Annotated in this window: 43 protein-coding genes, 1 tRNA gene and 1 rRNA gene; 22 read left to right on the forward strand and 23 right to left on the reverse strand. The window is 56.6% G+C overall.

Translation table 11 applies throughout. The features are described from left to right. The 3 genes from Q7T06_RS11965 to Q7T06_RS11975 all read right to left on the reverse strand — a co-directional run. A 16S ribosomal RNA gene (locus tag Q7T06_RS11965) occupies positions 1-665 on the reverse strand; the annotation flags it as partial. 494 nt (positions 666-1,159) lie between these two features. Then, a complete protein-coding gene (locus Q7T06_RS11970; protein WP_304784959.1) occupies positions 1,160-1,936 on the reverse strand; it encodes an enoyl-CoA hydratase in 777 nt (258 codons plus the stop codon). A gap of 35 nt (positions 1,937-1,971) precedes the next feature. Then, positions 1,972-3,180: a murein transglycosylase A gene (locus tag Q7T06_RS11975; RefSeq protein ID WP_304784961.1), complete on the reverse strand. Its 1,209-nt coding sequence runs from the start codon at positions 3,178-3,180 to the stop codon at positions 1,972-1,974. 15 nt (positions 3,181-3,195) lie between these two features. Here Q7T06_RS11975 and Q7T06_RS11980 point away from each other — a divergent pair, with 15 nt between their 5' ends. After that, positions 3,196-3,336 (forward strand): hypothetical protein, encoded by a 141-nt coding sequence (locus Q7T06_RS11980; protein ID WP_304784963.1) that lies wholly within the window; start codon positions 3,196-3,198, stop codon positions 3,334-3,336. A 9-nt stretch (positions 3,337-3,345) separates the two neighbouring features. Here the strand turns inward: Q7T06_RS11980 and apaG are convergent, their stop codons facing one another. Beyond that, positions 3,346-3,720, reverse strand: coding sequence for a Co2+/Mg2+ efflux protein ApaG (gene apaG / locus Q7T06_RS11985; protein WP_304784965.1), 375 nt, complete (start codon positions 3,718-3,720; stop codon positions 3,346-3,348). A gap of 210 nt (positions 3,721-3,930) precedes the next feature. Between apaG and rpe the strand changes: the two genes are divergently transcribed. From rpe to trpC, 6 genes are all read left to right on the forward strand, one after another. Further along, positions 3,931-4,596 (forward strand): ribulose-phosphate 3-epimerase, encoded by a 666-nt coding sequence (gene rpe / locus Q7T06_RS11990; protein ID WP_304784967.1) that lies wholly within the window; start codon positions 3,931-3,933, stop codon positions 4,594-4,596. Positions 4,597-4,598: 2 nt separating this feature from the next. Further along, positions 4,599-5,297 (forward strand): phosphoglycolate phosphatase, encoded by a 699-nt coding sequence (locus Q7T06_RS11995; RefSeq protein ID WP_370652383.1) that lies wholly within the window; start codon positions 4,599-4,601, stop codon positions 5,295-5,297. A 206-nt stretch (positions 5,298-5,503) separates the two neighbouring features. Then, entirely contained in the window at positions 5,504-7,000 is a 1,497-nt protein-coding gene (trpE, locus tag Q7T06_RS12000) for an anthranilate synthase component I (protein WP_304784971.1), read from the forward strand. Positions 7,001-7,152: 152 nt separating this feature from the next. Continuing rightward, complete coding sequence (locus Q7T06_RS12005; RefSeq protein WP_304784974.1) at positions 7,153-7,716, forward strand: aminodeoxychorismate/anthranilate synthase component II; 564 nt, start codon at positions 7,153-7,155, stop codon at positions 7,714-7,716. A gap of 40 nt (positions 7,717-7,756) precedes the next feature. After that, positions 7,757-8,794 (forward strand): anthranilate phosphoribosyltransferase, encoded by a 1,038-nt coding sequence (gene trpD, locus Q7T06_RS12010; RefSeq protein WP_304784976.1) that lies wholly within the window; start codon positions 7,757-7,759, stop codon positions 8,792-8,794. 41 nt (positions 8,795-8,835) lie between these two features. Beyond that, positions 8,836-9,636, forward strand: a complete 801-nt coding sequence (gene trpC / locus Q7T06_RS12015; RefSeq protein WP_304784977.1) for an indole-3-glycerol phosphate synthase TrpC — start codon at positions 8,836-8,838, stop codon at positions 9,634-9,636. 42 nt (positions 9,637-9,678) lie between these two features. On the opposite strand, the gene Q7T06_RS12020 is transcribed toward trpC, so the two are convergent. From Q7T06_RS12020 to Q7T06_RS12030, 3 genes are all read right to left on the reverse strand, one after another. Beyond that, the gene (locus Q7T06_RS12020; protein ID WP_304784980.1) at positions 9,679-11,472 is read right to left on the reverse strand and encodes a M61 family metallopeptidase; all 1,794 of its coding nucleotides are present in this window, start codon (positions 11,470-11,472) and stop codon (positions 9,679-9,681) included. A gap of 126 nt (positions 11,473-11,598) precedes the next feature. Beyond that, the gene (locus Q7T06_RS12025) at positions 11,599-12,318 is read right to left on the reverse strand and encodes a DsbC family protein (protein WP_304784982.1); all 720 of its coding nucleotides are present in this window, start codon (positions 12,316-12,318) and stop codon (positions 11,599-11,601) included. 75 nt (positions 12,319-12,393) lie between these two features. Then, entirely contained in the window at positions 12,394-13,575 is a 1,182-nt protein-coding gene (locus tag Q7T06_RS12030; RefSeq protein WP_304784984.1) for an FAD-dependent monooxygenase, read from the reverse strand. A 125-nt stretch (positions 13,576-13,700) separates the two neighbouring features. Between Q7T06_RS12030 and Q7T06_RS12035 the strand changes: the two genes are divergently transcribed. From Q7T06_RS12035 to prmC, 10 genes are all read left to right on the forward strand, one after another. Next, positions 13,701-13,776 (forward strand) — tRNA-Phe (locus tag Q7T06_RS12035). A 177-nt stretch (positions 13,777-13,953) separates the two neighbouring features. Then, entirely contained in the window at positions 13,954-14,418 is a 465-nt protein-coding gene (locus Q7T06_RS12040) for a cytochrome c5 family protein (RefSeq protein WP_304784987.1), read from the forward strand. A gap of 218 nt (positions 14,419-14,636) precedes the next feature. Beyond that, a complete protein-coding gene (locus tag Q7T06_RS12045) occupies positions 14,637-14,960 on the forward strand; it encodes a PsiF family protein (protein ID WP_304784989.1) in 324 nt (107 codons plus the stop codon). A gap of 372 nt (positions 14,961-15,332) precedes the next feature. After that, complete coding sequence (locus tag Q7T06_RS12050; protein ID WP_304784991.1) at positions 15,333-16,022, forward strand: response regulator transcription factor; 690 nt, start codon at positions 15,333-15,335, stop codon at positions 16,020-16,022. A gap of 32 nt (positions 16,023-16,054) precedes the next feature. Further along, on the forward strand, positions 16,055-17,467 hold the full coding sequence (locus tag Q7T06_RS12055) for a FecR domain-containing protein (protein WP_304784993.1): 1,413 nt from the start codon (positions 16,055-16,057) through the stop codon (positions 17,465-17,467). Between the two features lie 21 nt (positions 17,468-17,488). Beyond that, entirely contained in the window at positions 17,489-19,879 is a 2,391-nt protein-coding gene (locus Q7T06_RS12060) for a CHASE2 domain-containing protein (protein ID WP_304784995.1), read from the forward strand. Positions 19,880-19,972: 93 nt separating this feature from the next. Continuing rightward, positions 19,973-21,262 carry a glutamyl-tRNA reductase gene (hemA, locus tag Q7T06_RS12065; RefSeq protein WP_304784997.1) on the forward strand — a complete coding sequence of 430 codons (1,290 nt, stop codon included), beginning with the start codon at positions 19,973-19,975 and terminating at the stop codon, positions 21,260-21,262. Between the two features lie 105 nt (positions 21,263-21,367). Further along, on the forward strand, positions 21,368-22,450 hold the full coding sequence (gene prfA, locus Q7T06_RS12070) for a peptide chain release factor 1 (protein WP_304785047.1): 1,083 nt from the start codon (positions 21,368-21,370) through the stop codon (positions 22,448-22,450). A gap of 72 nt (positions 22,451-22,522) precedes the next feature. After that, a complete protein-coding gene (locus Q7T06_RS12075; RefSeq protein WP_304784999.1) occupies positions 22,523-22,999 on the forward strand; it encodes a disulfide bond formation protein B in 477 nt (158 codons plus the stop codon). A gap of 8 nt (positions 23,000-23,007) precedes the next feature. Then, a complete protein-coding gene (gene prmC / locus Q7T06_RS12080) occupies positions 23,008-23,844 on the forward strand; it encodes a peptide chain release factor N(5)-glutamine methyltransferase (RefSeq protein ID WP_304785049.1) in 837 nt (278 codons plus the stop codon). Between the two features lie 15 nt (positions 23,845-23,859). On the opposite strand, the gene Q7T06_RS12085 is transcribed toward prmC, so the two are convergent. The 7 genes from Q7T06_RS12085 to Q7T06_RS12115 all read right to left on the reverse strand — a co-directional run bounded on the left by Q7T06_RS12085 (position 23,860) and on the right by Q7T06_RS12115 (position 30,139). Continuing rightward, on the reverse strand, positions 23,860-24,384 hold the full coding sequence (locus Q7T06_RS12085) for a TlpA disulfide reductase family protein (protein ID WP_304785001.1): 525 nt from the start codon (positions 24,382-24,384) through the stop codon (positions 23,860-23,862). Positions 24,385-24,475: 91 nt separating this feature from the next. Beyond that, positions 24,476-26,446, reverse strand: coding sequence for a M48 family metallopeptidase (locus Q7T06_RS12090; RefSeq protein WP_304785002.1), 1,971 nt, complete (start codon positions 26,444-26,446; stop codon positions 24,476-24,478). A gap of 50 nt (positions 26,447-26,496) precedes the next feature. After that, complete coding sequence (locus Q7T06_RS12095) at positions 26,497-27,078, reverse strand: LemA family protein (RefSeq protein WP_304785004.1); 582 nt, start codon at positions 27,076-27,078, stop codon at positions 26,497-26,499. A 99-nt stretch (positions 27,079-27,177) separates the two neighbouring features. Then, positions 27,178-27,834 carry a BON domain-containing protein gene (locus Q7T06_RS12100; RefSeq protein WP_304785006.1) on the reverse strand — a complete coding sequence of 219 codons (657 nt, stop codon included), beginning with the start codon at positions 27,832-27,834 and terminating at the stop codon, positions 27,178-27,180. Beyond that, the gene (locus tag Q7T06_RS12105) at positions 27,827-28,423 is read right to left on the reverse strand and encodes a phosphoheptose isomerase (RefSeq protein ID WP_304785009.1); all 597 of its coding nucleotides are present in this window, start codon (positions 28,421-28,423) and stop codon (positions 27,827-27,829) included. Before Q7T06_RS12105 ends, Q7T06_RS12100 begins: the two co-directional genes overlap by 8 nt. Positions 28,424-28,476: 53 nt before the next feature. Continuing rightward, positions 28,477-28,851 carry a YraN family protein gene (locus tag Q7T06_RS12110; protein WP_304785011.1) on the reverse strand — a complete coding sequence of 125 codons (375 nt, stop codon included), beginning with the start codon at positions 28,849-28,851 and terminating at the stop codon, positions 28,477-28,479. Between the two features lie 10 nt (positions 28,852-28,861). Continuing rightward, positions 28,862-30,139, reverse strand: coding sequence for a penicillin-binding protein activator (locus tag Q7T06_RS12115; RefSeq protein ID WP_304785013.1), 1,278 nt, complete (start codon positions 30,137-30,139; stop codon positions 28,862-28,864). Positions 30,140-30,151: 12 nt separating this feature from the next. Between Q7T06_RS12115 and rsmI the strand changes: the two genes are divergently transcribed. Next, on the forward strand, positions 30,152-31,087 hold the full coding sequence (rsmI, locus tag Q7T06_RS12120; protein WP_304785015.1) for a 16S rRNA (cytidine(1402)-2'-O)-methyltransferase: 936 nt from the start codon (positions 30,152-30,154) through the stop codon (positions 31,085-31,087). Here the strand turns inward: rsmI and Q7T06_RS12125 are convergent. The 6 genes from Q7T06_RS12125 to Q7T06_RS12150 form a co-directional block, all read right to left on the reverse strand. Continuing rightward, entirely contained in the window at positions 31,084-32,112 is a 1,029-nt protein-coding gene (locus Q7T06_RS12125; protein WP_304785018.1) for a septal ring lytic transglycosylase RlpA family protein, read from the reverse strand. The two genes, rsmI and Q7T06_RS12125, sit on opposite strands and share 4 nt — an antisense overlap. A gap of 61 nt (positions 32,113-32,173) precedes the next feature. Beyond that, positions 32,174-33,280 carry a rod shape-determining protein RodA gene (gene rodA / locus Q7T06_RS12130; protein WP_304785020.1) on the reverse strand — a complete coding sequence of 369 codons (1,107 nt, stop codon included), beginning with the start codon at positions 33,278-33,280 and terminating at the stop codon, positions 32,174-32,176. 17 nt (positions 33,281-33,297) lie between these two features. Continuing rightward, positions 33,298-35,205 (reverse strand): penicillin-binding protein 2, encoded by a 1,908-nt coding sequence (gene mrdA / locus Q7T06_RS12135; RefSeq protein ID WP_304785022.1) that lies wholly within the window; start codon positions 35,203-35,205, stop codon positions 33,298-33,300. Positions 35,206-35,319: 114 nt separating this feature from the next. Then, a complete protein-coding gene (gene mreD, locus Q7T06_RS12140; RefSeq protein ID WP_304785024.1) occupies positions 35,320-35,835 on the reverse strand; it encodes a rod shape-determining protein MreD in 516 nt (171 codons plus the stop codon). Next, positions 35,832-36,824: a rod shape-determining protein MreC gene (mreC, locus tag Q7T06_RS12145; protein WP_304785026.1), complete on the reverse strand. Its 993-nt coding sequence runs from the start codon at positions 36,822-36,824 to the stop codon at positions 35,832-35,834. The genes mreD and mreC overlap by 4 nt, the downstream gene beginning before the upstream one ends. A gap of 153 nt (positions 36,825-36,977) precedes the next feature. Beyond that, positions 36,978-38,021 (reverse strand): rod shape-determining protein, encoded by a 1,044-nt coding sequence (locus Q7T06_RS12150; RefSeq protein WP_304785028.1) that lies wholly within the window; start codon positions 38,019-38,021, stop codon positions 36,978-36,980. Positions 38,022-38,063: 42 nt separating this feature from the next. Between Q7T06_RS12150 and Q7T06_RS12155 the strand changes: the two genes are divergently transcribed. The 4 genes from Q7T06_RS12155 (at position 38,064) to gatB (ending at position 41,621) form a co-directional block, all read left to right on the forward strand. Continuing rightward, complete coding sequence (locus tag Q7T06_RS12155; protein WP_304785030.1) at positions 38,064-38,246, forward strand: hypothetical protein; 183 nt, start codon at positions 38,064-38,066, stop codon at positions 38,244-38,246. A 40-nt stretch (positions 38,247-38,286) separates the two neighbouring features. Next, positions 38,287-38,589, forward strand: coding sequence for an Asp-tRNA(Asn)/Glu-tRNA(Gln) amidotransferase subunit GatC (gene gatC / locus Q7T06_RS12160; RefSeq protein WP_304785032.1), 303 nt, complete (start codon positions 38,287-38,289; stop codon positions 38,587-38,589). Positions 38,590-38,652: 63 nt separating this feature from the next. Next, positions 38,653-40,110: an Asp-tRNA(Asn)/Glu-tRNA(Gln) amidotransferase subunit GatA gene (gatA, locus tag Q7T06_RS12165; protein ID WP_304785035.1), complete on the forward strand. Its 1,458-nt coding sequence runs from the start codon at positions 38,653-38,655 to the stop codon at positions 40,108-40,110. Positions 40,111-40,160: 50 nt separating this feature from the next. Next, positions 40,161-41,621 (forward strand): Asp-tRNA(Asn)/Glu-tRNA(Gln) amidotransferase subunit GatB, encoded by a 1,461-nt coding sequence (gene gatB / locus Q7T06_RS12170; protein ID WP_304785038.1) that lies wholly within the window; start codon positions 40,161-40,163, stop codon positions 41,619-41,621. 110 nt (positions 41,622-41,731) lie between these two features. On the opposite strand, the gene Q7T06_RS12175 is transcribed toward gatB, so the two are convergent. The 3 genes from Q7T06_RS12175 to pyrE form a co-directional block, all read right to left on the reverse strand. Further along, positions 41,732-42,070: a hypothetical protein gene (locus tag Q7T06_RS12175; protein ID WP_304785041.1), complete on the reverse strand. Its 339-nt coding sequence runs from the start codon at positions 42,068-42,070 to the stop codon at positions 41,732-41,734. Positions 42,071-42,356: 286 nt separating this feature from the next. Continuing rightward, positions 42,357-42,974: a DUF4124 domain-containing protein gene (locus tag Q7T06_RS12180; RefSeq protein ID WP_304785043.1), complete on the reverse strand. Its 618-nt coding sequence runs from the start codon at positions 42,972-42,974 to the stop codon at positions 42,357-42,359. 27 nt (positions 42,975-43,001) lie between these two features. Continuing rightward, positions 43,002-43,625, reverse strand: a 624-nt coding sequence (gene pyrE, locus Q7T06_RS12185) for an orotate phosphoribosyltransferase (protein ID WP_304785045.1), incomplete at its 5' end; no start/stop codon positions are given.

Here is a 43,625-nt window from a genome sequence, read left to right on the forward strand (position 1 = left end):
CCCCTCTGCCAGATTCTAGCCTTGCAGTCTCCAATGCAATTCCCAGGTTGAGCCCGGGGATTTCACATCAGACTTACAAAACCGCCTGCGCACGCTTTACGCCCAGTAATTCCGATTAACGCTTGCACCCTACGTATTACCGCGGCTGCTGGCACGTAGTTAGCCGGTGCTTATTCTTCAGGTACCGTCATTAGTGGAGGATATTAGCCCTCACCGTTTCTTCCCTGACAAAAGAGCTTTACAACCCGAAGGCCTTCTTCACTCACGCGGCATTGCTGGATCAGGCTTGCGCCCATTGTCCAAAATTCCCCACTGCTGCCTCCCGTAGGAGTCTGGACCGTGTCTCAGTTCCAGTGTGGCTGGTCGTCCTCTCAGACCAGCTACTGATCGAAGCCTTGGTAGGCTTTTACCCTACCAACTAGCTAATCAGATATCGGCCGCTCCATGAGCATGAGGTCTTGCGATCCCCCACTTTCATCCGTAGATCGTATGCGGTATTAGCGCAACTTTCGCTGCGTTATCCCCCACTCTAGGGTACGTTCCGATATATTACTCACCCGTTCGCCACTCGCCACCAGGAGCAAGCTCCCGTGCTGCCGTTCGACTTGCATGTGTAAGGCATGCCGCCAGCGTTCAATCTGAGCCAGGATCAAACTCTTCAGTTTAATCTCTGTTGTTTTATGTCATCGCTGACATGGTTCTTTCGAACCGGTCGCTCACTCAAAATACTGACAGGTACTTTCCTTTAACAGAAAGTATCTATATTTCTTTGTGAGCATTTAATGTTTAAAGTTATGACAACCAAGCGAACCTGATTGCCGCGCTTCCATTAAACGCCCACACTTATCGACTGTTAATTTTTAAAGAACTTCTTGTCTGCTTCGCTGTTTCAGCGGCGCTGCGAATCGTTTTGTTCGTCAGCAGCAGAGAGATGAGATTATGTGGCATTTCTTCGTTTGCGTCAACAACTTTGTTTTAAATTCTTTTCAAAGTTTTCAACACTTACTTCAACTTCCAACACCCCTCACCAGTCTCAAAAGCCGCTTACTGCCTGCTTCTTCAACTCCCCGCTTCTCAACGGGAGGCGAACTATAGCAAACGTCTTCCACCCTTGGCAAGTGCTTTTGAGAAAATACTTTAACTATTTCAAAACGCACGTTTAAACGTTCCTGAATCTCGGTGCGCGCTTCTCGATAAAGGCACGCATTCCTTCTTTTTGATCTTCTGTGGCGAAGGTACTGTGGAACGCCCTGCGCTCGAATTGCACGCCTTCTGCCAGTGTGGTTTCATAGGCGCGATTGATGGATTCCTTGACCATCATCACCATGGGCAGCGACATATCCGCTATGACAGTTGCTGCGGCCAGCGCTTCTTCGATCAGTTTGTCGGCGGCTACCACGCGGGACACCAGGCCGGCGCGCTCGGCTTCGGCGGCATCCATCATGCGTGCCGTCAGGCACATATCCATCGCCTTGGCTTTCGACACAGCGCGCGGCAGGCGTTGCGTGCCGCCAGCGCCTGGAATGATGCCTAGCTTGATTTCAGGCTGGCCGAATTTGGCAGTATCTGCGGCAATAATGAAGTCACACATCATCGCAAGTTCACAACCGCCGCCCAGTGCATAGCCGGCAACTGCGGCGATGACTGGCTTGCGTACGCTGCGTATCTGCTCCCAGTTACGGGTGATGTAGTCACCTTTATAGGCGTCCATATATGTATAGCTGGCCATTGCAGTTATATCGGCACCTGCGGCAAACGCCTTTTCGCTGCCGGTAATGACGATGCAGCCTATGCCTGCGTCGGCATCGAAGGCTTGCAGGGCCAAACCCAACTCATCCATTAACTGATCATTGAGCGCATTCAATGCCGCCGGGCGATTGAGCGTGATGAGGCCAACCTTGCCACGGGTTTCCACGAGTATATTTTCGTATTGCATGCATGACTCCTATATATATGTACTACCCACCAGAATTACCTGGGCAATAACACCCACATTGCACCGCTCTGCTTCATGCCGCCAGCTTTCTCACCCGCCTGCGCGCCAAAACCCCAGAAATAATCGGCCCGCACTGCGCTCTTGATGGCGCTGCCGGTATCTTGCGCCAGCACCAGCCGCTGCAACGCCACTTTACTGTTGGGCTGGGTCGTAGCAAGAAATACCGGAGCCCCCAATGGTATGTATTGCGGATCGACTGCAATCGAGCGCTGCGGCGTCAATGGCACGCCCAGCGCGCCTTTGGGCCCGACGGCGGCATCCGTTACTTTCTCTTCCTTGAAAAAGACATAGCTGGGATTGGCATTCAGCAATTCCTGCTGCCGCCTGGGATTGGCCTTGACCCATGCCTTGATGCCTTGCGCTGACGCCTGATCCAGAGTCAGCTCACCCTTGTCGATCAGATAGCGACCGATGGACTTGTATGGATGACCGTTTTGGTCGGCATAGGCGACGCGCACGGTTTCCTGGCTATCAACCAGCTGGACGCGACCGGAACCTTGTACTTGCAGAAAAAAAGCCTCGACAGCGTCGTCCACCCACAGGATTTCCTTGCCGGCCAGCGCATTCGACTGATTCAGTTCGGCGCGCGACGGGTAAGCCACCACCTTGTTGCCTACCAGACGGCCGCGCACGCGCTGCCCCTTCAACTCAGGGAAAACACTGGCCAACTCTATCGTCAGGATGTCGTCTGGCGCGCGATGCAAAGGCGTCTGATACTTGCCACCGCGTTTGCGCGCACCCTGCAGCAAGGGTTCGTAATAGCCGGTGACCATGCCGCTGAGCGAGCCATCCGGATTCGACACGCGATAGGGCACGAAATACTTTTCAAAAAACTGCCGTGACGCATAGGCATCGCTTGCATCGATATTTGCGCCTGCCACACACGCCTCTTTCCAGTCGGGACGCCGGATCAAGACCACGCAAGACGAGAGAAAGGCTGGCAAGGCTTCGCGTTGATCATCCATCTTCCAGCCGGGTAGGGCGGCAAAGGTGACTGGGCGCAAGGCAGGATTGATTTCGGTTCTTGGCAGGCTGGGCAATTCTCCTGCCGGTGTCAGCGGCCTGGCTGGCGTGACGGGGGCGACAGGCTCGGATGGAACGAGCGGCTCAGGTTTGGGCACGGTGGAACAGGAAACCAGGCCGAACAGGATGGATGCGAGTAAACTGAGGCGTATGAATGACATGGGGAGTGATAAGTAATGTGGATGTTATTTGCTGAAGCGGGCATCGCGCTGTTCTTGCTGATTTTTATCGTATGGTGGACGATGTACTCAGGCCAGAAACCAGCGCAGCCACCGGCACAAAAACCCTTGCCACCCAAGGATGACGAGGCGGCATAAGCGGCAGGATCAATGCAGGGTGCGCGGCAGCGACAGGACGAACTCGGGAATTTTTGCCTCGAATTGCTCGCCGTCTTCTGCCACGCAAAAATATTCGCCCATCATAGAGCCTTGCGGCGTGGCCATCGAGGTGCCGCTGGTATATTCAAACTGCTCGCCGGGCTGCAACAAGGGTTGATTGCCCACCACACCCAGACCGCGCACTTCTTCAGTATGGTTGTTGGCATCGGTGATCACCCAGTGGCGCGAGATCAATTGCGCAGCGACCTGACCGGTATTCTTGATGCTTACCGTATAGGCAAATACATAATTGGCGCGCTTGGGATCGGATTGCTCTTCCAGATACTGCGTGCTGACGGTGACGGTGAATTCGTAGCTTGCCATTCAATTCCTCTTTTGCGCGCATACTCTGCGCCACTTTTATTGCAACTTTGCACATATCCGCATCATAGCGCGTCGAATCGCACTATATATAGTGATAGTGCACCAGGCCCGATTGCGCACGAAATTCACCTCTCATCGCATCTGATACAAGAAAGACGCACGCCCAGAGTCGCGGGTTAAAATAGCGGCTTCTATTTTAAAGTCATGACCATGCCCAGCTATCGCATCGCTCCCAGCATACTGTCCGCCGATTTCGCCCGCCTGGGTGAAGAAGTGCGCAATGTCGTCGCCGCCGGCGCCGACATCATCCACTTCGACGTCATGGATAACCATTACGTTCCCAACCTGACGATAGGGCCACTGGTATGCGAAGCGATACGCCCGCATGTGCAAGTGCCAATAGACGTGCATCTGATGGTCAAGCCGGTAGATCGTATTGTCCCCGATTTTGCCAAGGCTGGTGCCAACATCATCACTTTCCATCCGGAAGCATCCGAACACATAGACCGCACGCTGCAACTGATACGCGACAATGGCTGCAAGGCCGGGCTGGTATTCAATCCCGGTACGCCGCTGCATTATCTGGAACACGTGATGGACAAGCTCGACATCATCCTGCTGATGTCGGTCAATCCCGGCTTCGGCGGGCAATCCTTCATTCCGCAGACGCTGAATAAAATCGCCGCCGTGCGCAAATTGATCGATGCCTCCGGCCGCGACATCATGCTGGAAGTCGACGGCGGCATCAAGGTCGACAATATCGAAGCCGCAGCCCGGGCCGGCGCAGACACTTTCGTCGCCGGCTCCGCCATTTTCGGCAAGCCGGACTACAAGGCAGTCATAGCTGCGATGCGCAGCGAACTGGCCAAGGTGTGAGTCTGTCTGTCAGCACACCTGCCGATAAGCCAATCTGCGGGATACGCGCCGTCATCATCGATCTGGACGGCACCATGCTGCATACCGCGCAAGACTTGCATGCCGCAGTCAACCGCATGCGCAGTGATTTGAGTCTGGCACCGCTGGCCATCGATACCGTCATCAGCTTCGTCGGCAAGGGCATAGAAAACCTGGTGCGGCGCGCACTCGGCGTCGATTTTTCTCCGGTCGTGATCGAACGCCACTTCCTGCAGGCACTGACCTTGTTTGAAAAGCATTATCTGGACGTCAATGGCGAGTTTGCGACTGTCTTTCCCGGCGTGCATGAAGGCTTGCAGGCCATGCAGGCAAAGGGATTGCGCCTGGCTTGCGTGACCAACAAGCCGGCCGCCTTTACCTTGCCGCTGATGAAAAAAACCGGCTTGCACGATTATTTTGAAATCATCTACAGCGGCGATTCATTCGCCAAAAAGAAACCCGACCCCATGCAACTGCTGCAGGTGTGCGCGCATTTTGGCCTGGCACCGGTCGAGGTCATCGCCATCGGCGACTCGATCAGCGATACGCAGGCTGCACGCGCCGCCGGCTGCAAGGTGCTCACCGTGCCATATGGCTACAACCACGGGCAGGCTGTACAAGATATCGACTCGGATGGTATAGTTTCTTCGCTGCTGCAGGCAGCTCATCTAATCTCAACATAAATCATCATGTTTCTCGACAAAAAACGTATCGCATTACCCGGTGCCCATGAGGCCTGGCTATGGCGAGGCTGGCAAATCTGGGGCTAAGCACCCGTTGCCGCTGATCGCCTGCGCATTTCTGTTTTTCCTGCGCGATCAGCAACGTTTTTTGCAGTACTTACTCAAGTACCAAACCGCTCGTCTACAATAGCGGTCCGGAGAGAACCATGACTGAACTCGAATTCAAAACGCTGGCCACGCAAGGCTACAACCGCATCCCCCTGATTGCCGAAGCTTTCGCCGATCTGGAAACGCCGCTATCGCTCTACCTGAAACTGGCGCAAACCCAGAACAATGGAAAGAATTCCTTCCTGCTGGAGTCTGTTGTCGGCGGCGAACGTTTCGGTCGCTATTCCTTCATCGGCTTGCCTGCGACGACGCTGATGCGCAGCTTCGGCACCCGCATAGAAGTCGTCAAGAACGATGCAGTTGTGGAGACGCATGAAGGCAATCCGCTCGATTTCATCGCCGAATTCCAGGCCCGCTATAAAGTGGCGATCCTGCCCGGCATGCCGCGCTTTTGCGGCGGTCTGGCTGGTTACTTTGGCTATGACGCAGTGCGCCACGTTGAAAAGCGCCTGGCCCACAGCTGCCCGAAAGACGATCTCGGCTTGCCGGAAATCCTGTTGCTGCTGACCGAAGAACTGGCCGTCATCGACAACCTGTCCGGCAAACTGTATCTGATCGTGTATGTCGATCCGGCGCAAGCGGATGCCTATGCACAGGGCCGCGAACGCCTGAAAGACTTGCGCGCAAAATTGCATCGCGCGGTCGAAGCACCGCTGACCCCGGCCTCGACACGTACAGAAACGATACGCGAATTCGACAAGCAGTCTTACCTGGCAGCAGTCGCGCAAGCCAAAGAATATGTGATGGCTGGCGACCTGATGCAGGTGCAAATCGGCCAGCGCATCAAGAAGCCGTATGTCGATGCGCCACTGACGCTATACCGCGCCCTGCGCTCGCTCAATCCATCGCCGTACATGTACTTCTACAACTTCGGCGACATGCAAATCGTCGGCGCCTCGCCAGAAATCCTGGTGCGCAATGAAGCGATAGGCGACGACAAGAAAAAAGTGACGATACGCCCACTGGCCGGCACCCGCCCGCGCGGCGACACGCCGGAAAAAGATGCGGCTCTGGCCAAGGAATTGCTGGCCGATCCGAAGGAAATCGCCGAACACGTGATGCTGATCGATCTGGCGCGCAACGACATCGGCCGCATCGCTGAAATCGGCAGCGTCAAGGTCACCGACAAACTGGTGATCGAAAAATATTCGCACGTGCAGCACATCGTCTCCAATGTCGAAGGCACGCTGAAAGCCGGGCTGTCGAATCTGGATGTATTGAAAGCGACTTTCCCGGCCGGCACGCTGTCGGGTGCTCCGAAAGTGCGGGCGATGGAAATCATCGATGAACTGGAACCAACCAAGCGCGGCATTTACGGCGGCGCCTGCGGTTATCTGTCATTCGGCGGCGAAATGGATCTGGCGATCGCGATCCGCACCGGCGTCATCAAGGACGGCATGCTGTATGTGCAGGCAGCCGCCGGCATCGTTGCCGATTCGGTGCCCGAGATGGAATGGCAGGAAACTGAAAACAAGGCCCGCGCTGTGCGTAGAGCCGCTGAACAGGTGCAAGATGGCTTGGATGGAGAAATCTGAGATGGCAAATTTTCTACAAGCGGGGATAGTTTCGGCGCAGGCTAACTTGTGCGGAGCGCAAGTTAAGCGTAGCGGCCGTAGCCAAAACTTTCAGCGCGCTGTGTTAAGAGCAGCCGAACAAGTGCAAGATGGTCTGGACGGGGAGATTTGATATGTTGCTGATGATAGATAACTACGACTCCTTCACCTATAACCTGGTGCAGTATTTTGGCGAACTGGGCGAAGAAGTCGTTACCGTGCGCAATGATGAAATCACGCTGGAGCAAATAGCGGCCCTGAAGGCGGATCGCATCTGCATTTCGCCCGGCCCGTGCACGCCGCATGAAGCCGGCGTCTCTATCCCTGTGCTGAAACATTTTGCCGGCAAATTGCCGATACTCGGTGTGTGCCTGGGCCATCAAGCGATAGGTGCGGCTTTCGGCGGCAAGGTCGTGCGCGCGCAGCAAGTCATGCATGGCAAGACTTCGCTGATCACGCATACCGGCGTCGGCGTCTTCAAGGGCTTGCCCAGCCCGTACACGGTCACCCGCTATCACTCGCTGGCGATAGAACGCGCATCGCTGCCGGATTGCCTGGAAATCACTGCGTGGACCGATGATGGCGAAATCATGGGCGTGCGGCACAAGGAATTCGATATCCAGGGAGTGCAGTTTCATCCCGAGTCTATCCTGTCCGAACACGGCCACGCCTTGCTGAAAAATTTTCTCGTACGCTGAGATGAACGACGCCGGCCATTTGAATTCTGAAAGCATCGCCATGCCGATAACCGATCAAGAAGCCTTATTACGCTGCATCGATCATCGTGAAATTTTCCACGATGAGATGCTGCACCTGTTCCGCAAGATCATGAGCGGCGAAATGTCGCCGGTGATGATAGCCGCATTGACGATGGGCTTGCGCGTCAAGAAGGAAAGCATAGGCGAAATTACCGCTGCCGCGCAGGTGATGCGCGAGTTTTCCACCAAAGTGCCGCTCAGCGATACTACCAACCTGCTCGACATCGTCGGCACTGGCGGCGATGGTGCCAACACCTTCAATATTTCAACGGCGTCGATGTTTGTCGCCGCAGCTGCCGGTGCGCGCATCGCCAAACATGGCGGGCGCAGCGTCTCGTCCTCGTCCGGCAGTGCCGATGTGCTCGAATCGCTGGGCGCCAACATCAATCTGAAGCCAGAGTTGGTGGCGGAGTCGATTGCACAAACCGGCATCGGCTTCATGGTCGCGCCGAACCACCATGCGGCGATGAAGCATGCAGCGCCGGTGCGCAAGGAACTCGGCGTACGCACCATCTTCAACATCCTCGGTCCGCTCACCAATCCAGCCGGCGCACCCAACATCCTGATGGGCGTGTTCCATGCAGATCTGGTCGGCATCCAGGTGCGCGTATTGCAACGCCTGGGCGCACAACATGCAGTCGTGGTCTGGGGTCGCGATAATATGGATGAAGTATCGCTGGGCGCGGCGACGATGGTCGGCGAACTGGTCAACGGCGAAATCCGCGAATATGAAATTCATCCGGAAGATTTCGGCCTGCCCATGATTGCAAGCCGCAATCTGAAAGTCGCCAATTCCATCGAATCGAAAACGAAAATCTTTGAAGCACTAGCCAATGTTGATGGCCCGGCACGCGATATCGTCGCCCTGAATGCCGGCACGGCACTGTATGCGGCCGGCGTGGCGAGCTCCATCGCCGACGGGCTAGAGAAAGCACGTGCAGCGATTGCCTCTGGTGCGGCGCGTGAAAAACTCGAACAGTTCGTCCGCGTCACGCAGGAACTTGGCAGCAAAGCCTGATCGCATACTGCGTCGCACACCATTATTTATACTGAAAAAACATGTCCGATATTCTGAATAAAATTCTCGACGTCAAAGCCGATGAAGTCGCCGCTGCGAAAAAATATCGCAGCCTGGCCAGCTTGCGCAGCGAAGTCGAAGCGGACAAGGATGCGCGCGCTGCGATACGCGATTTCGAAGGCGCCTTGCGTCAAAAAATCGCTGCCGGCAGCGCCGGCATCATCGCCGAAGTCAAGAAAGCCTCGCCATCGAAAGGCGTCATACGCCCGGACTTCCATCCAGCCGAAATCGCAGCCAGTTATGCAAAACATGGCGCCGCCTGCCTGTCAGTGCTGACCGATGTGCAATTCTTCCAGGGCGCGCCGGACTATCTGAAGCAGGCGCGTGCCGCTTGCGCCTTGCCGGTCTTGCGCAAGGATTTCATCATCGATCCATATCAGGTTTATGAAGCGCGCTCATGGGGCGCCGATTGCATCCTGCTGATCGTTGCAGGGCTCGATCACGGCTTGATGGCGGAACTGGAAGCCTGCGCGCATGAGCTCGGCATGCATGTGCTGGTTGAAGTCCACAATGCAGAAGAACTGACGGCTGCCTTGCGCCTGAAAACCGCGCTGCTGGGCGTGAACAACCGCAACCTGCGCACCTTTGAAACATCGCTGCAAGTTACGCTGGATTTATTGCCGCGCATCTCGCCCGACAAGCTGGTGATTACCGAATCCGCAATCGTCACGCCGGACGATGTGAAAAAAATGCGGGATGCCGACGTGCACGCCTTCCTGGTGGGCGAAGCCTTCATGCGCGCGCCAGAACCGGGCGTGGAATTGAGCCGGCTGTTCAACTAGAGCATTGCGGCGAACACGCCGCAATGCCTGCATCCATTTCACTCAGATACTCAACCAGTCATTGCGCAGTCGCACCGCAGTGACCGGCTTCGTCTCCACAGTCAAGCTCACATTCGGCGCATCAGCCGCATGCACTTTCGCCTTCAAATTCAATAATTCGTCACGGCGAAATACGTGCAAATCGACAGCATCGCCGGCACGATAACGACTGAGCACACTATCCAGATTCGCTCCTGTCACACGCAAGCCATCAATCGCAACCAACACGTCACCAGCCGATATGCCGGCCTTGTGCGCGGCGCCGTTTTCATAGACATTCGCCACCTTGCAATCGCTGCCATCGCGCACCGTGCGCAAGCCCAAACCCGGTTTGCCATTCTTGCGCTCATCGGAAAATACTATGCCGAATGGCACCAGCAATTTCGCCAAAGGCAAGTCATCCGTTCCACGCACCCAACGATCCAGTAAGCGTTTCAACTTCAAACCGGTAACGCTATCGAACAAGTCATCGATTTCGTTTTCCGTCACCCCGCGTCCGGCAGCGCCGTCCTGATAAAAATCACGGCCATATTGCTGCCACAAGGCCAGCATCACATCGTCCAGCGATTTCTTGCCCTTGGTTTCTGCACGTATCGTCAGGTCGAGCGCAAGGCCGACCAGCGATCCTTTGGTGTAATAGCTGACGATGGAATTGGTCGCGCTTTCATCCTGTCGATAATATTTAACCCACGCGTCGAAACTGGATTCGGCCACGCTTTGTTTATGGCGACCACTACCGCGCAATACGCTGTTGACCGTTTTAGAAACCAGCTTCAGATATGCCGGCTCATCGATCACGCCGCTGCGCACCAACATCAAATCGTCGTAGTAACTGGTGAAGCCTTCAAACAACCACAGCAGTGGCGTGTAATTTTCGGTCGCCAGATCATAGGGCGCAAACGCCGCCGGCTTGATGCGCTTGACGTTCCAGGTATGAAAATATTCATGGCTGCACAAGCCGAGGAAGGTGCGATAACCATCGCTCATTTCCTTCTGTCCCTTGACCGGCAGGTCGGCACGCGAACAGATCAGCGCAGTCGAGGCGCGATGCTCAAGGCCACCATATCCATCGCCGACCACCATCGTCATGAAAACGTAGCGATCTACCGGCGCGCGTTTGCTTTTGGGCTCAAAAAAGGCAATTTGCGTTTCGCATATTTTTTTCAAGTCTGCCGTCAGGCGCACCATATCCAGGTTAGGCACGCGTCCGGTAAACACGACATCGTGCTGCACCCCATGTGCCTTGAAAGTTGCCAAAGCAAAGGTTCCCAGTTCCACCGGATGATCGATCAGCTCATCATAGTTTGATGCAATGTAAGTACCAAAGCCATAACGCCTGGCTTCCAATTGTCGCATCGCAGTGGCAACGCGCCATTTGTCATAGTCGTCGCCTTGCGGCTTTTGAATATCGTCGATGTGCACGCTTTCTTCACGATCCTGGACGCGCAGGAAAACGCTAGTGCCATTGAAAAACCCGTGCGTCTGGTCCAGATGCGCGGTGCGCACCGACAAATCCCACGCATATACCTCGTAACGCACAATCAATGGTCCGCCACATTCATCGGCAATCCAGGTGTGCTTGTCGAGTTTGCTCAAGCCGACTTTTTTACCTTCAGATTCAGCGCTGATTTGCACGATGTTCCTGGCAAACTCGCGCATCATGTAACTGCCCGGTATCCACGCCGGCAAGGAGAAGCATTGCCCGATTTCATCTGGTTGATTGACTGTCACCGTGACCGCATATAGATGCGCTGCCAGATCCTTGGGAACGATGGTGTAGTGAATTGCGTTGTTCATACTGTGCCGTGGAAGGAATACGATACCGCTAGTTTAGCGGCATCCGCCGGCATGCGCATGAATGCGGCGCGCAAATGAAAACGGCCACGCAAGCGTGGCCGTTTTCATTATTGCTGGATGCGCTGCTTATTTGATGGTCGCCAGCTTCGCTTCCAGCGCCTTCGCATCGACTGCACCTGGTATGCGCGTCCCATCGGTGAAGATCAGCGTAGGTGTGCCGGTGACTTTCATACGGCGACCCAACGCCAGTACTTTTTCATGCGGTGCGACGCAATTCTCGGAGGCCGCCGGCGGAGATTCCCCTTTCAGCATCCAGTCGTCCCACGCTTTATTGCGATCGGCGGAACACCAGACATTGCGCGACTTCACGATGGAGTCTGGCGACAGGATGTTGTACATGAAAGTGTAGACAGTAATGTCAGTGACTCCCTGCAGCGTTTCGCGGAAGCGTTTGCAATACCCGCAATTCGGATCTTCAAATACGGCGATCACGCGCTTGCCATTACCCTTGACGTGTTTCATCGCAGCCTCCAGCGGCAAATCGCTGAATGCAACCTTGTTGATTTGGTCCAGGCGCGCCTTGGTGTAATCCTGATACGTCCTGGTATCGATGACGCGGCCGACGAATAAATATTCGGCTTTCGCATCGGTATAGATGATGTCGCCATTCACCTGCACTTCGAACAGGCCGGAATACGGCGTTTTGCTGACGGATTTCACTTTTGCGTCTTCGCCCAGACGCGGCTCAATTACTTTTCTGACGGCGGCTTCCTGTGCGGTTTCCGCAAATGCAGTGGCAAATGCCAAACCCAGCAATGCCGCCACTGCGACCCTGATCATTTTCATATTACGTTCCGTTCAAATTTTTGCAGCAGAAATCAAAGCGACTTGTACAGCGATGCATCAAAGGCCACATCACAGCTATCGTCCCAGCGCATGACCTATCAAACGCCTTTTTAAGACAGGCAACTTGTTCACCAAGTTCAATCCCAGATTGCGCGCCATGCGCAGCGGTTCGAACTCCGTGCCAAACAGGCGCGCCAAACCGTCGGTCGCCAGTTGCATCAGCAGTATATCTTCCTTGCGCGAACGGGCGTAAGACGACAGCACGCGCGCATCGCCGCAGTCGCGGTGTGCGCCACGCTCGGTCACGGCCTTGATCAAACCGACAACATCGGCAAAACCCAGGTTCATCCCGTGTCCGGCGAGCGGATGCACGACATGCGCCGCATCGCCGATCAGCGCCACGCGCGGCGCAGTAATCGCACGCGGGCGTATCAGGGACAAGGGGAAAGACTTCACGACTTCTGGCTGCAACGGCGACAAGGTACCCAGTTGCAGCGTCGACCATGCGGTGACGCGCGCAGCCAGCTGGGTCAGCGTTTCCTGCGACAGGATGTCAGCCAAGGCATCCGGCGCCGACCATACCAGCGAAACCCTCAGGCCCGGCAAGGGTAGTAGCGCAATGATGCCTTCTGTTGCAGAGAACCATTGGTGCGCGACGCCATAATGCGGTTTTTCACATGCAAAATTGGTCACGATGGCGCGCTGGCCGTAAGGTCGATAATCGAAATCGATTTCGCATTGCGCACGCACCCACGATTGCCCGCCATCGGCACCCACCAGCAACTCGGCTGCGAGCGTGTCTCCATTCTCCAGTTGCACGCAGGCCGCTTTCTCGTCAGCCTGCAGACTGGTCGCGCGGCCATGGACGATGCGCACATTCGAGGCAAACTTCAATGCGGCATCGAGCGCCTGATTCAAATTACGGTCCTCGACTATCCACGCCAGGGCGCCGACGCGCGCGCCGTAGGCATCAAATGCCAATTCGCCGGCGGCATCGCCATGGACCGCCATCGAATCAACGGCTGCCACGCGCGTTGCATCCAGCGCTTCCCACACTTTGACAGCAGACAATAAATCGTGGCCCACATGATTGACGGCATAGACACGCGCATCCCAAACTTCAGTCGCCACGCTGGCAGCCGCACGGGAAGCCGGGCTCAATAGAGCAACCTTCAGCCCGGCTTGCGCAAAACCCAGCGCAGCCACCTTGCCGATGGCGCCATCGCCGATAATGCAAACGTCGCTTTGTATATGCATAAAGCAGTATCCGTGAAAAAGAAGAGGGGGAACTGAATGAATGACCCCATTATAGCGGCTGCCATCCATTCAAATTGAACATAAGCCTTGCATATTCCAATAGGTTTGCTATACTTGCGCGCCTTGGCCTGGTAGCTCAGTCGGTAGAGCAGAGGATTGAAAATCCTTGTGTCGGTGGTTCGATTCCGCCCCGGGCCACCAAGATATAAACCCGCGCAAATCATAGATTTGCGCGGGTTTTTCTCTTTCTGGCACTACCTCACGCACAACATCCCTGCACGCAAACAGGAATACATCCGCCGGCACAAACCATGCGGCAAATTCCCTGATCCGCGACTTCCAAGCAACCTCATGCACGATGGCTTTTGATACTATCAAATGCGAAATGCCGCTGATTGCCAGGTGACAGCCGGCCTCCCTCCGTTTTTAATTTCAAGCGCTAAAGGTCAAATTTTCATGAAACGATATTCCTGCTTGTTTGGACTGGTCTTGCTGGCGGCAAGTCAAATGGCTTACGCAAACGGCATGAAAACTTACATGGCCGTTTGCACGGCTTGCCATACGGCTGGGGTTGCGGGCGCCCCCAAGTTGGGTGACAAACAAAAATGGGCACCTTTGATTGCAGAAGGCCAGGTGATTATCACTGCGCACGGCTATGTCGGCGTGCGGGGTATGCCAGCCAAAGGCGGGAAACCTGACTTGACAGTCGCAGAGTTTGCCGACGCCCTGAATTATATGGTCAAGCAGTCTGGCGGCGACTGGAAGCAACCGGATGCTGCCACCATGGATAAAATCAATGCCGAGATTGCCAGGAGACAAAAAGAGATGAATGCAGGCAAATAAGCTTTGCCAGGGTTACGCTTGTGTAAAAACCGAGCGTTGATCGGCATTCCTTGAACCCCGCTGGAAATGGCAGATGCAATCCATGCATTGACAAGCGCCTGTCAAATAGGCATCTTTGTGTAGTGCGATCCTGCATATCAACTCAATGAAGTCTGTAGTCGTTGTCGTCACAATGCTTTTAAAGTGTTTTTCGATTATCCATACTTGAGGGGGTTCCAATGAATAAACTTTTAGCGTTGCTTATTTCCAGCGCATTTGCCACCTGCGCATTTGCTGCCGACCCGGCTGCGCCAGCTGCGGCAGGAGCCGCAGCCGGCAAGACTGCGCAACAAACCAGAATGACAAGCTGCAATAAAGATGCGGCCGGCAAGAAAGGCGATGAGCGCAAAGCCTTCATGAAAGAATGTCTCAGCGGCGACCCGAAAGTGAGTCCGGCACAACAGGCTCAACGTGACAGAATGAAAGCTTGCAATGCAGATGCCACGACGATGAAGGGCGATGAGCGCAAAAAATTCATGAAAACCTGCCTGTCCAAGAAATAGACGGCCTTCCAAAAAATAGATCTGCTGAAAAATGGGCCAGACACTTGCGTGTCTGGCCCATTTTTCTGGTGGCGAGGCATTTCCCTATCTGCAGGCAGGCGCCCGGAAATGTTCCGTTTGACTGTCGCCCTATCGACCCAAAGAGGCAAGCGCCTTCGCATTTGATTGAACCAGCTAATTTATAAGAGTAAATTCAGTCGACTCATAAAGTCAGCGAAACACTGACATGATGCAAAAAACAATCAATAATTAACATTCAGCTACTGTAATTTGTGAACTATTGTCACAACGCAATGCGCCGAAGACTCAACGCAGGAATACTTTGTTAAATTAGGGCTGCGAAATACTATCAACTTACAGAACGCCAAAAATATGCGAATTGCCGTACTTGATGATGACCGTAGCCAGACCGATTTAGTCTGTCAGGTTCTCAGCGCTGCCGGTCACTCCTGCCACCCGTTTCAAAGTGGCAAGGAATTACTGAACCAGCTGCGTCGTGAAAGCTTCGATATGCTGATTATCGATTGGCAGGTTCCTGACTTGAGCGGTGCCGATGTCCTGCGCTGGGCGCGCGAAAAGCTGCCCGCCAACCTGCCGGTATTGTTCATGACCAGCCGCTCCGGTGAAGACGACATTGTTGCGGGCCTGGCTGCAGGCGCAGACGACTACATGATCAAGCCTATCCGTCGCGGCGAATTGCTGGCGCGGGTACAGGCATTGTTGCGCCGCGCCTACCCCAGCCAGAATCCCATCGAGCAGATCCAGTTTGGCGAATTCGTATTTGAAGCGCGCACCGGCCGTTTGACGATGTCCGGCACACCGATTGAAGTCACGCAAAAAGAATTTGATCTGGCCTTGCTGTTTTTCCGCAATCTGGGCCGGCCATTGTCACGCGCCTACATACTGGAAGCAGTGTGGGCACGCGATGTCGAGATTCCATCCCGCACCATGGATACACATGTCTCCAGAGTGCGGAGCAAGTTACAATTACGTCCGGAACATGGTTTTCGACTGGCTCCGGTATACAGCTACGGCTATCGCCTGGAGCAAATGACGGCTTAGCAAGGCGCACTTGAATTGCGCAGAAAGATCAAATGCGCATTTCCCTACAAAAATGGATCGTCGTTGTCGCACTGATGCTTGGATGCCTGCCTGCCATCAGTACTGGCGCCGCCATTCCCGCACCTGGCAGCATCACCGTCCATCCTTCCGGCATTACCTACTACGCACAATTGGGTGACACGCTGATCTCTATCGCGCAACGATGGACCAGCAAGACCGGCAATTGGGTCGCGCTCGGCAAAATCAACCAGGTCAACAAAGACAGCAATATCCCGATCGGTTCTCCGATCGTCATCCCAACGGAACTGCTGGCCGATGAAGCCAGCGAAGCAACCGTGATTGCCCGCAACGGCATGATCACCGCCACGTCTGCAGACGGCAGCTCGACTGCGCTTAACATCGGCAGCAAGATAGTCGAAGGCATGAAAATCAATACCGGGGCCAACAGCTTCATGACGATGGCACTGGTCGATGCGTCGCGCATTTCCCTGCCATCGAACAGCAGCGTACTGATTGCCAAATTGCGCAAAGCCCTTTATACCGGCAGCCCGCGCACCGAAATCAAGCTGTTGCGTGGACGCGTAGTATCGCGTGTCACGCCGCTGGATACCAACAAAGGGCGCTTTGAAGTCCGCACGCCATTCTCGGTGGCCGGTGTACGCGGCACCCATTTCCGCGTCAGCCTTGACAACAGCAAGGCAAGGACCGAAGTACTGGATGGACTGGTCGCAGTCGGCTCGCTCCGTGCGCCGGAAACACGCATGCTGGCCCTCGCCAAAGGCAACGTCATCACACCCGATGTGATCGGACCTGCGATCGATCTATTACCCGCACCGCAATTGGCAAGCACACCGTACCGGCAGGATGGCGCGGCAAAATTTGTGCTTGCTCCCATCGCAGATGCGCGCTCCTATCACGTGCAAATCGCGCAGGATGCTGAAATGCTGCACATGCTGGCAGAAGCCGGTAGCAATACCCGCGAGCTCGTCATCAACGATATCCGGGAGGGCAATTACTTTGTGCGCATAGCTGCCATCGACAAGTTCGGACTGGAAGGCATGCCGCGCACGCTTGCTGTCACCATCAACAATCGCAGCGAAGCCGAGCAGGAATTACCTACCCAGGCTGCGCCATCGGTAGCACACAGCGACCAGAAGGAATTGGCTCTACGCTGGCCGGGGTCCGCCAGCCAGAAGTACAACGTTCAAGTGGCGCGCGACCTGGAATTCAGCTGGCTGTTGTTTACCAGCAGCGTCGCCGGCAATGAAATCAAGCTTCCGCGCCCATCGTTCGGTACCTATTTCGCCCGTGTACAAAGCATTAATGCAGACGGCAGCAGCAATCCGTTTTCTTCTGCTCAGACCTTGATAGTGACGGATCAGTGGATCATCAACGACGGGCAACCCCTGCCTCCGAAAAAAATGTCCCGTAGCACAACGCCATAAGAAACTCACGACAAGTACTTGATGAAAAATCGCTGGTTCTCCTCGCTAAAGCGGCATCTTGCACTGCGAGAATGGCTGATACTATCCGTCATCCTGCTGGCTATCGCCGCCGCAATCGGCTGGCAAAATGGCTTGGGGCGACTGGATCAGGCGCGCTATGACCTGTTTTTATCTACCAGCAGCAAACCGACGAGTGAAGACGTCATCATCGTGGCGATCGATGATTACAGCCTGTCGCAACTTGGTCGCTGGCCCTGGCCGCGCACCATGCATGCGGACCTGATCAACCGGCTCAACAAAACCCAACCGCGCGCCATCGGATTCGATGTGATCTTCTCCGAGCCGGAAGCAGCGCAAGCCGACGGTACGCCATCCGGCGATCAAAAGCTGGCTGCTGCATTGCTGCAAAACGGGCACACGGTACTGCCTGTGAGCATGATGAATGCAGGCCATGGCCTGACCGTCAATTTGCCGCTACCCGAACTGGCCCAAGCCGCACATGCGCTAGGCCATATCAATCTGAAACACGATAGTGATGGCGTGGTGCGCAGCGCTTTCCTGCATGAAGGCCAGGGCGGCGTCTGGTGGCCGCATTTTTCTGCCGCCTTGCTGGCAACCGGCAATGCTGCGCAATACGCGGATATGCTGCGAAAAAGCAAACCGCAAGACCATGTCGCAGGCATCGATAACTGGCAACGTGCCGATCAAATGCATATCCCGTTTACTGGCAGCGTCGGCCATGTGCAATCAATCCCATATGTATCCGTATTGCGCGGTGAAGTTCCGGATGAATTCTTTACCGGCAAGTACGTGCTGATTGGCGCCACCGCGCTCGGCATGGCAGATTCCTATCCGACCCCCGTTTCGGGTGAAACCGGGGCAATGCCGGGTATCGAAATTCATGCCCAGATACTGGACAACCTGCTTAACGGGAAAAGCTTACGCCTCGCCCAGGCATGGGAAGCATCACTGTTTACGGTCATGCCGGTACTCCTGGCCCTGCTTAGCTACCTGCTACTGTCACCGCGCCTCTCCCTGCTCGCAACAGCCCTGGGGGTGCTGCTGACCGTAGTCGCCAGTTATATCGGCTTGCACCTCATCGGCATATGGCTGCCGCCTTCGGCCGCCATCATTCTTGTCATCATCTCGTATCCATTGTGGATCTGGCGCCGGCTGGAAGCGGCGATCACCTATCTGGGACAGGAATTTACCCGCCTCGACCAGGAACCGCATTTGATGCCAGAGGAAAATCCAGCTACCGCAGCAGACGACATGACGGATGTGCTGGAGCAGCGTATTTCGGCCATGAAAGATGCGGCGCGGCGCGTGCGCGATTTGCGCCAGTTCGTCTCGGACAATCTGAACAACCTGCCGGATGCAACCCTCGTCACGTCTATCGACGGGCGCATTTTGCTGGCCAACAAAAACGCCAACGATTACTACCGGGCGCGAGGATTAGATGATGTGCGCGGCACTTCGGTGATCACATTACTGGCACAACTGAAGGCAGCGCAGCCTATCGATCAGGCCGCCAATCTGTCTTTCGACTGGCCGCAATTACTTGATCTGGGTCACGCAACAACATTAGCCAATGGCGTATCAGCGCAGGACGATACAGGGCGTGACTTGCTGATAAAAAGCGGGCCCTGTCACTCTGCAAGCAATCTGCTGACCGGCTGGATCATCAGCATTCACGATATTTCGACTATCCGCGCGATAGAACGCAGTCGCGATGAAACCCTGCGTTTCCTGTCGCACGATATGCGCGCACCACAGGCATCGATACTTGCGCTGCTCGAATTGCAGCATGAAAGCTCTTCTGCATTGTCGCAGCAAGAACTCTTTGCACGGATTGAAAAATCCTGCCGCAAGACGCTGGGCCTGGCGGACAACTTCGTGCAATTGGCGCGTGCAGAATCGCAGGAATACCGGCTGGAAGAAGTCGACTTCCAGGATCTGCTGTTTGATGCGGCCGATGAAATGTGGTCGCTGACGAAAAGCCGGCACATCGATCTGCAGGTCGAGATTGCGGAAGGCGAATACCCGGTCAAGGTAGACCGCACCCTGATGACGCGCGCATTGAGCAATCTGATCTCGAATGCGATCAATTACAGCCCGGATCACACGCAGATACTGTGCTCGGCCTGGTTGCAGCAGGATGGCGAGCAGGCGCGCGTCGCATGCAGCATACGCGACCATGGTTACGGCATTGCCGCAGCCGATCAGGGCAAGCTGTTCCAGCGTTTCCAGCGGGTGGATTTGCCGAACCAGCCGCGCCATGACGGCGTAGGACTGGGGCTGGTATTTGTGAAAACCGTCATCGAACGTCATCAGGGTGATATCCGCTTTGCCAGCACCGCAGGCGAGGGCACGACCTTCACGCTGACCCTGCCCCGTTGTCTACCGACATAGCCGCATAGCGCGAGCACACGGCAATGCCCTCGTTTCATAGTGCAACAGGCTATAATGCGCGGTAGATATCACTACTGAATATTCGTGCCACAAATGCAACTTCTCGCCGTCGGCCTCAACCACACTACCGCGCCTGTTTCTTTGCGCGAAAAGGTAGCCTTTCCCGCTGACCAGCTCGGTCAGGCGGTGGCTTCCGCACGGATGTGGTACGGACGCGGCGACAGCAAGATTCATACTGATGAGGCGGCGATACTGTCGACCTGCAATCGCACCGAGCTGTATGCGGCCAGCCATGTGCCCGGCGGCGTCGATGCAGCCATAGACCTCACCGCGCATTTCCTCGCCGATTATCACAAGCTGCCTTATGCGGAATTGCGTCCTTACCTGTACGCGCTGCCGGCAGACAATGCAGTGCGTCATGCCTTCCGCGTCGCCTCGGGACTCGATTCGATGGTGCTAGGCGAACCGCAAATCCTCGGCCAGATGAAGGATGCCGTCCGCCAGGCCGATGCTGCCGGCGGGCTCGGCACCTATCTGCATCAAATGTTCCAGCGTACCTTTGCGGTCGCCAAGGAAGTGCGCAGCACAACTGAAATCGGCGCGCATAGCGTGTCGATGGCAGCGGCAGCGGTGCGTTTGTCGCAACGCATCTTCGATACGATCGCCGAACAGAATGTGCTGTTCATAGGCGCCGGCGAAATGATCGAATTGTGCGCCACCCACTTCGCTGCACAAAATCCGAAATCGCTGACGATCGCCAACCGCACGCTGGAACGCGGCGAGGCGCTCGCACATCGCTTCAACGGTCGCGCGATACGCCTGGCGGATTTGCCGGACCAGCTCGCCACCTACGATATCGTCATTTCATCGACCGCGTCCTCGCTGCCCATCATCGGCCTCGGCATGGTAGAGCGCGCGATCAAGGTACGTCGCCATAAACCGATGTTCATGGTCGACCTGGCCGTGCCGCGCGATATCGAGCCGGAAATCGGCCGCCTGGATGACGTGTTCCTCTATACCGTCGATGATCTCGGCGCCTTCGTGCAAACCGGCGTCGAAAATCGCCAGGCTGCCGTGGCGCAGGCGGAAGCCATCATCGAAACCCGCGTGCAATCCTTCATGCACTGGATGGATGCCCGTGCCGTCGTGCCGGTGATACAGGACTTGCATGAAGCCAGCGAGTTCATGCGCACGATGGAACTGGAACGCGCACGCAAACTGCTGGCCAAGGGTGAAGACATAGACGCAGTGCTGGAAGCCCTGTCCAAGGGCTTGACTGCAAAATTCCTGCATGGCCCGCAACAGGCCTTGCATAATGCGCAGGGCGACGAGCGCGCACGTCTCGCCACCCTGCTGCCGCAACTGTTCCGCACCAAGCGCTAGCGACGCTCATCTCGCGCCTGCACGCTGCTGCAGGCCAGCCCCTTGCTGTGCCATGCGCGCGCAAACCGCCACGATCACCCCCGAATTCAAGACTGAAAAATTATGATGAAACCCTCGATGCTCGCCAAGCTCGATCAATTGACCGAGCGCCTGGCTGAAGTGAATGTGCTGCTGATGCAGGAAGACGTCACGTCCAATATGGACAACTATCGCAAGCTGACGCGCGAACATGCCGAGCTTGGCCCGCTGGTGGCGCTGTACGGCAATTACACGCAAGCCGACACCGACATCAAGGATGCGCAAGGCATGCTCTCCGACCCGGACATGAAGGAATTTGCGCAGGAAGAAATCGCGGCCGGCAAGGCACGCATGGAACAGCTCGAAATCGACCTGCAGAAAATGCTGCTGCCGAAAGACCCGAATGACGAGCGCAATATCTTTCTCGAAATCCGCGCCGGCACCGGCGGCGATGAATCGGCCCTGTTCGCCGGCGATCTGCTGCGCATGTACACGCGCTTTGCCGAACGTAATCGCTGGCAGATAGAAATGGTGTCGGAATCGGCATCCGAAGTCGGCGGCTACAAGGAAGTGATCGTGCGCGTGGTCGGCAACGGCGCCTATTCAAAACTGAAGTTCGAATCCGGCGGCCATCGCGTGCAACGCGTGCCGGCGACAGAAACGCAGGGCCGCATCCACACCTCGGCCTGCACCGTCGCCGTGATGCCGGAAGCCGATGAAGTCGAGGACGTCAACATCAATCCAGCCGATTTGCGCATCGATACCTACCGCGCCTCGGGCGCCGGCGGCCAGCATATCAACAAGACCGATTCGGCCGTGCGCATCACGCACATCCCGACCGGCATCGTGGTCGAATGCCAGGACGACCGCAGCCAGCACAAGAACAAGGCCTCGGCATTGAAAGTGCTGGCGGCCCGCATCAAGGATGTGCAGTTGCGCGAACAGCAATCGAAGGAAGCGGCGACGCGCAAATCGCTGATCGGTTCGGGCGACCGCAGTGAACGCATACGCACGTATAATTTCCCGCAAGGCCGCATGACCGACCACCGCATCAACCTGACTTTGTACAAGCTCGATTTCATCATGGATGGCGATTTGACCGAATTGACGAATGCACTGGCGGCTGAACACCAGGCCGACTTGCTGGCCGCACTAGGCGACGCGAGTTAACAAGCGCAAAAGAAACGCAACTATTCAGCCCCGGCTTACTCATACCGACTGCTCTTGCCCAAGGACACTGTCATGAAACACTCGAAACCTGATTTGCTCGCAGTCGCCTTTATCTCGCTGATGATGCTGGCCGTGGCGCTGTATCTGCAGCATGTGGAAAACATGCAGCCATGCCCGCTGTGCGTGATACAGCGCTATGCGTTTGCCGCGATTGCCTTGTTTTGCCTGATAGGCGCATTCATGCAGCGCGGTCGCGCCAGGACCAGCGCCGCACTGGCGGCCTGCTCCGCGATCGCCGGTGCAGGCGTCGCCGCATGGCACATCTATATCAAGGCCAATCCGACCGTATCATGCGGCATAGACCCACTGGAAACTTCGCTCAATACCCTGCCGACCGCACAGTTGTTGCCCTTCCTGTTCAAGGCGGATGGCTTGTGCACGACGGACTATGCACCGATACTCGGCTTGTCCATCCCGCAATGGGCCCTGATCTGGTTTGTCGTGCTGGGCCTGTTCCTGCTCCGCATCACTTTCAAGCAAGCGCGTTAATGCCATCAATGCCGGCCGCAGCCGTCGCTCCGGGCACGACCATAGGATCGGTCATGCGCGACGCGCCGCTGCCACAGCAGGAAGCGCGCATCCTGCTCGGCCATGTCGCACAAATCTCGCGCGTGCAATTGATCACGCAATCCGAACGCGCATTGAGCGCCGCTGAAGCACAGCAACTTGCCAGCCTGTTTGCACGCCGTCTGGCAGGCGAGCCTATCGCCTATCTAGTCGGCGAGCGCGAATTTTTCGGCCTCGCGTTTGAAGTCAACCCGGCCGTACTGATTCCACGCCCCGATACCGAATTGCTGGTTGAACTGGCCCTGCAGCATTTGCCGCCCCAAGGCCGCGTGCTGGATATGGGTACCGGCTCCGGCGCAATCGCGATTGCGCTGGCGCATACGCGGCCCGATGCGCGCGTCACCGCACTCGATGCCAGCGCAGCAGCACTGGCGGTGGCGCAAGCCAACGCCAGCAAACATCAGGCAGGGATAGAGTTTTTGCACAGCGACTGGTTCGCCGCATTGGGCGACCGGCAGTTCGATTTGATCGTCTCCAACCCGCCCTACATCGTCGCCGGCGACAGGCATTTGTCAGAAGGCGATTTGCGCTTCGAGCCGATCGATGCGCTGACCGATCATGCCGATGGCTTGTCGGACCTGCGTACTATCAGCAGCCATGCCGCGCGCCATCTGGCCGACGATGGCTGGCTATTGATGGAACATGGTTACGATCAAGCCGCGGCAGCACGCGCCTTGCTGCTTGCGGATCATTTCAGGGAAGTGCAAAGCTGGCGCGACCTGGCCAATATAGCGCGCGTCAGCGGCGGAAAGAAATCCCGCGCCTGAGGCAGGCTGGCGACGTCAGGCGGCCAGCGCCTTTTCCAGCAGTTGATGCAAGACCGGGAAGTCAGGCTCGCCCACATATTTCTTGATGACGTGGCCATCCTTGTCGATCACCAGTGTGGTCGGCGTCAATTTGATATCGCCGAACGACTTCGCCAGTTCGCCTTGCGTATCGAGCGCAACGGTAAACGGCAACTTGCGCGTCTCGACAAAATTCAATACATAGTTGGCCGGATCATAAACCATTGCGACGGCGATAAATTCCAGGCCTTGCGCATGGTATTTGTTGAACGTCTCGACCATCTCCGGCATTTCCTTGACGCAGGTTGCGCAAGAGGTTGCCCAGAAATTGATCATCACGACCTTGCCGCGCAAATCCTGCGACGTAATTTTCTTCCCTTGCAGATTGACAAAGGTCACGTCCGGTATGACTTCCTTTTTCGAAATCGAAAGATAGGCAATCGCGGCCAATGCCACGACCATCAGCAAGGCGACTATCTTTAGCCAGCTGCGTTTTTGCGTTGCGGGAGATGATGTTTGCATAATCGACAATCCGGGATGTTCTAGCTGTGTACGGTGCGCCCATTATAGTCAGGTCGAACGGATCGCGCCGGAAGCATGCGCGCTGCAGGCATCAGACTTCGGGCCAGCCGGACTCGGTATACATGGCCGCCACTACATTCGGCATGGGCGCTTCCAGTGCCGCACAGATCGCACGCAACAGATCGGCCACGCCCAGCGGTAACGCGTCATGCTCGCTGACTACCGCGATCAGCGCCTTGATCAAGGCCGGCTTGGCCAGCGGCGCCAACTGATTGGCGCGATCTAGCGCGGCTTTGATCTTGCTGAATCTCAGTATCTGCACATCGACCAAATCCTGCTCTGACAAAGCCAGTTGCGTACAGGCAGCCGCCGACCGCATGAACAGGGTGGCCGCAGGCAGTTGCAGCAACGGGGCCGCCACATAGGACGCCAGTGAAAACAGGCTTGCGCATTCAGGCCTCAATTCCTGCAGCGACAAGAATTTTACCGGCACCGCCCGCCCTGCATGCATATCGAGACGACGTGCGAGTACGGTTTGCAATACAAATTCAGACAGGCTCATGCGCTTGTCAGCAGCAATCAATTTATCGACATTCGCCAACAGCAAGGCACGCTCATCCGCCGCCAACTGACGCAAGGCAGGCATCGCCAGATCGAGCAAGGGCAGGCGCGCATGGGGCGACAGCTGCCAGATCGCAGCCGCCAGCAAGGCAACCTGTTCTGCCTGCTGCGGCAGATGGGTGCGCAATGCCGCTTGCTGCTCGCCTTGTTGCGCATCCGGATCCAGCAGCAATGCATACACGATGGCAGTGGCTGCGCGTGGCTCATGTGCGGCCTGGTCTATGGCTGGCGCCAGCCGGATACCGTCCAGCGCGCCATGGCCATAGGCGCGTGCTGCCGTCTCGATGATCGCAGCGCTGGCAGCCTGCATGTCTGCATCGGCGGCAGCAAAGCCGGCCGCGACGTAAGGCAGGTCAGGCAAAAGTTCGGGTGCAGTGGGAAATTGGAAATTTTCTTCGGCCGCCATTTCCGGCGCATCCAGCATGCCGACATCCCGGCCGTAAATACGATGCAACCGTTCGCGCAGCGGAGGGTGGGTCGCAAACCAGCCTGCCAGCAGATTCGGCCGCGCAGCACTCAGGAATAAATGGGACAAATGCTCGGCATTCGGATGCAGGATATACACACCGGCAAAACCCGGGCGATTGAGCCCGCCAATCTTGCGCAAGGCCTGGCCTATGCCATCCGGATTGCGGGTGAATTGTATTGCGCTGGCATCGGCCAGGAATTCGCGTTGCCGCGAAACGGCGGATTTGATGATGCGTCCGAAAAAAATCCCGAGATAGCCGATCATGAACAGCATCGCGCCCGTCACCAGGAACACCAGATGCAGCGGCGTACTTTTTCCATTGCCCTGCCCGGAATCACCGGCACCCATGCTGACATCCATCATTTGCCGGCCAAAGCCGGCCACCATTTGCATCCCGAACAGCACGCCTATCAGGCGCACATTCAAGCGCATGTCACCGTTGAGGATATGACTGAATTCATGGCCGATCACGCCTTGCAGTTCATCGCGCGTCAAGCGCTCCAGCGCGCCGCGTGTGACTGCAAGCACAGCTTCATTTGCATTGTAGCCGGCAGCGAATGCATTGATTGCATCCTCCCGCTCGAGTACGTAGACCCTGGGGCAGGCAATGCCGGATGCCAGCGCCATCTCTTCGACCACATTGAGCAAACGACGCTTGCGTCCATCATGGGTGTTGGACGCGACGATCGTGCCGCCCGCCATGCGCGCCACGGCATCGCCGCCATCGCGCAGGTTGTACATTTCGATCAGCGTGCCGCCTCCTATCAAACCAAGGGTGATGAAGGTATTGGCGAAGAAAAACCCGCGCGGATAATCATGCGGCCCGGCCCAGGGCTGGCCCTGCATCCAGATCGCGATCAACGCCATGCCCAGGTTGACTGCCAGCACGATCGCCAGGACTGCGAGCGCGAACAGGAGCACCAGCGTCCTGGTCTGGCGCCGCGCGTGATCCTGCTGCTCAAAGAAAGTCATGCCGCGAGCGCGCCATGCATGGGTGCATACCCTTCAAACATGGTGCGCAATCAGAATCCGACTTTGATGGCCTTGCGTTCTTCCGGCGTTTCTGTCGACTCCAGCAATTCGGCTGTTTTGAAACCGCAGCTGTTGGCTACCACCGAGCCGGGGAATTGCTCGATCGCGATGTTGTATGACATCACGCTGTCGTTGTAACCCTGGCGCGCAAACGCAATCCGGTTTTCGGTGCTGGCGAGCTCTTCGCTCAACTGCATCATGGTTTGATTAGCCTGCAATTCCGGATAGGCTTCAGACAAGGCGAACAGTTTGCCCAACGATGCATTCAACACGCCGTCAGCGGCAACCATTTGCCTGAATGCGGCCGCATCAGCCGGATCGCCGGCGGCTTTCTTATTCGCGCTCACGGCCTGATTGCGCGCGCCTATCACCGCTTCCAGCGTTTCACGCTCATGCGTCATATAGGCTTTTGCGGTTTCAACCAGGTTGGGGATCAGATCATAACGACGCTTGAGTTGCACGTCGATTTGCGAAAATGCATTCTTGAAATAATTGCGCAGGGCGACGATGCGGTTATATACCCCCACGCCCCAGATCACAACGATAGCCAATAGTACGAGTACTGCTGTCATGTTTGCTCCCAATGAAAAAGCCGCACGACTCAATGTCGTGCGGCTTCAATATAGCATTCCAAAACCGCCGCTTGTCAGGCGGCAATCATTATTTAATGTCTATTTTCTCTGCACGGTATCCGGTGTTGTACTGAGCAGACGGTATTCCTCGTCGGTGATGTATTCAAACACCTTGACGACCTTGGCCACGCCGCTCACGCCGCGCGTGATCTCGGAAGCCAGATTGCCTTCGCCCTGCGTCACACGCCCCATCAGGTAGACCACGCCACGTTCGGTGACAACCTTGATCGAATTGGCAGACAGGTTTTTTTCATCGACAAACGATGCCTTCACCTTGCCCGTGATCACGGTATCGCTGGAGCGCGAGGTAAAACTGGATGGGCCGGCAATCGCCAGTTCATTGACGACCGCTTGCACGCCCTCGATGGCAGCGGCTTCCTGTTCGGCAGCGGCTTTGGCTGCCTCGTCGCGCACTTCGCCGGTCAGCAAGACTTTGCGATTGAAGCTCGCGACATTCACGTGGCCGCTTTCGCCCACCACTTTCGGGATGCGCGACTCACCCTTGATGGCGATCGCCTTGTCTTCCGTCTGTGCGCCTAGCGTGCGCCTGTCGGTCGCAGCCAGCGTGCCGACGACGGCTGCGCCGCCCATCATGATGCCGACACAGCCCTGCAGACTCAAGGCGGTAGCGCCACACACCAGCACCAGTGCCAGCGGACGTCGTACCACATGCAAACAGCGGTTCAGATCAATCATTTTCATCTCCTCCAAATAGTGCGACGTCTATGCCGTCACACAAACAATGTATCGTTAATAAATGCACTTCCTGTATCCGTGCCGTGCGGTCGTGCGGGACGCAGATATGTACATCTGCGTCGGTAATCAGTTTGGCCATTGCACCGCCGCCCTTGCCGGTCATCACCACCACACGCATGTCGCGTTCCAGTGCGGCCTCGATGGCAGCGATGACATTGGCGGAATTGCCGGATGTAGACAAAGCCAGCAAGACGTCGCCGGATTGTCCGAATGCCTGCACCTGCTTGCTGAAAATTTCCTGATAGCTGTAGTCATTGCCGATGGCAGTCAGGATCGAGGTATCGGTCGTCAGCGCCATCACCGGCAGTGGCAAGCGCTCGCGCTCGAAACGGCCTACCAGTTGCGCCGAAAAATGCTGGCAGTCGGCAGCAGAACCGCCGTTGCCGCACGCAAGTATCTTGTTTCCATTAGACAGGGCGCCGAACATTAGTTCCACGGCTTGCTGGATGGGACGTGCCAGCAGCGAGGCGGCTTGAATTTTCAGCTCTGCACTTTCATGAAAGTGGCTGATGATGCGTTGATTGATCATGGTGTGGTGAATTATAAGGCAGGCATGCGTGGATTCATGATGCAGATTGTAATTCAGGCATCGATGGCATTTTTCAGCCAGCTCATTTCTGCCGCGTCGATCGCAATCACGTCGAAGCGGCAGGCAGGCGGCATTTTGTAACGCTGCAGGAAAATATGCGCCGCGATGATCAGGCGCTGTTGTTTGCTGCGCGTGATGCTGGCGGCCGCGCCGCCATGATGCTTGTCGGCGCGCTTCCTGACTTCGACAAAAACCAGCGCCTCTCCATCCTGCATTACCAGATCGATTTCACCGCCCTTGCAAAGGAAGTTGCGCTCGACCAGCGTCAAACCCTGCTGCTGCAAATAGGCGAGTGCCTCATCTTCGCCCATCTGCCCCACGATCTGCCGGGCGGTGCGCGGACGACTGAGGAAGGCGGGCAGGCGCATCAGCGTATGCTCATCGCGCGTCCAGCGGCTGCACCATGCCTTCGCGATAAATCGCCGGCTGCATGACGCGGTCGAAATGCGGCGCGCCACGACCGAAGCGGACCGCCAGTCTTCCCGTCACGCCATCCAGATTGAATTCTGTCTGCTTGAGCGCGATGTTGTGCGCGACCCGATAGGCATCGATACCCAGCGCATACAGGCGTTCGATATCAGGGCTGATGCGTTGCTCGCCACTTTTCGCAAGGTGCGGATAAGCCATCACCGCCGCATGATCGGCTTGCAACTGCCACGGCATGTCCAGCAGTTGCACGCCTTCCAGATCATTCAAACGGCTGGCGCTGGCCCAGTCAGCCAGGGCCAGCGGATTCAGTTGCGAAGTACCGACCATAGGGACTTCACCGCCGATCGCAAGGCGCAACTGTATGGCCTGTGCAGCATCGAGCGCGACAAAGATCAAGGCCGGCTTTTCTGCCTGGATGCGCTTCTTCAATTGCACCAGTGCGGCAGCGCTGATGAAGCCGCCGCTCATGCCGAGCTCCATTGTGTCGGATGGCAGTCCGAGATGGCGCCATTCGGTGGCAAAGGCCCTGGCTGCACGCCGCTGCCATGAAGCCGCGCTTGAAATCACGAACGCCCTGGCCATCGTCTTGCGTGCACCAGCCCAGCTGGCGACCTGCCGCGCCTCATCCTCGATCGACAAACCCATCACCAGCATGTTGGCTGGCACGCCCACTGGCGCCTCATCGCCGGCATTCAATTGGGTCAGCACGAGCGTCGGTTTGCTGACGCTGCCATTTTGCACGATCGCCGAAGCGCCACTGCGTGTCAGCGGCCCGACCACGATGTCGTTACGCATCGCCGCCTCGAGGTAACCGGACAGCACGTCTTGCGCAGCATCGCCGGTTTCCACCAGATTGACGGTAATATTCTGCGGTTCATGCTGGTAGGCGGCCATGAACCCGGCGCGCACTGCATCGGCAACCTGCGCCATGGCTTCCGAACGGCGCGGCAACAGCAAGGCAATGCGCACAGGCGGCAAGCGGGTGGTCACGACCGGCATGTCAACCGTCCCCATGATGGGGCCATCGGCAAGATCACTGCTGCCTGTACTGCGCAATACCGGATCGCTTTGGGCAAGTTGCAGCGGCTCGAGCGTCGAGCGCTGCGCCTGAATGCCGGTTACACTGGCCGCGCCGCCGACAGCGATGCTTGTATTTGCCAGGACAGGCGAGCACAATCCGCTGATGAAACCTGCCAGCACGAACATTCTCGCTAAATTTCCCAACATCCGATTCTCCCAATGACTGAACCAACCGACAGCACATCCACGATCCTGCCGATGATGCACGATGTATTACAAGACATTGCGCAGCAAACCTACCCTTCGGCGACATTATATGTGGTGGCTACACCGATCGGGAACACGGGTGACATATCGTTGCGCGCTTTGCACACTTTATCGATAGTCGATGCAATCGCTTGCGAAGACACGAGAAATACCGGTCACCTTTTGAGCCGTTACGGCTTGTCAAAAAACCTGATTGCAGCCCATCAGCACAACGAGCGCGAAGTCGCCGAAAAGCTGATCACCCGTCTGCAGGCCGGCGAACGGATTGCACTGGTATCCGATGCCGGCACGCCGGCCGTGTCGGATCCCGGCGCGCGCATAGTCGATGCAGTGCGCAACGCCGGCTTGCGCGTGATCCCGCTGCCAGGCGCATCCGCCGCCGTTACGGCCTTGTCGGCCAGCGGCTTGCTCAATGATCAATTTTATTTCATCGGCTTTTTGCCGGCCAAGGCCAAGCAGCGCGAAACCTTTTTGTTCAGCCTGAAAAGCGTGGCGGCGACCATGGTGTTTTATGAAGCGCCGCATCGCATTGCAGAGGCGGTCGATGCACTGGCCGCCGCATTCGAGCCGACGCGGCATATCGTTTTTGCACGCGAATTGACCAAGCTGTTTGAAGAAATACATCGCTGCACGCTGGCCGAAGCCCGCGCCTGGATAGATGCCGATGCACACAGACAAAAAGGTGAGTTTGTCGTGTTGCTGGAAGGCGCGCCGACTGCCGGCGATCAAGACCAGATCGAGGCTGAACGCATCCTGACTATCCTGCTGCAGGAATGTTCAGTGAAACAGGCCGCCACCCTCGCCGCACACATCACCGGCCAGAAAAAGAACTCCCTGTACGACCGTGCCTTGCAGATGAAAGCCGGCAGCGATCGTGAACAGGATTAACGCTGCACGATAAACGGTTTTGCGCCGCCCGCACCCTGTAGCTGCGCGGCGGCAGCAGCCGCATCATCCCGGCTGGCAAACGGGCCGCTATACAAACGATACAGATTGTTTGACGGTTCGACCTTCAGTTGCGGCAGCACATGGCCGGCATCCTGCGCCAGCCTTGCACGTACCACTTCCGCATTGCCTGCTTGCGTATACGCACCGAATTGCAGATAAAAGCCGCTGGCCGGGAGCGCGGATGCAGCAGATGCATTTGCCTCGGCGCCATACGCCAGCGGCTGCATCGTCGCCGGTGCCAGCGTAGTCGCCTCTATGGCTGGCGCCAACACGGGTGCCGCTTCGACCGCCGCCAACGTGCTCGAACTACTGCCCTTGCGCGCAAGTATCTCTTCTATATCTGCCGGCAACAGGCGCTCGACTTCCAGCTCGGCACTGCCGTGTCCGATATACCCCAGCTTCAGTGCCGCGGTATACGACAGGTCCATCACACGACTCGAATGAAAAGGGCCGCGATCATTGACCCGCACGATCACCTGCCTGCCATTGCTCAAATTGGTAACGCGTGCATACGATGGGATGGGCAGCGTCGGATGCGCGGCCGACATCTGGTACATGTCATACAGCTCGCCGGATGAAGTTTTCTGGCCGTGAAACTTCTTGCCGTACCAGCTGCCATAACCGCGCTGCTTGAATGGCCGCACATCGGTGATAGGCACATATTTTTTCCCGAACACCACGTAGGGCTTGTTGCCACGCGCTGAATAAGGCTCTATCCGCGGCACCGCATCCGGCATGTCCAGCAAGCCGTCCGGCGTGACATCGCCCGGACCGTCATCCTTGTAATAAGCGCCGCGCCCCGAACCGGCCGGCGGCAGGACTGGATGCGCAGAGGTTTTCGCCTTGCCGGTTGCCTGCGCCTTGCTGCCCGGCGCAGTGTCCAGTGGCACGCTGCTGCAACCGGCCAGTGCAAGGACGGACAGCAGCGCGAAAATGCGTAATCTATCGTATGGGCCTAATTGCATGGTTTGCTCCTGATGTTGATTGCGTCCGGCCAGTGGCATCGCTATCGATGAACCATAGGCATCAGCTTTGCATCAATTTTCTGTGGCGTTGTATGCTCATCAAAATACCGACCCCCAAGCCAAGCGTGACGAATGCGGTGCCACCGTAACTGACGAAGGGCAAGGGCACGCCGACGACCGGCAGTATGCCGCTCACCATGCCCATGTTCACAAATGCATAGGTAAAGAAAATCAGCGTGATTGCGCCTGCCAGCAAGCGGCTGAACAAGGTCGGTGCATTGGCTGCGATGATCATGCTGCGTCCGATCAAGAACAGATACAGCGTCAGCAGGATGCAGTTGCCGATCAAGCCGAATTCTTCCGAAAACACTGCAAAAATGAAATCGGTGGTGCGCTCGGGGATAAATTCCAGATGTGCCTGGGTACCGTTCAACCAGCCTTTGCCGGTGATGCCGCCCGAACCAATTGCAATCGTCGACTGGATGATATGAAAGCCCTTGCCCAGTGGATCGGTGGTCGGATCGATCAGGGTCAGCACCCGGCCTCTTTGATAGTCATGCAGCATCGACCACACTACCGGCAGGCTGGCCAGCACGGCAACCGCAGCAGCCAGCATCACTTTCCACGACAAACCGGCGAGAAAAATCACGTAAAAACCGGCCGCCAGAACCAGTAGCGAGGTCCCCAGATCCGGCTGGCGCATGATCAATCCGACCGGCACGATCAACAGCAGGCCGGCGACCAGAAATTCGCGCCAGCGCGTCATGCCTTCGCGCTTCTGGAAAAACCATGCCAGCATCATCGGCATCGCAATTTTCATGATTTCTGATGGCTGGATGATGATGCCGAGATCAACCCAGCGCCGCGCGCCGTTTTTGATCAAACCGAATTGCGCCACTGCCAGCAGCAGCACGATCCCGGTCAGGTACAGGGGCACGGCAAAGCGCATCAGGGTTTGCGGAGGCACCACTGCGGCTATCCACATCACGATGAAGGCAATCATGATGTTGCGCACGTGATCTTCAACGCGACCGGGGAAATCAATGCCAGCCGAATACAGCGTCAGGGTACCGAGAGCCAGAATCAGGGCGACTATCAGCACCAGGGGGCCGTCAAATACCTCGGTATACGGCCGGATGACTTGCAGCAGCGAGCGCTTGTTATTCATCTGCGCACCCTATCGGTTCAATGCCCGTGTTCATCTATAGGCTCCAGTATGGGTTTGGCGGGCGCCTTGATATCAGGCCGCTTGCCCAGCAGATAAAAATCCATCGCCTGCTTGGCGATCGGTGCCGCAGACGCGGCGCCAAAGCCGCCGTTTTCGACGATCAGTGCCAGCGCAATGCGTGGCTTGTCGGCTGGTGCAAACGCAGTGTACAAGGCATGGTCGTGATGGCGATCCGATATCTTGCTGGCATCGTATTTTTCATTTTTCTTGATCGCAATCACCTGCGCCGTCCCCGTTTTTCCGGCCGACACGTAACCGGCATTGGCGAAGATGCGTGCCGACGTACCCTCCTTCGCCACGCCAACCCACGCGTTCTTGATGATATCGATATATTCCTGCTTCAATGGAATCCGGTAACTTTCCTTCGGCACGGTGAGCGTGCGCTGGCGCGTGGCGCCATTTTCTATCACCTTCACCAGATGCGGCTTCATCACCACACCGTTATTGGCGAGGATAGAGGTGGCTTGCGCCAGCTGCAATGGTGTAAACGAGTTGTAGCCCTGGCCGATGCCGATCGAAATGGTTTCGCCTGCATACCATTTCTTTTGTTCCGGTTTTCTGTAGGCAGCGGCCTTCCATGCGGTGGACGGCAACACGCCGGTGCGCTCAAACCTGAGATCGATACCGGTTTTCTGGCCAAAGCCGAAAGGCTTCATGAAGTCATGTATCGCATCGACACCGAGGTCGTTGGCCAGCAAGTAGTAATAAGTATCGCAGGATTGCACTATCGATTTATACATATCGACCATGCCATGCCCGCCCTCTTTATCATCACGGAAGCGGTGATTGCCGAAAATAAAAAACCCCGGATCGGATATCGCATCAGTCGCCCTGCGCTTGCCCAGCTCCAGCGCTGCCAATGCCATGAACGGCTTGTAAGTCGAGCCCGGCGGATATGAGCCCGACAACGGCCGGTTCAACAAGGGAAAATCCGGCGAATTATTCAGCGCATCCCAATTCTGCTGGTCTATGCCTTCGACGAACAGATTCGGATCGAAGGTAGGCATGGAAACATAGGCCAGGATATCGCCGGTTGACGGCTCGATTGCAATCAGGGCCCCGCGCCTGTCGCCAAATGCCTGTTCGACGACTTTCTGCAATTCGATATCGATAGACAATATCAGGTTGTCGCCCGGTGTCGCGGCCGTGCGCGACAGGGTGCGGATAGGACGGCCACCGGCCGAGACTTCCACTTCTTCATAGCCGGTCTTGCCGTGCAGTTGCTCTTCGTAGTTTTTCTCGAGGCCTTCCTTGCCGATGTGCTCGGTGCCGCGGTAATTGGTCGCATCGTCGCTGCCGTCAATTTCCTTTGCATCGCGCTGATTGATGCGGCCGATATAGCCGATCACATGCGAGGCGACCGCGCCGAGCGGGTACTGGCGGAACAGCCGCGCCTGTATCTCAACGCCGGGAAAACGATAGCGCTGCGCAGAAAACCGGGCAACCTCTTCATCGCTCAGGCGCACACGTATGGGCGAACTGGCCAGATTGCGCGATTCTTCCTGCAGCTTCTTGAAGCGTTTGCGATCCCTGGGCTGGATATCCACCAGCGTGGCCAGTTCATCGATCAGCGTTTCCAGGTCGCCATTGATTTTGGATGGCGTGATCTCCAGCGTGTAGGCAGAGTAATTGCGCGCCAGCACAACGCCATTGCGATCCAGTATCAGGCCGCGATTCGGCACCACCGGGACGATCGAAATCCGGTTATCTTCAGCCTGCGCGACATAATCGTTGTGCTTGTATACCTGCAGCCAGATAAACCGCGCCAGCAAACACGCGAACAGGATGAACACCACCCCGCCCGCCACCGACAGGCGCAGGCGAAAGAGGTGTAATTCGCGTTCGGTATTTTTTAATTCAGTCATTCGTTTTCAAATACCGGCCAGCCATCGGATTCCGGGCCCATCCAGAAAAGACCAGCCGGCATTCCATGTGAAAATTCTGCCACTGCCTGCATGGCGAACGGATACCCCGTCCGATCAAATCGGGCGCGTATCATCGCGATTGATCGCCCGGCGTTGCGGCGCAAGCAATATCCACGTCACCAGCGGCCATAGCAAGGCAGCCACTGCGCTCTCCGTGAAATACAGCCAGCCGGGAAATCTGCCGCCCACCATCACCCTGACGATGAGTTCCACCACCTGCGCCACCAGCAGCAGCATGAACACATGCAAGGCTTGCGTGCCGGCCGGGAACCACAATACGCGGCGATGGATCATGATGGCAAAGTAGGACAGCAAGGTATAAGCCAGCGCATTTTCACCAAGCACCGCAGCATCGTGCACATCCATCAGCAAACCCATGAAGAATGCAACGCCGATGCCAACCTTGCGCGGCTGATGCATGCTCCAGAACACCAGTATCAGCGCCACAAAATCGGGAATGCCTATCCACTGTCCCCACGGCAGCAGGTTCAGCAGGAATGCCGCGATCAAACTGACCGCGATAAAGAGCGGGCTGGCCGGCAACAGGATGTAATGTGGCTGATGATTCATCGCGAAGACGCTGCAGGCTGTGAAGCTGGTGGTTGAGCAGGCGGCACATCCATGCCTTTGCCGGACGTGCCGTTGGTTCTGCTGGCTGCGTGCCGCAGGATGCCGGACATTTTCGTGTTCTTTTCTTTCGCATCGTCGACCGGGCGAGGCGCCAGCTTGGCTTCCGACAGCAAGATCAATAGCTGGCGATTGCGATCGATACCGGCAGATGGATGACAGACGATACGCGCAAACGAATCAAGCGATTTGCTTTCCACCTGCGACACCGTGGCCACTGCCAGGCCGGCCGGATAAATGCCGTCTATACCGGACGTCACCAGCACATCGCCTTTTTGTATATCGGCATTAGTCGGCATGAAACGCAGATCCAGCTCATTGGACTGTCCGCGACCATAAGCCACACTGCGCAAACCGTTACGCACAACCTGCACCGGTATCGCCTGATTCTTGTCAGTCAACAAGGTCACTTCAGAGGTAAAGGGGAAAACCCGCGTAACCTGGCCGACCACGCCGACATGGTCAATCACCGGCTGCCCGAGCGCGACGCCATGCTGGGTGCCGCGATCGAGCACTATCTTGCGTGTAAATGCATCGCGCGTATCGTACAGAATCTCGCCCAGCACGGATTTCACCGGTAGGCGTTCGCTGGTGCCCAGCAAATGGCGCAGCTGTGCGTTTTCAGCCAGCAATTGCTGCCCCTGCTGCAAGGTGCGCGCATTGACAGTTTGCTGCACCTTGAGTTTTTCGTTTTCAGTCTGGAGATCGGCCAGGGAAGCAAAATAATCGCCGACGTAATACACGGCATCGCGCGGCGCGAGCGCAACCACCTGCAGCGGGTAGAGTGCGGTTGAAACAACCTGGCGTACAACGGCCAGGGTACGCACGTGCGAATCAACTGCCAGCAGCGCCAGGGCAATCAGGGAGAAGAACACCATCTTTGCACGTGCTGAAGCACCTTGCTTGAAGAGTGGCGGCGGGCTGTATTCCATTTATTGCTTGCGGGCGCAGCAGGCCGGAAGTGCCGAAACAAAGCTGGCTGCCGGGACATGAAGTCCGGCAGCCGCAGCCTGCGTTTCAAAGGTAGGTGCTTTCATGACATTGCGCATGTCAGCCAGTCAGATGGTGAGACGGTTGCAGGTCGATTATTCGTAAGAGAAGATCGAACCCAGTTTATCCATGCGCTCCAGCGCCATGCCGGAACCGCGCACCACGCAGGTCAGCGGGTCTTCGGCCACGATCACTGGCAAACCGGTTTCTTCCATCATCAGGCGATCCAGATCGCGCAGCAAGGCGCCACCGCCGGTCAGCATCATGCCTTTTTCAGCGATGTCGGCACCGAGTTCCGGCGGCGTCTGTTCCAGCGCGTTCTTGACGGCGGAAACGATGTTGTTGAGCGGATCGGTCAAGGCTTCCAGGATTTCATTGCTGGAAATCGTGAACGAGCGCGGGATGCCTTCCGACAGGTTGCGACCCTTGACTTCCATTTCGCGCACTTCGGAGCCCGGGAAGGCGGAACCGATTTCCTTCTTGATCGCTTCCGCGGTTTGCTCGCCGATCAGCATGCCGTAGTTGCGGCGGATGTAGTTGACGATCGCTTCATCGAATTTGTCACCACCGACGCGGATCGAGCCTTTGTAGACCATGCCGCCGAGCGAGATGATGCCGACTTCGGTAGTGCCACCGCCGATATCGACCACCATCGAACCGGTTGCATCCGACACCGGCAAGCCGGCGCCGATCGCTGCTGCCATCGGCTCTTCATTCAGGTACACCTGCGCCGCACCTGCGCCGAGCGCGGATTCGCGGATCGCGCGACGTTCCACCTGGGTGGAGCCGCAAGGCACGCAAATGATGATGCGAGGTGAAGGTTTGAACAGTTTGGTGTCGTGCACCATGCGGATGAATTGCTTGAGCATTTGCTCGGTGACGGTAAAGTCGGCGATCACGCCGTCTTTCATCGGGCGGATCGCCTCGATGTTACCCGGCACCTTGCCCAGCATCTGCTTGGCTTCCTTGCCAACGGCCATGATGGTTTTTTTGCCGTTAGGACCGCCTTGCTGGCGAATCGCCACAACGGAAGGCTCATCGAGCACTATGCCCAGGCCGCGGACATAAATCAGTGTATTCGCGGTACCCAGATCGATAGCCAGATCGTTCGAAAAGTAACTACGTAGAAATCCAAACATGAATTGTCCCGGTGCGCAACAAAGGTGCGTTTAATTAAGTAAATGAGTAAATATAAAAAGGATTTATTACCGGTGGCGGCTCAATATCAGCGCCAGCAAGGCATTAACCCGATATTCTACCTTATAATTTACCTTAAATTAGTCGGCAAAAACGCCAAAAATGTAAGCTTGATGTTCCATTTTGCACAAGCTTTGCAGGCACAAGAAGACTTTTGCGCTTCCTGATCCTTTTAACATTGAACAGCGGCCAGACCGCGATCCAACCATGTCCCTCGAACTTTCCGATGTCAAACGCCTCTCCATGCTCGCGCAAATCGAACTCACCGATGCGCAATCTGCACAAACGCTGGACAAGCTGAATGGCATTTTTGCACTGGTTGAACAATTGAGTGCCGTCGATACCACCGGCGTAGAACCGCTGAGCCATCCGATCGCAGCCTTGCTGCCGGACCTGTCGCTGCGCTTGCGCGACGACATAGTGAGCGAGCCGAACCGGCGCGACGAATATCAAAAAGTCGCCCCGGCATGCCAGGACGGCCTGTATCTGGTGCCTAAAGTCATCGAATAATCCGCATACCCATGCGCAACCGGAGCGCCAGCACGCTCCGCAACCGAACACCCGATATCGAATATGCATACCAAAACCATCAAAGAATTATCCGTCCTGCTGCACGCGAAAAAGATTTCCGCGACCGAACTGGCGCAGCTGTTTTTGCAGCGCATCAAGAGCAGCGACCTCAATGCCTTCCTGCATGTGGATGATGCGCTGACGCTGCAGCAGGCCGCGGCGGCAGATCAACGCCTTGCCAGCGGCGACGCCACTGTGTTGACCGGCATCCCGATCGCGCACAAGGATATTTTCGTCACGCGCGGCTGGCGCTCGACCGCCGGCTCGAAGATGCTCGAAAACTACACCAGCCCCTTCGATGCAACCGTGGTCGAAAACTTCAACCAAGCCGGCATGGTGACGCTGGGTAAATTGAATTGCGATGAATTTGCGATGGGCTCGTCGAATGAAAACTCCTACTTCGGCGCAGTCAAAAATCCGTGGGACAAGACGGCAATCCCGGGCGGTTCTTCGGGTGGCTCTGCTGCCGCCATTGCGGCGCGCCTGGCACCGGCATCGACCGCCACCGACACTGGCGGCTCGATACGCCAGCCGGCATCCTTGTGTGGCGTGACCGGCATCAAGCCGACTTACGGCCGCGTGTCGCGCTTCGGCATGATCGCGTTTGCCTCGTCGCTGGACCAGGGCGGACCGATAGCCAAATCGGCTGAAGATTGCGGCTTGCTGCTCAATGCAATGGCAGGCTTCGATGAACGCGATTCGACCAGCATAGAGCGCGACAAGGAAGACTTCACGCGCGACTTGAACCTGAGTTTGCAAGGCTTGAAGATAGGCATCCCGCGCGAATATTTCGGCGCCGGCCTGTCCGCCGATGTCGAACAAGCGGTGCGTGCCGCGCTGGCCGAATATGAAAAACTCGGCGCCACGCTGGTCGATATTTCATTGCCGAAAACCGAGCTGTCGATTCCAACTTATTACGTAATCGCACCGGCCGAAGCCTCATCGAACCTCAGCCGCTTCGACGGCGTGCGCTACGGCTTCCGCGCCAAGGACTACACAGACTTGTCCGACATGTATTGCAAGACGCGCGCGCAAGGTTTTGGCGATGAAGTCAAACGCCGGATACTGGTCGGCGCCTATGTGCTGTCGCATGGTTATTACGACGCTTACTACTTGCAAGCGCAAAAAATACGCCGCCTGATCGCGCAGGATTTCCAGCAAGCATTCACGCAATGCGACGTCATCATGGGCCCGGTTGCTCCGACCGTCGCATGGAATCTGGGCGACAAGGCTGATGACCCGATTGCGAATTACCTGGCCGATATTTTCACGCTGTCGACCAGCCTGGCAGGTTTGCCCGGCATGTCGATTCCCTGCGGCTTCGGCCAGGGCGAAAAGAATGCAAAGCGCCCGGTCGGCTTGCAAATCATAGGCAACTACTTCGCCGAAGCAAAATTGCTGAACGTCGCGCATCAATATCAGCAAGCGACTGACTGGCATCTGCGCCAGCCGGCAGAATAAAGACGCAGCCCGCACAATTCAATACGCTAACTAGCGAGTAAGGAAACATCATGCAGTGGGAAGTCGTAATCGGTCTGGAAACGCATACGCAGTTGACGACCAAGACCAAAATTTTCAGCGGGTCGCCTACACAATTCGGCGCCGAACCAAACACGCAAACATCGCCGGTCGACCTGGCATTGCCCGGCTCCTTGCCGGTGATGAACCGCACCGCAGTCGAACGCGCAATTCAATTTGGCCTGGCAATCGGCGCAACGATAGCGCCGCACTCAGTCTTTGCGCGCAAGAATTATTTCTATCCCGATCTGCCCAAGGGCTACCAGATCAGCCAGATGGATCTGCCTATCGTGCAGGGCGGCCGCGTTTCGTTTGCGATGGAAGTCGACGGCAAAACCGAAATCCGCTCGGTGCAATTGACGCGCGCGCATCTGGAAGAAGATGCCGGCAAGTCGCTGCATGAAGATTACCAGGGCATGACCGGCATAGACCTGAACCGCGCCGGCACGCCGCTGCTGGAAATCGTCACCGAGCCCGACATGCGCAGCGCAACCGAAGCCGTCGCCTACGCCAAGGCCTTGCACACGCTGGTGACCTGGATAGGCATTTGCGACGGCAACATGCAGGAAGGCTCCTTCCGTTGCGACGCCAATGTATCGGTGCGCCCGGTCGGGCAAAAGGAATATGGCACGCGCTGCGAAATCAAGAACCTGAATTCATTCCGCTTCATGGAAGATGCAATCAACTATGAAGTGCGGCGCCAGATCGAACTGATAGAAGATGGCGGCCGCGTGGTGCAGGCAACGCGCCTGTACGATCCGGACAAGAAGGAAACACGTGAAATGCGCAGCAAGGAAAATGCGCACGACTACCGCTACTTCCCCGATCCTGATTTGCCGCCGCTGGTCATCAGCGCAGCATGGATAGCACGCGTGCAAGCCGAGATGCCGGAATTGCCGGGCGCCATGCGCGACCGTTTCGTGCGCGATTACGCATTGTCGGAATACGATGCCGCCGTGCTGACGCAATCGAAGGCGATGGCAAATTACTTTGAAGCCGTGACGGCGATCGCCGGCAAGGAACAAGCCAAACCCGCCGCCAACTGGCTGATGGGCGACGTCGCCTCGACACTCAATCGCGAAGGCATAGAGATCGCCGCCGCACCGGTCGCCGCAGCGCAACTCGCCTTGTTACTGCAACGCATCGCCGATGGCACGATTTCCAACAAGCTGGCGAAAGAAGTATTCAGCGCAATGTGGGAAGCCAAATCGGATAGCGCTACGCTGGCCGATGAAGTGATCGAGTCGAAAGGCTTGAAACAGATTTCCGACAGCGGCGCACTGGAAAAAATCGTCGATGACGTATTGGCTGCAAACGCCAAATCGGTGGAAGAATTCCGCGCCGGCAAGGAGCAGGCTATCAATGCCCTGATGGGACAGGCGATGAAGGCCAGCAAAGGGAAAGCCAATCCGGCCCAGCTTACCGAGCTGTTGAAGAAAAAACTGACGGCTTGATTAAGCAAGCCAAAAATAAAAAGCGCGCTCCGTAAAACGGGCGCGCTTTTTTCATTTAAAACATTAGCCAAGCTACCGCGCTTACCCAAGTCGACACCGGAACTCGGCTTTCAACCACTGGCCTCCACTATCGAGGCAGGCGTCCACAGCCAGGAACTCGCGGAAAATGGGGAAACGGCCAGTGCCAATGAAAACGCAAGGATGAAAATGGGCAATTTGCTGACTGGCCGGCTGCCGCGAAATAGGAAAAAAATACCGAAACCTGCGAGCACGGCGGCCACTGACCATACTGAAAAACTTCCTGCACTAAAAAGCCAGGCAGAAGGGTGGCCATCCGCAGCACTGCTTGCGACCCAGGCGCGATGCGCTGCATTATTCAGGCAAAGCAGGCCCAGGGCTACAAAAGCCAGCAGACCAAACCAGCGAATCACAATTCTCGCCATCGACATAAACTCAATTTTTTAAATGATGAATAAGCAGAGCGTGCTGGATAAGCCGGCCGCCTGCTCATAGGGAATCCGCCCAGTCGTTGACTACAAGCAGATGCACTGTGCGCGCAGCATTACGCGCCTGAAACAACTTTACGGATGGGGCTGATGATAGATACAGCGAGCCTGTCACGCCATCCCATGAATATGGGGCCGCAATTTAAATGCGAATATCGATCAGGCTTTCTTGATTTGAACAGAGCACATGCCGGGCTTCCGGCATGCCTGTCCATGGATACCGATGTACTTATCGGGATGAAGCAGTTTTTGAAATTTCGCGGTAACGCAGCAAGGTCAAATCGTATTTCGCATCGACGCGCATGAGTTCGACTTCGCTTTCATGCAGCCTTAGCTTCAGATCGCGCGCGCCTTGCTCGGCCCGCTCCAGCTTGTATTGCAAACCTGCCGACACAGGGCCGCGCTTTTTTTGCGCCTCGACTGCAGCCTGCGCTTCTTTCCATTCTTTGTCGACATTCGACAAAGCCTTTTTTTGCTGGGCAATCTGTTCGCTCACGACGCTGGTATCGCGCTTGCGGGCCTGTGCAATATCGTCTTCGCTGCGGTAACGGGAGACCAGCGCGCGATCCGCTTTTTTCTGCTCCTCGGCGGCCAGACGTTCGGCTTTTTTCTTTTCTTCCTGCAAAAGTTTTTCGCGGCTTTGCTCGGCAGTCAGCGGTGCAGAGATATCCCTTTTCACCGCGCCATTGTTGCCGTACTCGCGTATTGCACGGTCTGCGCATTCCGGGATAGGGCGATCTGAAGTCAGCGTGCGGCCAGATGCATCGCGGCACATGAAAATGGCGGCATCTGCATATGCCGCCTGCATCAGCGAGAGGAAAACCAGTGTCTTGACTGCGCCCTTCATTGCACTCCCTGGAAAGAAAAGACTGCCTTAACTCACGCCGTACCTTTCACGGTAAGCGGCAACCGCATCCTTGTACTGCGCCTGCTCCGACCCTGCGCCTGCAGTCGAAAGATACTCAAACAAATCCGACAGGTTGCCGATCGATACGACCGGTATGCCATAGGTATTGCTGACTTCCTGCACCGCCGAATGTGCCGAAAGCGCATTGTCGGCGCCGGAGCGTTCCATCCGGTCCAGCGCGATCAACACGGCGCATGGCGTCGCACCTGCGGCGCGTATCATGTCGACCGATTCACGCACCGAAGTGCCGGCGGAAATCACGTCATCGATGATCACCACACGGCCCTGCAGCTTCGCGCCAACCATCGTGCCGCCTTCGCCGTGGTCCTTGGCTTCCTTGCGGTTGAACGCAAACGGCACGTCCCGCCCCTTGTGGGCCAGCGCTACTGCCGTCGCCGATGCCAGCGTGATGCCTTTGTACGCCGGGCCGAACAGCATGTCGAACTCGATGCCCGAATCGATCAGCGTCTGCGCATAAAACTCTGCCAGCCTTGCCAGCGAGCGACCCTGATTGAACAGGCCCGCATTGAAAAAGTAGGGTGAGGTGCGACCTGCCTTGGTGACAAATTCACCGAAGCGCAGGACGCCGGT

It is taken from the genome of Herminiimonas sp. (genome assembly GCF_030645555.1).
Taxonomy (GTDB): Bacteria; Pseudomonadota; Gammaproteobacteria; order Burkholderiales; family Burkholderiaceae_D; genus Oxalicibacterium.

Coding starts and splice junctions, on each gene's coding strand:
- Q7T06_RS12125 (WP_304785018.1), bottom strand. CDS start 32,112: ATGCAATTAGGCCCATACGATAGATTACGCATTTTCGCGCTGCTGTCC.
- Q7T06_RS12075 (WP_304784999.1), top strand. CDS start 22,523: ATGAAACACTCGAAACCTGATTTGCTCGCAGTCGCCTTTATCTCGCTG.
- Q7T06_RS12115 (WP_304785013.1), bottom strand. CDS start 30,139: ATGTTGGGAAATTTAGCGAGAATGTTCGTGCTGGCAGGTTTCATCAGC.
- trpD (WP_304784976.1), top strand. CDS start 7,757: ATGCCGATAACCGATCAAGAAGCCTTATTACGCTGCATCGATCATCGT.
- apaG (WP_304784965.1), bottom strand. CDS start 3,720: ATGGCAAGCTACGAATTCACCGTCACCGTCAGCACGCAGTATCTGGAA.
- Q7T06_RS12175 (WP_304785041.1), bottom strand. CDS start 42,070: ATGTCGATGGCGAGAATTGTGATTCGCTGGTTTGGTCTGCTGGCTTTT.
- Q7T06_RS12090 (WP_304785002.1), bottom strand. CDS start 26,446: ATGACTTTCTTTGAGCAGCAGGATCACGCGCGGCGCCAGACCAGGACG.
- Q7T06_RS12025 (WP_304784982.1), bottom strand. CDS start 12,318: ATGAAAATGATCAGGGTCGCAGTGGCGGCATTGCTGGGTTTGGCATTT.
- gatB (WP_304785038.1), top strand. CDS start 40,161: ATGCAGTGGGAAGTCGTAATCGGTCTGGAAACGCATACGCAGTTGACG.
- mreD (WP_304785024.1), bottom strand. CDS start 35,835: ATGAATCATCAGCCACATTACATCCTGTTGCCGGCCAGCCCGCTCTTT.
- rodA (WP_304785020.1), bottom strand. CDS start 33,280: ATGAATAACAAGCGCTCGCTGCTGCAAGTCATCCGGCCGTATACCGAG.
- Q7T06_RS12100 (WP_304785006.1), bottom strand. CDS start 27,834: ATGATTGATCTGAACCGCTGTTTGCATGTGGTACGACGTCCGCTGGCA.
- Q7T06_RS12030 (WP_304784984.1), bottom strand. CDS start 13,575: ATGCATATACAAAGCGACGTTTGCATTATCGGCGATGGCGCCATCGGC.
- Q7T06_RS11970 (WP_304784959.1), bottom strand. CDS start 1,936: ATGCAATACGAAAATATACTCGTGGAAACCCGTGGCAAGGTTGGCCTC.
- Q7T06_RS11975 (WP_304784961.1), bottom strand. CDS start 3,180: ATGTCATTCATACGCCTCAGTTTACTCGCATCCATCCTGTTCGGCCTG.
- gatA (WP_304785035.1), top strand. CDS start 38,653: ATGCATACCAAAACCATCAAAGAATTATCCGTCCTGCTGCACGCGAAA.
- rsmI (WP_304785015.1), top strand. CDS start 30,152: ATGACTGAACCAACCGACAGCACATCCACGATCCTGCCGATGATGCAC.
- Q7T06_RS12150 (WP_304785028.1), bottom strand. CDS start 38,021: ATGTTTGGATTTCTACGTAGTTACTTTTCGAACGATCTGGCTATCGAT.
- Q7T06_RS12105 (WP_304785009.1), bottom strand. CDS start 28,423: ATGATCAATCAACGCATCATCAGCCACTTTCATGAAAGTGCAGAGCTG.
- Q7T06_RS12095 (WP_304785004.1), bottom strand. CDS start 27,078: ATGACAGCAGTACTCGTACTATTGGCTATCGTTGTGATCTGGGGCGTG.
- Q7T06_RS12045 (WP_304784989.1), top strand. CDS start 14,637: ATGAATAAACTTTTAGCGTTGCTTATTTCCAGCGCATTTGCCACCTGC.
- trpE (WP_304784971.1), top strand. CDS start 5,504: ATGACTGAACTCGAATTCAAAACGCTGGCCACGCAAGGCTACAACCGC.
- gatC (WP_304785032.1), top strand. CDS start 38,287: ATGTCCCTCGAACTTTCCGATGTCAAACGCCTCTCCATGCTCGCGCAA.
- Q7T06_RS12110 (WP_304785011.1), bottom strand. CDS start 28,851: ATGCGCCTGCCCGCCTTCCTCAGTCGTCCGCGCACCGCCCGGCAGATC.
- Q7T06_RS12020 (WP_304784980.1), bottom strand. CDS start 11,472: ATGAACAACGCAATTCACTACACCATCGTTCCCAAGGATCTGGCAGCG.
- rpe (WP_304784967.1), top strand. CDS start 3,931: ATGCCCAGCTATCGCATCGCTCCCAGCATACTGTCCGCCGATTTCGCC.
- Q7T06_RS12085 (WP_304785001.1), bottom strand. CDS start 24,384: ATGCAAACATCATCTCCCGCAACGCAAAAACGCAGCTGGCTAAAGATA.
- prmC (WP_304785049.1), top strand. CDS start 23,008: ATGCCGGCCGCAGCCGTCGCTCCGGGCACGACCATAGGATCGGTCATG.
- Q7T06_RS12005 (WP_304784974.1), top strand. CDS start 7,153: ATGTTGCTGATGATAGATAACTACGACTCCTTCACCTATAACCTGGTG.
- Q7T06_RS12040 (WP_304784987.1), top strand. CDS start 13,954: ATGCGAAATGCCGCTGATTGCCAGGTGACAGCCGGCCTCCCTCCGTTT.
- Q7T06_RS12155 (WP_304785030.1), top strand. CDS start 38,064: ATGAGTAAATATAAAAAGGATTTATTACCGGTGGCGGCTCAATATCAG.
- Q7T06_RS12060 (WP_304784995.1), top strand. CDS start 17,489: ATGAAAAATCGCTGGTTCTCCTCGCTAAAGCGGCATCTTGCACTGCGA.
- hemA (WP_304784997.1), top strand. CDS start 19,973: ATGCAACTTCTCGCCGTCGGCCTCAACCACACTACCGCGCCTGTTTCT.
- Q7T06_RS12055 (WP_304784993.1), top strand. CDS start 16,055: ATGCGCATTTCCCTACAAAAATGGATCGTCGTTGTCGCACTGATGCTT.
- Q7T06_RS12180 (WP_304785043.1), bottom strand. CDS start 42,974: ATGAAGGGCGCAGTCAAGACACTGGTTTTCCTCTCGCTGATGCAGGCG.
- trpC (WP_304784977.1), top strand. CDS start 8,836: ATGTCCGATATTCTGAATAAAATTCTCGACGTCAAAGCCGATGAAGTC.
- mreC (WP_304785026.1), bottom strand. CDS start 36,824: ATGGAATACAGCCCGCCGCCACTCTTCAAGCAAGGTGCTTCAGCACGT.
- Q7T06_RS12050 (WP_304784991.1), top strand. CDS start 15,333: ATGCGAATTGCCGTACTTGATGATGACCGTAGCCAGACCGATTTAGTC.
- mrdA (WP_304785022.1), bottom strand. CDS start 35,205: ATGACTGAATTAAAAAATACCGAACGCGAATTACACCTCTTTCGCCTG.
- Q7T06_RS11980 (WP_304784963.1), top strand. CDS start 3,196: ATGTGGATGTTATTTGCTGAAGCGGGCATCGCGCTGTTCTTGCTGATT.
- prfA (WP_304785047.1), top strand. CDS start 21,368: ATGAAACCCTCGATGCTCGCCAAGCTCGATCAATTGACCGAGCGCCTG.